The 55,969-nt window shown below is 71.0% G+C and carries 52 protein-coding genes (2 of these 52 running past the window's edge); 17 read left to right on the plus strand and 35 right to left on the minus strand.

All coding sequences use genetic code 11. The features are described 5' to 3' along the window. Nucleotides 1-29, plus strand: the final stretch of a protein-coding gene (locus ACIPSA_RS21295) for a L,D-transpeptidase (protein WP_402637243.1). 676 nt of this gene lie to the left of the window's left edge; 29 of the gene's 705 nt are visible here — the last part of the coding sequence; its start codon lies off the left edge, out of view; the stop codon is at nucleotides 27-29. 6 nt (nucleotides 30-35) lie between these two features. On the opposite strand, the gene ACIPSA_RS21300 is transcribed toward ACIPSA_RS21295, so the two are convergent. Then, a complete protein-coding gene (locus ACIPSA_RS21300; RefSeq protein WP_402637245.1) occupies nucleotides 36-1,523 on the minus strand; it encodes a sensor histidine kinase in 1,488 nt (495 codons plus the stop codon). 5 nt (nucleotides 1,524-1,528) lie between these two features. Beyond that, complete coding sequence (locus tag ACIPSA_RS21305) at nucleotides 1,529-2,269, minus strand: response regulator transcription factor (RefSeq protein WP_402637727.1); 741 nt, start codon at nucleotides 2,267-2,269, stop codon at nucleotides 1,529-1,531. Nucleotides 2,270-2,440: 171 nt separating this feature from the next. Here ACIPSA_RS21305 and ACIPSA_RS21310 point away from each other — a divergent pair, with 171 nt between their 5' ends. From ACIPSA_RS21310 to ACIPSA_RS21330, 5 genes are all read left to right on the plus strand, one after another. Next, a complete protein-coding gene (locus ACIPSA_RS21310; protein WP_402637247.1) occupies nucleotides 2,441-3,793 on the plus strand; it encodes a ferric reductase-like transmembrane domain-containing protein in 1,353 nt (450 codons plus the stop codon). 8 nt (nucleotides 3,794-3,801) lie between these two features. After that, nucleotides 3,802-4,290 (plus strand): FMN-binding protein, encoded by a 489-nt coding sequence (locus ACIPSA_RS21315; protein WP_402637250.1) that lies wholly within the window; start codon nucleotides 3,802-3,804, stop codon nucleotides 4,288-4,290. Nucleotides 4,291-4,355: 65 nt separating this feature from the next. Continuing rightward, nucleotides 4,356-5,738, plus strand: coding sequence for a ferric reductase-like transmembrane domain-containing protein (locus tag ACIPSA_RS21320; protein ID WP_402637252.1), 1,383 nt, complete (start codon nucleotides 4,356-4,358; stop codon nucleotides 5,736-5,738). Between the two features lie 61 nt (nucleotides 5,739-5,799). After that, nucleotides 5,800-6,630, plus strand: coding sequence for an FMN-binding protein (locus ACIPSA_RS21325; RefSeq protein WP_402637254.1), 831 nt, complete (start codon nucleotides 5,800-5,802; stop codon nucleotides 6,628-6,630). Nucleotides 6,631-6,685: 55 nt separating this feature from the next. Then, a complete protein-coding gene (locus ACIPSA_RS21330; RefSeq protein ID WP_402637256.1) occupies nucleotides 6,686-7,426 on the plus strand; it encodes an FAD:protein FMN transferase in 741 nt (246 codons plus the stop codon). Between the two features lie 117 nt (nucleotides 7,427-7,543). On the opposite strand, the gene ACIPSA_RS21335 is transcribed toward ACIPSA_RS21330, so the two are convergent. The 8 genes from ACIPSA_RS21335 to ACIPSA_RS21370 all read right to left on the minus strand — a co-directional run bounded on the left by ACIPSA_RS21335 (nucleotide 7,544) and on the right by ACIPSA_RS21370 (nucleotide 16,718). Continuing rightward, nucleotides 7,544-8,083, minus strand: coding sequence for an arginine repressor (locus ACIPSA_RS21335; protein ID WP_402637258.1), 540 nt, complete (start codon nucleotides 8,081-8,083; stop codon nucleotides 7,544-7,546). Between the two features lie 7 nt (nucleotides 8,084-8,090). Then, on the minus strand, nucleotides 8,091-9,299 hold the full coding sequence (locus ACIPSA_RS21340) for an acetylornithine transaminase (protein WP_402637260.1): 1,209 nt from the start codon (nucleotides 9,297-9,299) through the stop codon (nucleotides 8,091-8,093). After that, nucleotides 9,296-10,201, minus strand: a complete 906-nt coding sequence (gene argB / locus ACIPSA_RS21345) for an acetylglutamate kinase (RefSeq protein ID WP_402637262.1) — start codon at nucleotides 10,199-10,201, stop codon at nucleotides 9,296-9,298. The genes ACIPSA_RS21340 and argB overlap by 4 nt, the downstream gene beginning before the upstream one ends. Continuing rightward, nucleotides 10,198-11,349, minus strand: coding sequence for a bifunctional glutamate N-acetyltransferase/amino-acid acetyltransferase ArgJ (gene argJ / locus ACIPSA_RS21350; protein ID WP_402637264.1), 1,152 nt, complete (start codon nucleotides 11,347-11,349; stop codon nucleotides 10,198-10,200). The genes argB and argJ overlap by 4 nt, the downstream gene beginning before the upstream one ends. A gap of 148 nt (nucleotides 11,350-11,497) precedes the next feature. Beyond that, a complete protein-coding gene (argC, locus tag ACIPSA_RS21355) occupies nucleotides 11,498-12,538 on the minus strand; it encodes an N-acetyl-gamma-glutamyl-phosphate reductase (RefSeq protein WP_402637266.1) in 1,041 nt (346 codons plus the stop codon). 54 nt (nucleotides 12,539-12,592) lie between these two features. Further along, nucleotides 12,593-12,991, minus strand: a complete 399-nt coding sequence (locus tag ACIPSA_RS21360) for a GtrA family protein (protein WP_402637268.1) — start codon at nucleotides 12,989-12,991, stop codon at nucleotides 12,593-12,595. After that, nucleotides 12,991-13,941, minus strand: coding sequence for a glycosyltransferase family 2 protein (locus ACIPSA_RS21365; RefSeq protein ID WP_402637270.1), 951 nt, complete (start codon nucleotides 13,939-13,941; stop codon nucleotides 12,991-12,993). Before ACIPSA_RS21365 ends, ACIPSA_RS21360 begins: the two co-directional genes overlap by 1 nt. Before the next feature lie 35 nt (nucleotides 13,942-13,976). Further along, nucleotides 13,977-16,718, minus strand: coding sequence for a YfhO family protein (locus ACIPSA_RS21370; protein ID WP_402637272.1), 2,742 nt, complete (start codon nucleotides 16,716-16,718; stop codon nucleotides 13,977-13,979). Between the two features lie 446 nt (nucleotides 16,719-17,164). Between ACIPSA_RS21370 and ACIPSA_RS21375 the strand changes: the two genes are divergently transcribed. Continuing rightward, complete coding sequence (locus tag ACIPSA_RS21375; RefSeq protein ID WP_402637274.1) at nucleotides 17,165-17,605, plus strand: carboxymuconolactone decarboxylase family protein; 441 nt, start codon at nucleotides 17,165-17,167, stop codon at nucleotides 17,603-17,605. Here ACIPSA_RS21375 and ACIPSA_RS21380 read toward each other — a convergent pair. Beyond that, entirely contained in the window at nucleotides 17,592-20,075 is a 2,484-nt protein-coding gene (locus ACIPSA_RS21380; protein WP_402637276.1) for an alpha-L-arabinofuranosidase C-terminal domain-containing protein, read from the minus strand. The genes ACIPSA_RS21375 and ACIPSA_RS21380 overlap by 14 nt on opposite strands. 150 nt (nucleotides 20,076-20,225) lie before the next feature. Between ACIPSA_RS21380 and ACIPSA_RS21385 the strand changes: the two genes are divergently transcribed. Next, nucleotides 20,226-20,669 carry a DUF6314 family protein gene (locus tag ACIPSA_RS21385; RefSeq protein ID WP_402637278.1) on the plus strand — a complete coding sequence of 148 codons (444 nt, stop codon included), beginning with the start codon at nucleotides 20,226-20,228 and terminating at the stop codon, nucleotides 20,667-20,669. Here ACIPSA_RS21385 and ACIPSA_RS21390 read toward each other — a convergent pair. The 3 genes from ACIPSA_RS21390 to ACIPSA_RS21400 form a co-directional block, all read right to left on the minus strand. Continuing rightward, nucleotides 20,651-21,247, minus strand: a complete 597-nt coding sequence (locus tag ACIPSA_RS21390; protein ID WP_402637280.1) for a histidine phosphatase family protein — start codon at nucleotides 21,245-21,247, stop codon at nucleotides 20,651-20,653. The two genes, ACIPSA_RS21385 and ACIPSA_RS21390, sit on opposite strands and share 19 nt — an antisense overlap. Before the next feature lie 141 nt (nucleotides 21,248-21,388). After that, nucleotides 21,389-21,844: a GNAT family N-acetyltransferase gene (locus tag ACIPSA_RS21395; protein ID WP_402637282.1), complete on the minus strand. Its 456-nt coding sequence runs from the start codon at nucleotides 21,842-21,844 to the stop codon at nucleotides 21,389-21,391. A 232-nt stretch (nucleotides 21,845-22,076) separates the two neighbouring features. Further along, the gene (locus ACIPSA_RS21400) at nucleotides 22,077-23,522 is read right to left on the minus strand and encodes a PLP-dependent aminotransferase family protein (RefSeq protein ID WP_402637284.1); all 1,446 of its coding nucleotides are present in this window, start codon (nucleotides 23,520-23,522) and stop codon (nucleotides 22,077-22,079) included. Between ACIPSA_RS21400 and ACIPSA_RS21405 the strand changes: the two genes are divergently transcribed. Beyond that, nucleotides 23,521-24,438 carry a DMT family transporter gene (locus ACIPSA_RS21405; RefSeq protein ID WP_402637286.1) on the plus strand — a complete coding sequence of 306 codons (918 nt, stop codon included), beginning with the start codon at nucleotides 23,521-23,523 and terminating at the stop codon, nucleotides 24,436-24,438. The two genes, ACIPSA_RS21400 and ACIPSA_RS21405, sit on opposite strands and share 2 nt — an antisense overlap. Before the next feature lie 20 nt (nucleotides 24,439-24,458). Further along, complete coding sequence (locus ACIPSA_RS21410; protein WP_402637288.1) at nucleotides 24,459-24,653, plus strand: DUF1918 domain-containing protein; 195 nt, start codon at nucleotides 24,459-24,461, stop codon at nucleotides 24,651-24,653. Here ACIPSA_RS21410 and ACIPSA_RS21415 read toward each other — a convergent pair whose 3' ends face one another. Then, complete coding sequence (locus ACIPSA_RS21415; protein WP_402637290.1) at nucleotides 24,654-25,877, minus strand: glycoside hydrolase family 10 protein; 1,224 nt, start codon at nucleotides 25,875-25,877, stop codon at nucleotides 24,654-24,656. It abuts the gene before it with no gap. 170 nt (nucleotides 25,878-26,047) lie between these two features. On the opposite strand from ACIPSA_RS21415, the gene ACIPSA_RS21420 reads away from it, so the two are divergent. Then, nucleotides 26,048-26,905, plus strand: coding sequence for a 3-hydroxybutyryl-CoA dehydrogenase (locus tag ACIPSA_RS21420; protein WP_402637292.1), 858 nt, complete (start codon nucleotides 26,048-26,050; stop codon nucleotides 26,903-26,905). A gap of 247 nt (nucleotides 26,906-27,152) precedes the next feature. Here the strand turns inward: ACIPSA_RS21420 and ACIPSA_RS21425 are convergent, their stop codons facing one another. The 6 genes from ACIPSA_RS21425 to ACIPSA_RS21450 are packed head-to-tail and all read right to left on the minus strand — an operon-like array spanning nucleotide 27,153 to nucleotide 33,786. Further along, entirely contained in the window at nucleotides 27,153-28,337 is a 1,185-nt protein-coding gene (locus ACIPSA_RS21425) for a GNAT family N-acetyltransferase (protein WP_402637294.1), read from the minus strand. Further along, nucleotides 28,330-29,607: an ATP-grasp domain-containing protein gene (locus ACIPSA_RS21430; protein WP_402637296.1), complete on the minus strand. Its 1,278-nt coding sequence runs from the start codon at nucleotides 29,605-29,607 to the stop codon at nucleotides 28,330-28,332. Before ACIPSA_RS21430 ends, ACIPSA_RS21425 begins: the two co-directional genes overlap by 8 nt. Further along, entirely contained in the window at nucleotides 29,604-30,887 is a 1,284-nt protein-coding gene (locus tag ACIPSA_RS21435; protein ID WP_402637298.1) for an MFS transporter, read from the minus strand. The genes ACIPSA_RS21430 and ACIPSA_RS21435 overlap by 4 nt, the downstream gene beginning before the upstream one ends. Beyond that, nucleotides 30,884-32,260, minus strand: a complete 1,377-nt coding sequence (locus ACIPSA_RS21440; protein WP_402637300.1) for a diaminopimelate decarboxylase family protein — start codon at nucleotides 32,258-32,260, stop codon at nucleotides 30,884-30,886. Before ACIPSA_RS21440 ends, ACIPSA_RS21435 begins: the two co-directional genes overlap by 4 nt. Further along, on the minus strand, nucleotides 32,257-33,090 hold the full coding sequence (locus tag ACIPSA_RS21445) for a class I SAM-dependent methyltransferase (RefSeq protein ID WP_402637302.1): 834 nt from the start codon (nucleotides 33,088-33,090) through the stop codon (nucleotides 32,257-32,259). Before ACIPSA_RS21445 ends, ACIPSA_RS21440 begins: the two co-directional genes overlap by 4 nt. 6 nt (nucleotides 33,091-33,096) lie before the next feature. Beyond that, nucleotides 33,097-33,786 (minus strand): 2OG-Fe dioxygenase family protein, encoded by a 690-nt coding sequence (locus tag ACIPSA_RS21450; RefSeq protein WP_402637304.1) that lies wholly within the window; start codon nucleotides 33,784-33,786, stop codon nucleotides 33,097-33,099. Between the two features lie 511 nt (nucleotides 33,787-34,297). Between ACIPSA_RS21450 and ACIPSA_RS21455 the strand changes: the two genes are divergently transcribed. After that, on the plus strand, nucleotides 34,298-34,555 hold the full coding sequence (locus ACIPSA_RS21455) for a hypothetical protein (RefSeq protein WP_402637306.1): 258 nt from the start codon (nucleotides 34,298-34,300) through the stop codon (nucleotides 34,553-34,555). Here the strand turns inward: ACIPSA_RS21455 and ACIPSA_RS21460 are convergent. The 10 genes from ACIPSA_RS21460 to infC form a co-directional block, all read right to left on the minus strand. Further along, nucleotides 34,552-35,088, minus strand: coding sequence for an NUDIX hydrolase (locus ACIPSA_RS21460; protein WP_402637308.1), 537 nt, complete (start codon nucleotides 35,086-35,088; stop codon nucleotides 34,552-34,554). The genes ACIPSA_RS21455 and ACIPSA_RS21460 overlap by 4 nt on opposite strands. Nucleotides 35,089-35,155: 67 nt before the next feature. Next, a complete protein-coding gene (locus ACIPSA_RS21465) occupies nucleotides 35,156-36,496 on the minus strand; it encodes a transcriptional regulator (RefSeq protein ID WP_402637310.1) in 1,341 nt (446 codons plus the stop codon). Nucleotides 36,497-36,716: 220 nt separating this feature from the next. Next, a complete protein-coding gene (locus ACIPSA_RS21470) occupies nucleotides 36,717-37,793 on the minus strand; it encodes a PP2C family protein-serine/threonine phosphatase (protein WP_402637312.1) in 1,077 nt (358 codons plus the stop codon). 408 nt (nucleotides 37,794-38,201) lie between these two features. Beyond that, nucleotides 38,202-40,718 carry a phenylalanine--tRNA ligase subunit beta gene (gene pheT / locus ACIPSA_RS21475; protein ID WP_402637314.1) on the minus strand — a complete coding sequence of 839 codons (2,517 nt, stop codon included), beginning with the start codon at nucleotides 40,716-40,718 and terminating at the stop codon, nucleotides 38,202-38,204. Next, nucleotides 40,718-41,839 carry a phenylalanine--tRNA ligase subunit alpha gene (gene pheS, locus ACIPSA_RS21480; protein ID WP_402637317.1) on the minus strand — a complete coding sequence of 374 codons (1,122 nt, stop codon included), beginning with the start codon at nucleotides 41,837-41,839 and terminating at the stop codon, nucleotides 40,718-40,720. The genes pheT and pheS overlap by 1 nt, the downstream gene beginning before the upstream one ends. A gap of 126 nt (nucleotides 41,840-41,965) precedes the next feature. Then, nucleotides 41,966-43,102 carry an ATP-binding protein gene (locus ACIPSA_RS21485; protein ID WP_402637319.1) on the minus strand — a complete coding sequence of 379 codons (1,137 nt, stop codon included), beginning with the start codon at nucleotides 43,100-43,102 and terminating at the stop codon, nucleotides 41,966-41,968. Between the two features lie 90 nt (nucleotides 43,103-43,192). Then, nucleotides 43,193-44,053 carry a TrmH family RNA methyltransferase gene (locus ACIPSA_RS21490; RefSeq protein ID WP_402637321.1) on the minus strand — a complete coding sequence of 287 codons (861 nt, stop codon included), beginning with the start codon at nucleotides 44,051-44,053 and terminating at the stop codon, nucleotides 43,193-43,195. Nucleotides 44,054-44,206: 153 nt separating this feature from the next. Next, nucleotides 44,207-44,590: a 50S ribosomal protein L20 gene (gene rplT, locus ACIPSA_RS21495; protein WP_232654097.1), complete on the minus strand. Its 384-nt coding sequence runs from the start codon at nucleotides 44,588-44,590 to the stop codon at nucleotides 44,207-44,209. A gap of 141 nt (nucleotides 44,591-44,731) precedes the next feature. Beyond that, on the minus strand, nucleotides 44,732-44,926 hold the full coding sequence (rpmI, locus tag ACIPSA_RS21500; protein ID WP_004933563.1) for a 50S ribosomal protein L35: 195 nt from the start codon (nucleotides 44,924-44,926) through the stop codon (nucleotides 44,732-44,734). Between the two features lie 111 nt (nucleotides 44,927-45,037). Then, a complete protein-coding gene (infC, locus tag ACIPSA_RS21505) occupies nucleotides 45,038-45,727 on the minus strand; it encodes a translation initiation factor IF-3 (protein WP_402637728.1) in 690 nt (229 codons plus the stop codon). A gap of 396 nt (nucleotides 45,728-46,123) precedes the next feature. Between infC and ACIPSA_RS21510 the strand changes: the two genes are divergently transcribed. After that, the gene (locus ACIPSA_RS21510) at nucleotides 46,124-46,471 is read left to right on the plus strand and encodes a DUF1844 domain-containing protein (protein WP_402637324.1); all 348 of its coding nucleotides are present in this window, start codon (nucleotides 46,124-46,126) and stop codon (nucleotides 46,469-46,471) included. Between the two features lie 55 nt (nucleotides 46,472-46,526). Here the strand turns inward: ACIPSA_RS21510 and ACIPSA_RS21515 are convergent, their stop codons facing one another. Next, nucleotides 46,527-47,258 carry an SseB family protein gene (locus ACIPSA_RS21515; RefSeq protein WP_402637326.1) on the minus strand — a complete coding sequence of 244 codons (732 nt, stop codon included), beginning with the start codon at nucleotides 47,256-47,258 and terminating at the stop codon, nucleotides 46,527-46,529. Nucleotides 47,259-47,408: 150 nt separating this feature from the next. Here ACIPSA_RS21515 and ACIPSA_RS21520 point away from each other — a divergent pair, with 150 nt between their 5' ends. From ACIPSA_RS21520 to ACIPSA_RS21530, 3 genes are all read left to right on the plus strand, one after another. Further along, a complete protein-coding gene (locus tag ACIPSA_RS21520; protein ID WP_402637328.1) occupies nucleotides 47,409-48,428 on the plus strand; it encodes a serine hydrolase in 1,020 nt (339 codons plus the stop codon). Nucleotides 48,429-49,091: 663 nt separating this feature from the next. Next, nucleotides 49,092-49,493: a hypothetical protein gene (locus ACIPSA_RS21525; RefSeq protein ID WP_402637330.1), complete on the plus strand. Its 402-nt coding sequence runs from the start codon at nucleotides 49,092-49,094 to the stop codon at nucleotides 49,491-49,493. A gap of 158 nt (nucleotides 49,494-49,651) precedes the next feature. Beyond that, nucleotides 49,652-50,608, plus strand: a complete 957-nt coding sequence (locus ACIPSA_RS21530) for a hypothetical protein (RefSeq protein ID WP_402637332.1) — start codon at nucleotides 49,652-49,654, stop codon at nucleotides 50,606-50,608. Here ACIPSA_RS21530 and mycP read toward each other — a convergent pair. Next, nucleotides 50,605-51,840, minus strand: coding sequence for a type VII secretion-associated serine protease mycosin (mycP, locus tag ACIPSA_RS21535; protein WP_402637334.1), 1,236 nt, complete (start codon nucleotides 51,838-51,840; stop codon nucleotides 50,605-50,607). The two genes, ACIPSA_RS21530 and mycP, sit on opposite strands and share 4 nt — an antisense overlap. Next, nucleotides 51,837-53,003 (minus strand): hypothetical protein, encoded by a 1,167-nt coding sequence (locus tag ACIPSA_RS21540; protein WP_402637336.1) that lies wholly within the window; start codon nucleotides 53,001-53,003, stop codon nucleotides 51,837-51,839. Before ACIPSA_RS21540 ends, mycP begins: the two co-directional genes overlap by 4 nt. A gap of 1,225 nt (nucleotides 53,004-54,228) precedes the next feature. Here ACIPSA_RS21540 and ACIPSA_RS21545 point away from each other — a divergent pair. Beyond that, nucleotides 54,229-55,431, plus strand: a complete 1,203-nt coding sequence (locus ACIPSA_RS21545) for an amino acid deaminase/aldolase (RefSeq protein WP_402637338.1) — start codon at nucleotides 54,229-54,231, stop codon at nucleotides 55,429-55,431. A 77-nt stretch (nucleotides 55,432-55,508) separates the two neighbouring features. Here the strand turns inward: ACIPSA_RS21545 and ACIPSA_RS21550 are convergent, their stop codons facing one another. Further along, nucleotides 55,509-55,969, minus strand: partial view of a 3-oxoacyl-ACP reductase gene (locus ACIPSA_RS21550; protein WP_402637340.1) — the 3' portion only. The gene runs 322 nt beyond the window's last position; 461 of the gene's 783 nt are visible here — the last part of the coding sequence; its start codon lies off the right edge, out of view; it ends in the stop codon at nucleotides 55,509-55,511.

The following is a 55,969-nucleotide window of genomic DNA, read 5'->3' on the forward strand; positions in this document are numbered from 1 at the left end:
GCGGGACGACCGGCATCACGCGGTACTGACCGCCATCACTCGGTACTGACCGGCAACCGCACCGTGAACGTGGTCGAGCCGGTGCGGCTCTCCAGCCCCACGCTCCCCCCGTGCGCCTCGACCACCGCCGCCACGATCGACAGCCCCAGCCCGGCTCCCGCGCCGGTGGCGTCCGAGCGGCGGCGGTGTTCGGCCCGGGTGAAGCGTTCGAAGACGCCGGGCTGGACGTCCTCGGGGACGCCGGGGCCGTCGTCGTGCACGTTCAGGGTCGCCGTCCTGCCGTCCGTCTCCAGGGAGACCGTCACCTTCGTGCCGGCGGGCGTGTGCCACCGCGCGTTGGTCAGCAAGTTGGCCAGCACCTGGTGGAGACGGTGCGCGTCACCGGTCACCGTCACCGGCTCCTCCGGCAGCTCCAGCGTCCAACGGTGGTCGCGGCCGGTCGCACCGGCGTCCGTGACGGCGTCCAGGACGAGGTGGGTGAGGTCGACGGGGCGGCGCTCCAGCGGGCGGCCCGCGTCGAGGCGGGCGAGGAGGAGCAGGTCGTCGACCATCTCGCCCATCCGCGAGGACTCGGCGGTGATGCGTTCCAGGGCCCGGGTGATCTCCGGGGGGACGGGTCCCGGGTGGAGCAGGGCGAGTTCCGCGTGGCCGCGGACCGAGGCGACCGGGGTACGCAGCTCGTGGCTGGCGTCGGCGGCAAAGCTGCGCAGCCGTTCCTCGCTGGCGTGGCGTTTGGTCAGCGCGTCCTCGACGTGCCCCAACATCCGGTTGAACGCGGCGGCGACCCGGCCCACCTCGCCGCGCGGGTCGGACTCGGCGGCACGGGGCGGCAGCGCGACCTCGCCGCTGGCCAGCGGGAGTTCGCTGACCCGGGTGGCGATCGCCGCGACCCGGCTCAGCGGGCGCAGCGACCACCGGACCCAGAGCGCGCCGGTGACGCCCGCGACGGCCAGGGCCAGGCCGAACACGACCGCGGACACCAGCTCCAGGCGGCGAACGGCGGCCTCCACCGGTTCATACGGCAGCCCGACGATCAGCACGTCCTGGTCGAGCCCGCGGGTGGCGACGACCCGGTAGTCGTGCAGGGAGGAGAGATCGAGGGTGTGGGCCCTGCCGTCCACCGGGACCGCGGCGAGCTTCCTCATGTCCGCGCCGGTCAGGTCGACGTTCAGGTCCACGGCGAGGTCTCCGGAGCGGACCAGCCCCCTGTTGGTGACCGTGCCGTTCACCAGACGGGCGCCGAAGGTGCCCGTGGCCTGCCGGCGGGTGTCGCCGTGCTCGTCCCCGTCGTGATCGTCCGGCAGCCGGCCGTTGTGCTCCAGGCTCGCCGGGAACCGGGTGCCGACCTGGACGAGCTGCTCGTCGAGTCGCTGCGTGAGGAAGCCGCTCAGCTCGACCACCGCGGCCAGCCCGACGGCCGCGCAGCTCACCGCCAGCAGCACCACCAGTCCGACGGTGAGCCGGGCCCGCAGGGTGCGGGGGCGGGGCAGCCGTCGTAGCCACCCGGCCGGTCTCCGCAGCACCGCCCTCACCGGGCCACCGGCTTCAGCACGTACCCGGCCCCGCGCACGGTGTGGATCATGGGCTCGCGGCCGGCGTCCACCTTCTTGCGCAGGTACGAGATGTACAGCTCGACGACATGGGCGCGGCCGCCGAAGTCGTACGACCACACCCGGTCGAGGATCTGCGCCTTGCTGAGCACGCGGCGCGGATTGCGCATCAGGAAGCGGAGGAGTTCGAACTCGGTCGGGGACAGTTCGATCAGCTCGCCGGCCCGGACCACCTCGCGGGCCTCCTCGTCCATGACCAGGTCGCCGACGGCCAGCCGGGGCCCCTCGTCCAGCTGCCGGGCCATGCCCGCGCGCCGCAGCAGCCCGCGCAGCCGGGCGACGACCTCCTCCAGGCTGAACGGCTTGGTGACGTAGTCGTCGCCGCCCGCGGTGATACCCGCGATACGGTCCTCGACCGCGTCCCGGGCGGTGAGGAAGAGCACACAGACGTCGGGCTTCACCTCGTGCAGAGAACGCAGCACCGCGAAGCCGTCGGTGTCGGGGAGCATCACGTCGAGGACCACCGCGTCGGGCAGCAGCTCGTGTGCCGCGGCCACCGCACCGGCGCCGTCGCCGGCCGCGCGCACCTCCCAGCCCTCGTAGCGCAGGGCGCCGGTGAGCACCTCCGCCAGGTCGGGGTCGTCGTCGACGACGAGGACCCGCAGCGGGGTGCCGTCGGGCCGGGTGAGGGCGGGCCGGCCGGAGCGGGTGGTGTGTATCGCGTTCATCGCGTCTACCAGCATCGCTCCTCCCGGCGGCCGCCGGTGCACCCCGGGGCTCTGAGTTTCCTCTGAGAGGGCCGCGAGGGGCGCCCGCTCAGAGCTTCCTCAGAAGTTCGCGCAGCACAGTGGCGCGGCGGACAGGAGAAAGCCGGCAGAAGGAGCGCACACATGACCACCCTGTACGGGCAGCGGACGACACCGCCCGTGGTGCCGACCCGCCGTGGCTCCCCCGCGGGTCCCCTGCTGGCCCTGCTGTGGGCCGGGGCGGCGGCCGTGGTGGCGCTGTGGTGGGCGGACACCGGTTCGGTGGTCGGCGCGGCGGGCTGGCTGACCGGGGCCGGGCGGATCGCCGGGCTGCTGTGCGGCTACTCCTGCGCGGTGCTGGTCGGGCTCATGGCCCGGGTGCCGCTGCTGGAGCGGCGGATCGGCTCGGACCGGGTGGCGCGCTGGCACGCGATGGCGGGCCGCTACACGGTGTGCCTGCTGGTCGCGCACATCGTGCTGATCCTCGCCGGGTACGCCGCCCAGGACGGCGTCTCGCTCGTCCACGAGACGGTCACCGTCGTCCTCGACTACCCGGAGATGCTCAAGGCCACCGCGGGCACGGTGATCCTCTTCGCCGTCGGCATCACCTCGGCGCGGGCGGTGCGCCGCCGGACCAGCTACGAGTTCTGGTACTACGTCCACCTGCTCACGTACGCCGCCGTCTTCCTGGCCTTCGGCCACCAGCTGGCTCTCGGCAACGACTTCAACGGCAAGCCGGTGGCCACGGCCGCCTGGTACGTCCTCTACCTGGGCGTCGCGGCCCTGGTGGGGTGGTTCCGGGTCCTGGTGCCGGTGCGGCTCAATCTGCGCCACCGGCTGCGGGTGGAGTCCGTGCACCGGGAGGCGCCGGGCGTGTACTCGGTCGTCGTACGGGGACGGCGGCTGGACGAGCTGGGGGCGCGGCCCGGGCAGTTCTTCCGCTGGCGGTTCTTCGGGGCGGGCCTTGGCCGGACGTCGACGCCGTACTCGCTGTCGGCGCCGCCGCGCGCGGACCTGCTGCGCATCACGGTCAAGGCGCTGGGCGACCACAGCGCGGCCGTCGCGCTGCTGCGGCCGGGCACCCGGGTGTGGGCGGAGGGACCGTACGGTTCCCTCACCGCGGACCGGCGGACCGCGCACAAGTCGTTGCTGATCGCGGGCGGCGTGGGCATCACCCCGCTGCGGGCGCTGTTCGAGACGCTGCCCGGCGAGGTCACCCTGCTCTACCGGGCCCGCACGGCCGAGGACCTCGCCCTGGGGGGCGAGCTGGAGGCGGTCGCGCGCTGGCGCGGGGCGAAGGTGCTGTACGCGCTCAACGGCGCGCACGGGGAGCGCCCGAGATTCACGGCCGACGCCCTGCGCGCGACCTTCCCCGACCTCTCCGAGCACGACGTGTACCTCTGCGGTCCGCACGGATTCGCCCAGGACCTGTATGCGGCGCTGCGCGCCGCCGGTGTGCCGGACCGCCGTATCCACCACGAGTCGTTCGAGCTGTGAGGCCCGCTGTGCATGCCCTGAAGAAGAACCGTCCCCTGCGCCGTATCGTGCTGGCGAGCGCCGCCACCGTCTCCGGGATGGTGCTGCTGCTGTCGCTGAAACCGCACACGAGCCCGGCGGTGGCGGTCGGCCCGCCGTCACCCGTGCCGTACAGCAGTTCGAGCGCGTCGGCCGGCGGGTCCTCCGGCGGCACCACCGGTGGCTCCACCGCCGCGCCGGCCACCGGCACGAAGACCGTCACCGGGGACACCGTCCAGACCCGCTGGGGCCCCGTCCAGGTGCGTGTCACGCTCAAGGACGGCAAGCTGACCGACGTAGAGGCGATCAGCTACCCGCAGGACAATCCGCGCGACCAGGAGATCAACAGCTACGCCGTCCCCCAGCTGCGGCGAGAGGCGCTGGCCGCGCAGAGCGCCGACATCGACACCGTCTCCGGAGCCACGTACACCAGCGACGGATACCGTCAGTCTCTCCAGTCCGCCCTGGACTCGGCCTGACGCTGAACACTCGGCGGTCGCGGCACGTATCTGTGGGCCAAGGGTCAAGTCCCCACGGAGGAACCGTGACCACCACGCTCGCAGGCGGACGTGCCGCCAGACGCCAGACGATGCGCCGCATCCGCCCGCGCCGCTCCCCGGCCGTACCGCTGTTGCTCGCCGTGTGGGCGGGCGCGGCGGCCGTGCTGTGGCTGTGGTGGCACAACACGCCGTCCATCGCGGACAACAACGGCAAGATCCTGAACGCGGGCCGGATCACCGGCCTGCTCGCCGGCTACCTCATGGCGCTGGTCGTGCTCCAGATGGCCCGGGTGCCCGCCCTGGAGCGGCGGGTCGGCTCCGACCGCGTCGCCCGCTGGCACGCGATGAGCGGCCGCTACACCCTCTGCCTGGTCTTCGCGCACATCTTCCTGACCATGTGGGGCTACGCGCTCCAGGCGGGGAAGTCGCTCGGCGACATCGTCCAGCAGACCATCGACTCCATCAACCAGCTGCCGGACATGGGCAAGGCCGCCATCGGCACCGGCCTGTTCGTGGTCATCGGACTGACCTCGATCGGCGTGGTCCGCCGCAGGCTGCCGTACGACACCTGGTACCACGTGCACCTGTTCACGTACGCGGCGGTGTTCCTGACGTTCTGGCACCAGATCACCACCGGCAACGACTTCGCCCTCGAGCCCACCGCGAAGACCTTCTGGTACGGGCTGTACGGCTCGGTCACCGCTCTGGTGCTCTGGTACCGCATCCTCGTCCCGATCCGGCTGAACCTGCGTCACCGCATGCACGTCGAGGCGGTCATCGAGGAGACGCCCGGCATCGTGTCGGTGCTCATCGGCGGCCGCAAGCTGCACCGGATCGGCGCGGAGGCCGGACAGTTCTTCCGCTGGCGGTTCCTGGCGCCGGGCATGCGGTTCAGCTCGCACCCGTACTCGCTGTCGGCGGCGCCCCGCCCGGACATGCTCCGGATCACCGTGAAGGCGATCGGCGATCACACCGCGGCGCTGCGCGAACTGCGCCCCGGCACCAAGGTGTGGGCCGAGGGCCCGTACGGCGCGATGACGGCCTCCCGCCGCAGCCGCGGCAAGGTGCTCCTGGTCGCGGGCGGCGTCGGCATCACGCCCATGCGCGTCCTGTTCGAGACGCTGCCCGGCGCGGCCGGCGACCTGACCCTGCTCTACCGGGCCAACACCACCCAGGACCTGGCCCTGTGGGACGAGCTGGCGGCCATCGCCAAGGAGCGGGGCGCCCGGCTGATGTACGCGGTGAACAGCCCGGAGGGCGAGCGGCCGGACATCTCCGCCGACAGCCTCCAGCGGAAGATCCCGGACATCGACCGGCACGACGTCTTCATGTGCGGCCCGCCCGGGTTCGCGCAGCAGGTGTACGAAGCGCTGCGCGGCGCGGGGGTGCCCGCCCGCCGCATCCATCACGAGTCGTTCGAGATGTGAGCGACGGGGAACGACGGAACCTCCACGGGAACTCGACGGGAAATCAGGAGCTCAGAAGAAGATGCGGAAGAGCCACCCCATTCGGCGCGTCGTACTGGCCACCGCCGCCACCGTGTCCGGTGTCGTCCTGCTGCTGTCGCTGAAGCCGTCGACGGACACCTCCGCTTCGGCGGCGGGTGCGGCACCGCAGCAGACGGCGCCCGGTCAGGAGTCGCCGCAGGGCGGCACGCAGGTCGCCGCCGGGACGGGCACGGTGACCGGTGACGCGGCCCAGACCCAGTACGGGGTCGTGCAGGTACGGCTGACCGTGAACAACGGCAAGATCACCAAGGCCGAGGCGGTACAGGCCCCCAAGGGCGGGACGAGCGACCAGAAAACGGCGCTGTCCGTGCCCAAGCTCAACCAGGAGGCCGTGACGGCGCAGAGCGCGAAGATCGACTCGGTGTCCGGGGCGACGTACACGAGCACCGGTTACAAGCAGTCGCTCCAGTCGGCGCTGGACAAGATGAAGGCGGCCGGCGGGTCGACCGGTTCGTCGGGCTCCGCGGGTTCATCCGGTTCATCTGGTTCATCCGGTTCATCGGGCTCGTCTTCCGGCTCCGGCGGGGCCGCGCAGGCCGCCAAGACCGTGACCGGGCAGGTCGCCCAGACCCAGTACGGGGCGGTCCAGGTCCGGATCACCGTCAGCAACGGCAAGATCACCAAGGCCGAGGCCGTGCAGGCGCCCAAGGGCGGGGTCAGCGACCAGAAGACCGCGCTCGCCGTGCCGAAGCTGAACCAGGAGGCGGTCGCGGCCGGGAACGCGAACATCGACTCGGTCTCGGGGGCCACCTACACGAGCACCGGCTACAAGCAGTCCTTGCAGTCCGCTCTGGACCAGGCCGGTGGTTGAGGCCGTGGCGGAGTCCGCAGAAGCTCCCGCCGCGGTGCGTCGGGCGGAGGAGGTCATGGGGACCGTCTTCTCCTTCGACGTCCGCGGCGGGGAACAGCGCGCCGTGCAGGCCGCCCTCGACGACGCGGTCGCCGGGCTGCACCGGGTCGACGAGGTGTTCAGCACCTACCGCGAGGACAGCCAGGTGTCACGGCTGGCCCGCGGTGAGCTGACCGTGGCCGAGTGCGATCCCGAGGTCGCCGAGGTGCTGGAGCTGGGCGCCGAGGCGGAGCGGGTGAGCGACGGCTGGTTCAGCATGAGGTACCAGGGTCGGCTCGATCCGACCGGGATCGTCAAGGGCTGGGCCGCGGAGCGCTGCGCACGGCGGATCGCGGAGACGGCCGGGGTGAGCGGCGTGAGCGTGAACGGCGGCGGGGACGTCCAGATGCTGGGCGCGCCGGAGCCGCAGCGGCCGTGGCGGGTGGGGGTGGCGGATCCCCTGCGGCCCGGCGGGCTCGCGGCGGTGATCTCGTCCGGCGGGGTCGAGGAGCTGTCCGTGGCCACGTCCGGCACGGCCGAGCGCGGGGCGCACATCGTGGATCCGCGGACCGGGAAGTCGGCGGTCACGGACCTGGTCGCCGTGACCGTGGTCGGCCCTCGGCTGACGTGGGTGGACTGCTGGGCGACGGCCGCGTTCGCGATGGGGTCGCGGGAGGGGCTGGCGTGGCTGGAGTCGCTGCCCGACGTGGAGGCGCTGCTGATCACCGCCGGGGATGAGGTGCGGTGCACCGGGGGGCTGGCCGCCCGTTTGGGGTGACCGGTGCCGCGGCTGGGCGGGGGTGGGGCGCGCAACCCGGCGTTTGCGGGGTGCCGCTGCGCCCACCCGTGCCGCCCCAAGCGGCACGACTGCCCGCAGTTGCGGGGCACCGCCCCCTCAGTGGCCGTTCTGAGCCAGCCGCAGCAGGTGTTCGGCCAGCGCCTTGCCCCCTGTCGGGTCCCTGCTGATCAGCAGCAGCGTGTCGTCGCCCGCGATCGTGCCCAGGATGTCGTGCAGTTCGGCCTGGTCGATCGCCGAGGCCAGGAACTGTGCGGCCCCCGGAGGGGTGCGCAGGACCACGAGGTTGGCGGAGGCCTCCGCGGAGATCAGCAGCTCCTGGGAGAGCCGCCGCATCCGCTCCTCCTTCGCCGACTCCCCCAGCGGCGCGCGGGGCGTACGGAAGCCGCCCTCGCTCGGGACCGCGTAGATCAGGTCGCCGTCGGTGTTGCGGATCTTCACCGCGTTCAGCTCGTCCAGGTCCCGGGAGAGCGTCGCCTGGGTGACGGTCAGCCCGTCGTCGGCGAGGAGCTTCGCCAACTGGCTCTGGGAGCGGACCGGTTGCCGGTTGAGGATGTCCACGATCCGGCGGTGGCGTGCGGTGCGGGTCTGCGGCACGGCAGGTCCCGTGGTCTGGTCGTGGTCCTGCGCATGGCTCATCGTCGTCTCATTCCCCGGATCGTCCGTCCCCGTTCGCTGCATCGAGGATGCCGGGCAGCGCCTGGAGAAGGGCGTTCGCCTCGTCGTCGCCGAGGTTCAGCGGCGGCATCAGCCGTACGACGTCAGGGGCGGGCGCGTTCACCAGGAAACCGGCCTCCTGAGCCGCCTGCTGCACCTGCGGGGCGAGCGGCTCGGTGAGCACGATACCCAGGAGCAGGCCCGCGCCCCGGACGCGGGCGATCAACCGGTGGTTCAGTGACTCGATTCCGTCACGCAATCTCCCGCTCTGCCGCTTCACGTTCTCCAGCAGGCCCTCGGCCGCGATGGTGTCGAGGACGGCGAGTCCGGCGGCGCAGGCGACCGGGTTGCCGCCGAAGGTCGTGCCGTGCTGACCGGGCCGGAGCAGCTCGGCGGCCCGCCCGAAGGCGACGGTGGCGCCGAGGGGCAGCCCGCCGCCCAGGCCCTTGGCCAGGGTCACGACGTCCGGCAGGACGCCCTCGTGGGCCTGGTACTCGAACCAGTTCCCGGTGCGGCCGATGCCGGTCTGCACCTCGTCGAGGACGAGGAGGGATCCGGTGGCCGCCGTGATCGCGCGGGCCGCCTTCAGGTAGCCGGCGGGGGGCACCACGACCCCGTTCTCGCCCTGGATGGGTTCGATGACGACGAGGGCCGTCTCCTCGGTCACGGCGGCCGCGAGCGCCTGCGCGTCGCCGTAGGGCACGTGGGTGACGTCGCCGGGCAGCGGCAGGAACGGCTCCTGCTTGCCGGGCTGCCCGGTGAGCGCGAGGGCGCCCATCGTGCGGCCGTGGAAGCCGCCCTGGGTGGCGACCATGTGGGTGCGTCCGGTCAGCCGGCCGATCTTGAAGGCGCCCTCGTTGGCCTCGGCGCCGGAGTTGCAGAAGAAGACCTTGCCGTCGCGGCCGAAGAGCTGGAGGAGGCGTTCGGCGAGGGCGACGGGCGGTTCGGCGATGAAGAGGTTGGAGACGTGGCCGAGGGACGCGATCTGCCTGCTGACGGCCTCGACGACGGCCGGGTGGGCATGGCCGAGCGCGTTGACCGCGATGCCGCCGACGTAGTCGACGTACTCCTTGCCGTCGGCGTCCCACAGCTTGGCGCCCGCACCGCGCACGAGGGGCAGCCGCGGGGTGCCGTAGTTGTTCATGAGCGCACCCTGCCACCGCTGGGTGAGCTCGGCGTTGGTCGCGGTCCCGGTCATGCGGCATCCCCCTCTTGCTCGTCGGGCACGACCATCGTGCCGATGCCCTCGTCGGTGAAGATCTCCAGCAGGATCGAGTGCTGGACCCGGCCGTCGATGACGCGGGCGGTGGTGACGCCGTTGCGCACGGCGTGCAGGCAGCCCTCCATCTTCGGCACCATGCCCAAGGACAGCTCCGGCAGGAGTTTCTCCAGTTCGGAGGCGGTGAGACGGCTGATCACCTCGTCGGAGTTCGGCCAGTCCTCGTAGAGGCCCTCGACGTCGGTGAGGACCATGAGTGTCTCGGCGCCCAGTGCAGCAGCGAGTGCCGCAGCCGCCGTATCAGCATTGACGTTGTAGACATGTCCGTCGTCCTGACTGCGGGCGATGGAGGAGACGACCGGGATACGGCCGTCGGCGAGCAGTGCCTCGATCGCGCCCGTGTCGATCGCGGTGATCTCGCCCACCCGCCCGATGTCGACCAACTCGCCGTCGATCTCGGGCTGGTGCTTGGTGGCGGTGATGGTGTGCGCGTCCTCACCGGTCAGCCCCACGGCGAGGGGGCCGTGCTGGTTGAGCAGCCCGACCAGCTCGCGCTGCACCTGCCCGGCGAGCACCATGCGTACGACGTCCATGGCGTCCTCGGTGGTGACGCGCAGGCCCGCCTTGAACTCGCTGACGATGCCGTGCTTGTCGAGCGCCCGGCTGATCTGCGGGCCGCCGCCGTGCACGACGACCGGCTTGAGACCGGCGTGCCGCAGGAAGACGACGTCCTGGGCGAAGGCGGCCTTCAGCTCCTCGTTCACCATGGCGTTGCCGCCGAACTTGATGACGACCGTCTTGCCGTGGTGCCGGGTCAGCCAGGGCAGCGCCTCGATGAGGATCTGGGCCTTGGGAAGTGCCGTGTGCTTGCGAGTGCTCATGACGAGTAGGCGCTGTTCTCGTGGACGTAGTCGGCGGTGAGGTCGTTGGTCCAGATGGTGGCGGTCTCGCTGCCGGCGGCGAGGTCGGCGACGATGTGCACCTCGCGGTAGCGCATGTCGACCAGCTCGCGGTCCTCGCCGACACCGCCGTGCTTGCACACCCAGACGCCGTTGATGGCGACGTTGAGCTGGTCGGGTTCGAAGGCGGCCCGCGTGGTGCCGATGGCGGACAGGACGCGGCCCCAGTTGGGGTCCTCGCCGTGGATGGCGCACTTGAGGAGGTTGTTGCGGGCGATGGAGCGGCCCACCTCGACGGCGTCGTCCTCGGTCGCGGCGTTGATCACCTCGACCTTGATGTCCTTGCTGGCGCCCTCGGCGTCCCGGATGAGCTGCTGCCCGAGGTCGTCGCAGACGGCCCGTACGGCCTCGGCGAACTCCTCGTACTCCGGGGTGAATCCGGTGGCACCGGAGGAGAGCAGCAGCACGGTGTCGTTGGTGGACATGCAGCCGTCGGAGTCGACGCGGTCGAAGGTGACCTTGGTGGCGGCGCGCAGCGCCTTGTCCAGGGTGTCGTTGTCGAGCTCGGCGTCGGTGGTGAGGACGACCAGCATGGTGGCGAGGCCCGGCGCGAGCATGCCCGCGCCCTTGGCCATGCCGCCGACGGTCCAGCCGTCCCCGGTCACGACGGACGTCTTGTGGACGGTGTCGGTGGTCTTGATGGCGATGGCGGCCTTCTCGCCGCCGTGCTCGGAGAGCTGGGCCGCGGCCGTCTCGACGCCCGGGAGCAGCTTGTCCATGGGCAGCAGTACTCCGATGAGGCCGGTGGAGCAGACGGCGACCTCGATGGGGCCCCGCCCGAGGACGTCAGCGACCTTCTCGGCGGTGGCGTGGGTGTCCTGGAAGCCCTTGGGGCCCGTACAGGCGTTGGCGCCACCGGAGTTGAGGACCACGGCCGACACCTGGCCGCTCTTGAGGACCTGCTCGGACCAGAGCACCGGCGCGGCCTTCACACGGTTGGAGGTGAAGACGCCCGCGGCGGCACGGCGCGGCCCGTTGTTGACCACGAGGGCCAGGTCGGGGTTGCCGTTCTCCTTGATCCCGGCGGCGATGCCCGCCGCCGTGAATCCCTTGGCTGCCGTGACACTCACTGCATCTCCTTGTTCGCTCCGCCGCGGATGGGGGTCCCCCCGCTCGAGCGAAGCCGAGAGTGGGGGAGGCTGATGTCACTGTCGCCCGTGCAGCGCAGCGGTGCGGCCATCGTCGTCGTCTGCGGCCCGGTGGCTGCACGTGCGTCACTCACGGTGCGACTCCGATCGTGGAAAGTCCCGTGGTCTCGTCGAGACCCAGGGCGATGTTCATGCTCTGGACGGCACCGCCGGCGGTGCCCTTGGTCAGGTTGTCGATCGCGCTGATCGCGATGATGCGCCCCGCGGCCTCGTCGTACGCGACCTGCACCTGAACGGCGTTGGAACCGTGGACGGACGCGGTGGCCGGCCACTGCCCCTCGGGCAGGAGGTGGACGAAGGGCTCTTCGGCGAAGGCCTTCTCGTAGGCGGCGCGGACCGACTCCGCGGTGACTCCCTCACGGGCCTTCGCGCTGCAGGTGGCGAGGATCCCCCGGGACATCGGCGCGAGGGTGGGGGTGAAGGAGACGGAGACGGGCTCCCCGGCGGCCGCGCTCAGGTTCTGGATCATCTCGGGGGTGTGCCGGTGCCCCCCGCCGACGCCGTACGGCGACATCGACCCCATGACCTCGCTGCCCAGCAGGTGCGGCTTGGGCGCCTTGCCCGCGCCGGAGGTACCGGACGCGGCGACGATCACGGCCTCGGTCTCGGCGAGCCCGGCGGCGTATGCCGGGAAGAGCGCGAGGGAGACGGCGGTCGGGTAGCAACCGGGCACCGCGATGCGCTTGGACCCCTCCAGCGCAGCGCGGCCACCCGGAAGTTCGGGGAGACCGTAGGGCCAGGTCCCGGCGTGCGGGGAAGCGTAGAACTTCTCCCAGTCGGCGGCGGCCTTGAGCCGGTGGTCGGCGCCCATGTCGACGACGAGCACGTCCGGGCCGAGCTGCTCGGCGACGGCGGCGGACTGCCCGTGGGGCAGGGCGAGGAACACCACGTCATGCCGTCGGCCCTGCCCGGCGAGCACCTCGGGGGTGGTCTCCTCCAGCACGCGGCCGGCCAGCGGCAGCAGGTGCGGCTGGAGCGCGCCGAGCCGCTGCCCCGCGTTGGAGTTGCCGGTCAGGGCCCCGATCTCGATCTCGGGGTGCGCGAGGAGCAGCCGCAGGACCTCTCCGCCCGCGTATCCGCTCGCTCCGGCCACCGCCGCTCGTACCGCCATGTCACCCTCCTCCTGGATGGCATGACTATACGTTTCGCTGCACGTTTATGCAATCTAGGCCGTGCCTGCCTTGGGGACCATGATCCAGCGGGAGACGACGAAGGTCACCGGGATCGCCGCCATGGACGCGCCGAGCGGGGCGAACCGGCTCCCGTGATGCAGGACGCCGACGATCACGTACACGCCTGCCGTGGTGATCAGGAAATTGGCGGCGTTCGTCAGGGGGAACAGCAGGAATTTCCGCCAGGTCGGCCGCGTCCGGTAGGTGAAGCGCGCATTCAGGAAGAAGGAGCCGGTCATGCTGAGCAGGAATGCAAGGACATGGGCACCGAGATACGGCAAGGCGATGAGAAAAAGGAGGTAAAAGCCGTAGTACGTGGCCGTGTTGATCACACCGACCACGGCGAAGGTGAGAATCTGCCTCCGCATGGGGCGCGGTGTCTCGGTGGGCATCAGGGAATCAGGTCTTTCGCTCGTTCCACGTTGGTCGCCTTCACCAAGAAGTGCGGACGTCCCTTGACCTCGTAGTAGATCCGGCCCGTGTACTCCCCGATGACCCCCAGCATGGTCATCTGGACACCGGCGAGGGCCGTGACGGCGGTGATGATCGTGACATACCCGGGTGTCTCCACGCCGTTGACGAGCGCCGCGCCCACGATCCACGCCGTGTACGCCCCCGCGCACAGCAGCAGGGCCACGCCGAGGTAGAGGGCGGCCCGCAGCGGGCGGTTGTTGAACGAGAGCAGTCCGTCGATCCCGTAGTTGAGCAGGCCTCGCAAGCTCCACGAGCTGCGGCCGTGCTCGCGCACGGCGTTCTCGTACTCGAAGGTGGTGCTGGGGAACCCCACCCAGGCGAACAGGCCCTTGGAGAAGCGGTTGTACTCGGTGAGGGCCAGGATCGCGTCCACCACGCGGCGCGACAGCAGCCTGAAGTCACCGACGCCGTCGACGAGTTCCACGTCGACGAGACGGTTGACGAGCCGGTAGTACAGGCGGGCGGTGAAGGTGCGGGTGATCCGGTCGCCGCTCCTGGTGCGTTTGGCGATGACCTGGTCGTAGCCCTGTTCGCGCAGGTCCACCATGCGTTTGATCAGTTCCGGCGGGTGCTGGAGGTCCGAGTCCATGACGACCACGGAGTCTCCCGAGGCGTTCCGCAGGCCGGCCAGCAGCGCCGCCTCCTTGCCGAAGTTGCGGCTGAAGGAGACGTACCGCACGCGCGAGTCGAGGTCGGCGAGCCGTTTCAGGACGGCGAGGGTACGGTCGCGGCTGCCGTCGTCGACGTACACGAACTCCATGTCGTGGCCGAGCCGCAGGAGTTCGTCCGCGACCTGCTGGACGTGGTCGTGGAAGCGCTCGATGACGTCTTCCTCGTTGTAGCAGGGCGCGACGATCGAGATGAGCATGGTTCTCCCCCTGGAGCGCGGCGTCGGAGCGCCGGTCACGCGCTCGCGCTGTCGTGTGGACGGGTGGTCGGCGAGGGCGCCGCGGCCCGCCGTCTGCGGACGGCGGTGAAGGCACCGACCAGGGTCAGGGACAGCAGCGAGACACCCCCGACCGTGGCGCCCAGCCGCAGGCCGGGCGGGTGGAACGTGCAGGTCAGACTGGTCGCGGTGCCGTCGATCGGCACGGCGATCAGGCCGTGGTACTCCCGGGCGGGTACGGCGGCCGCATCGCCCGTGGCGCAGCGCCAGCCGGCGATCCGGGGCGCCGCCACGACCGCGGTTCCCTTGCTGCCCGCGGGGAGCCGGGCCCGGACGGTGCCGTCGGAGACGGTCACCTCGGTGGCGCCGGTGGTCCTGAGACGCTCGACCGCGGTGCGCAGCCGGGCGGTGTCCAGGCAGCCGACCGCGCCGTCCGGGACGAGGCTCGTCCGGTCCGGGGACAGGTCGATCCGGAGCCGTCCGGAGGCGGGCACCGTGCCGAGCCGCTGCATGGAGGCGATCTTGGTGACGGGGTGGTCGGACCGGAACCGTCCGGTCGGGCCGTGGGCCGGGTCACCCGCGAGGCGGGCGGTGCCCGAGAAGTACGGCGCCCACAGGTACACCACGCTGCCGGCCGGGCAGCGGGCCGTGATCGTCGGCTGCCGTGCCGCGCTCCCGGCCGGGAGGGCGCCGAGGCGCAGGCCGGGTCGCGCGTCGTCGCTGCGGTCCGGTGTCTTTCCGGCACCGGTGCGCACGGTCAGCCGGGGCACGGTGTAGACGCGGGTGCCCAGCAGCAGCTCCTGGTTGCGGTACGGCGACGGGCCGAAGGCGGAGACGTCCGTACGGCCGTGGGTGCGAGCCGTGGACGGCCGCACCGTGACCAGGGGCGCTGCGTCCTGCCGGGACACGGTCGTCCGGCTGCCGTCCTGCGGGAACCAGTTCTGGTGCGGGTCCGGCGGGGAGTGCACCCGTGCGCCGACCGAGAAGACCGCGTCCGTGACGGCGTTGTCCAGGCTCTGCAGATTGCGGCCGCGCGAGGTCCAGCCGTCCCCGAGTGCGGTGAGCATGCGGCTGAGGACGTCGGAGGTGAGGCTGCTGTAGTACTGCGCGCCCTGGCCGCCCACCTCCAGCGGGTCGTTGCCGACGGTCTGCTCCCGGCCCGGTTCGGTGCGGTACCGGGGCCAGTCGTCGGCGCCCGCGATCGCCTCGGACTGCCGTTGCTGGCGTGCCCCCCAGGGGGCGTAGTCGTCCATGTGGGCGAGCCGCAGCCGCGTGGCCACGGCGGAGGTGGCGGTGGCCTCGCCGAACTGCCCGCCGAGGAGCAGGGCCACGGCCAGCCCGGCCAGGGCGGTGCGGCGCCCGCCGTCCGTGCGGCGCCCGCCGTCCGTGCGACCCAGCAGGGCCAGTCCGGCCAGCGCGGCCAGGGCGGCGAGCAGGGCGATCGGCAGGGTGAAGGGCCGGCGCGCGATCTCGCTTCCGCTCGCGCCGGCCATGATCAGCGCGAGCAGCCCGGCCGCGGCTCCCAGCGCGCGCCGGTCGGGCGGACCGTACGAGAGCGAGGTCCACGCGGCGATCACCAGCAGCGCGCACAGGACGAAGGCCTGGCGGTACGCGCTGCCCTGCGGGGTGGCGAAGGCGTGCCAGACCAGATGGGTCGGCCCCCACTGCATCGACAGCGTCACCGCCGCCACCAGCAGCGTCCACCCGGTGCGCACCCGCCGGGGAACGGCCCGGTGGAAGGGCAGGGCGAGGGCGAGCAGCAGTGCCGTGGTGCCCACGTACACGGCCGGGCTGCTGAAGCTGTACGTCGTCGGCAGCAGGCGGGCCAGCAGGTCCTCGGTCGGTACCGGCCTGAACTGCCTGACCCGGCCCGGATAGGCGTGCCTGGTCCCGAAGTAGACGACCGTCACCAGCGGGGCGGAAAGACCGATGCCGAGTGCGGTGGTCAGTCCCGCCCGGCCCGCCGCCGCGAGCCGGCGCCGACGCGGGAGTTCGGACAGCCACAGCCGGAGCAGCAGCACCAGGCCGGCGCCGAGGGTGGCCATGTACGCCGTGTAGAAGTTGGCGATCCAGGCGAGCGCCACGACCAGCGCGCCGAGGACCGGTCGCCGTCCGCTCAGCGCCCACTCGCCGACCAGGCACAGCAGCGGCAGGGCGATGAGGCCGTCGAGCCACATCGGGTTGTACGCGGCCATCGCCACGCTCCAGCCGCACAGGGCGTAGGAGGCGCCGAGCAGTCCCGCCGCCCACCAGCGGCCGGGGCGCAGGGCGAACAGCAGCCAGGCCATGGCCGCGCCGGCGGACGCCGTTTTCAGCACGGTGATCACATAGACCGCGAGGTCGATCTCGTCCCTCGGGAACACGGCGACGAGCAGGGCGAACGGACTGCTGAGATACGTACCGAGGTCGGGCAGGAAGCTGGAGCCGAATCCGGACTGCCAGTTGACCAGGAGACCGCCGTCGGCTCTTCCGTGCAGCAGGTCCCACAGGTGCGCGTGGAACGGCACGTACTGGTTGCCCAGGTCGTTGACGTTGCGGGTGCGGGGCCCGAAGGGGTAGCTGCGCGCGACGGCGTCGGCGGCACAGAACACGAGGACGGTGACGGCCGCCGCGAGCAGGGCCGCGGTGGGGGCCGGTCCGGCCGCCGGGCGTGGCAGCCGGAACCCCGTACGGCCCCGGCCCTCACCTGCCTGGTCGGACGGCGGATCTGCGGGCGGTCCGGGCGTGGCGTCCGGCGCCGGACGGGTTGTCGGTTTCACGCCTTGTTCCTGTACGCGCGGCGCCGTCCGTTCCTGTGAGGAGTGCCACACGAAAGGGCGGTGGGCAGAGTCGTGCGTTCCATTCTTTGCAGGCCCCCAGAGGAAGTGGGACGCATGGCGTCTCGTCCGGGGGTGTCACTCCCCGTGCATTATCGATTCGCCGTCTTAGACGGGCCGTGATTCCGAATGGTTGTGTCGTGTACGGAAATCGGCGAGGGGTATTCCGAATAGGGCTGCGGGCCCGAAGAAAAGTCCGGTGAACGCCAGGCGAACAGGAATTGTCCCGCGTGCGATTCAGGGGTGAATGAATTCGGCCGCGGCGACCGGCTTGACCTGGAGCGCGCTCCAGGTCCTACGGTCTCCGCGAGCACCGCGCCGCGCCGGACGGCACCAGCACCCCACGAACGGCCGCTCGACGAGAGGCGGCCGGGAACGGATGACCCGACATGAGCGAGAGCACCACGCGTGAAGAGCGTTTCGCCCACGGCCTGGAGGTCCTGCGGGCCGTCGACGGCGAGGCCGGGCAGCGGGTCGTCGACTCGCTCGCCGACATAAATCCCGAGCTGGGCCACCAGGTCGTCGCCTGGGGGTTCGGCGAGATCTACGCACGCCCCGGACTCGCCCCGCGCGACCGCCAGTTGGTGACACTCGGCATGCTCACCGCCCTCGGCGGCTGCGAGCCCCAGCTGGACGTCCACATCAACGCGGCCCTCAACGTGGGCCTGACGCCCGAGCAGATCGTCGAGGCGTTGCTGCACTCCGCCGGGTACTGCGGCTTCCCCAAGGCCCTGAACGCCACGTTCGTGGCCAAGAAGGTCTTCGCCGAGCGCGGGCTGCTGCCGGTGGGACAGCAGCCCGCGGACGACTCCGCGGCTACCTCTTCCTGATCCGCAGGAAGGTGACGGAGTTCGCCGGGAAGGTGTAGGTGAACCTGTCCGCGACTCCCTCGAAGGTGGAACGCACGGGAGCGACCGGGTTGGTCGTCTCGGTGTTCACCGCGTCGGGTGCGGCGGCGAGCGTGGTCACCCGGGCCTTCGGGGCGACCTTCGCACCGCCCAGGTCGATCGCCGTACGGGCCGCCGACGCCTGGGCGTTGACCACCTTGACGATCAGGTCACCGGTCCTCTTGTCCGCGGTGACGACCTGGCGGAACGGCTCGGCCGGCTTGTCGTCGGTGAAGCTGCCCCACTCCTCGCCGTCGAGGTAGAGGCTCACCCGGCGGCCCCGCACCTTGATGTCGACGTCGTAGGTACGGCCGGTCTCGATGGTCCCGGGCTTGGAGATCAGCGTCGACTTGCCGCCGTCCACGGCCTGCTCGACGGCGCTGGTGGTGTTGTTCCAGCCGCCCAGGTTCCACCAGTAGTAGTTTCCGGTGTCCTTGACACCGAAGGCGACGAGGAAGCCTTCCTTGCCGGACTTCTTGGTGGCCTTCACCCGCAGGTCGTAGTCGTGCCAGGAGGTGTCACCGGCCGAGACCATGGTGTTCTCGGCGGTGTCGGAGCTCTGGACGTACTGCCCGTCCTGGACGGACCAGCTGCCGCTGCCGGTGTGGGTCCACTTCGAGGCGTCACCGGAGAAGTCGTCGTCGAGCAGGCCCGTCCCGTCCGCCGAGTTGACCTTCACGTCGTCGTAGGCGGCGCTGGTGTTCCAGGTGGACAGGCCGACGGCGCCGGCGATGGGAGCCTGGAGGGAGGGTGTGCCGGTGGCGGTCGAGGGCACCACGCGGTCGCCCACGTTGTTCATGAACAGCTTCTGGACCTCGTAGTTGGCCGAGCCCCAGGAGGCGTGATTGTTGAACCACACCATGTCCGGGCTCCACTGCACGTAGTCCTCGTTCGCGAACAGCGGGGCGTAGGAGGCGAGTTCGACGACGTCGGCGTTGCGTTCCAGACCGGTCATGTAGGCGGCCTCGGCGAGGCCGTTCTTGAACGCGTTGCCCCAGGAGGCGTACTCGCCGAGGAAGACCTTCGGGCCGCCGCGGTCGTAGGAGTCGTAACGGTCGTTGTTCTGCAGGAACCACTGCGGGCTGTTGTAGTAGTGCTCGTCGACCATGTCGACCTTGGCGTCCCGGTTGAGCTGCCAGGCCGTGTCGAAGGTGGAACCGGCGTCGTCAGGGCCGGAGTTGGAGATGACCGTCATGTACGGGTACTCGGCCTGGATCGCGGCGCGGAACTGCTTGAAGCGGGCGAAGAACTCGTTGGGGAGGTTCTCCTCGTTGCCGACCTCGATGTGGGTGAGGTGGAAGGGCTTCGGGTGGCCCATCTCCGCACGCTTCCTGCCCCAGGCCGAGGTGACCGGACCGTTGGCGAACTGGATGAGGTCGAGGGTGTCCTGGATGTGCCGCTTGAGCAGCGCGTCGTCGTCGACGGCCTTGTTCTGGCCGCAGCCGGTGACCAGAGCGGGGACGACGGGCAGGGGCATGGCGCCGATGTCCTCGGCGAACCGGAAGTACTCGTAGTAGCCGAGGCCGTAACTCTGGTTGTATCCCCAGAAGTTGGCGTTTGTGGCGCGCCGCTCGACCGGGCCGACGGTGTCCTTCCACTGGTACGAGCGCTTGCGCTGCCAGCCGGAGGCCTCGCTGTAGTCCTGCATGGAGCCGGTGTTGACCAGGCAGCCGCCGGGGAAGCGCACGAAGCCCGGGTGGAGGGCGGCGACCCTCTCGGCGAGGTCCTTGCGCAGGCCGTTCGGCTCGTGCTTGTAGGTGTCCCGGGGGAACAGGGACACCATGTCGAGGGCCGCGGCGCCGGAGGAGGCCACGGTGAGGCGGCCGGCGGTGCTGGTGCGGGTCGCGGTGAAGGTGGCCCGGTACTGGGCCCAGCCGCCCTTCACGGCCACCTGCCGGGCGCTCGCCAGCGCGCCCTCGGCGTCCTGGAGGGTGACGGCGAGGGCGGTGCCGGTCTCGGCCCGGGCCCAGACCGAGAAGTCGTACTTCGCGCCCTGCGCCACGGCGATGCCGGTGTTGTAGCCGGAGTTCGTGACGGACGAGCCCGCGTCCAGGGAGAGGTAGTCGCGGTTACGGTCGTCGAGGCGGCCGGAGTCGTCGACGACCCGGGCCGTGCCGCCGACCGTCCAGGCCGTCAGCGGGGTGTACGACTTGCTGTCGGCGGTGGAGTACTCGAAGGACCGGTTCTGCACGAGCTCGGCGTACAGGCCCCCGTCGGCGGCCCGGTTGATGTCCTCGAAGAAGACGCCGTACATCGTCCTGCCGATCCTGGCGCCCGGGGTGCCGGGGTCGACGGTGATGGCGTAGTCGGTGACGTCCTCGGCATGGGCGGGGGCGGGGAGCACGGTCGCGGCGAGGAGGAAAGCGCTTGCCCCGAGGGCAAGTCTCCAGCGGGTGCGGGTGGAGCGTGACATGGATACTCCGCGGCTCTCGAAGTAGTTCGAACTGGTTCGAAATATCAGACAGCGGTCAGCACTTCGAACGGCAAGATAGGGAAGGGGTGTGGGCACGTCAATGGGACCTGTGCGCGGGGACGTAAGGTCGACGGCGAGGAAGGGATGACGATGGGCGACTTCTGGCCCGTGCCGGACGTGCTGGCCCATCTCGCCGGGCGCTGGCGCGTGGAGCGCACCGTGCGGGATCTGGCGAGTGGCGAAGAGGGCCGTTTCGAAGGCGTCACCGCCTTCGGTCCGCTGACCGGAGGCGGGCTGCTGCACGAGGAGTCCGGCACGTTCACCTGGCAGGGCGTGACCCGTCCCGCCGCGCGGACCCTGCGCTTCCTGCCGGGCGGTTCACCGGGCACCGCGGACATCCGCTTCGCGGACGGGCGGCCCTTCCACGACCTGGACCTGACCTCCGGGCACCACGTCGCCGACCACCCCTGCTCCGCGGACCTCTACCGGGGCGAGTTCACCGTCCGGGACGAGGACCACTGGCGGACGGTATGGCGGGTCGGCGGCCCCGCGAAGGACCTCGTGCTGACCACCGACTACGCCCGCGCGCGCTGAGCCGACGACGCCCCGTCGAGGCGGAGGTTCCAGCGGCCCGCCCAGCCCGTGACGGTGGTCGTCGACAGGGGGCGGACGTCGATGTTCCAGTACGTCGAGGGCGGCGCCTTCAGGACGTACACGAGGGCGGCGCGGATCACCGAGGGCTCGGCCACGGCGACGATGCGGCCGCCGTCGTCGCCGGGGCGGGTGTCGAGCCAGCCGCCGACACGGGTGATGAACGCCAGCAGGGACTCGCCGCCGTGCGGTGCGGAGCGCGGGTCGGCGAGCCAGGCGTCCACCGACTGCGGCTCGCGGGCCATCGCCTCGCCGAGCGTGAACCCGCGCCAGCGGCCCATGTCGCAGTCCCGCAGGGCGAGCTGCACGAGCGGGGCGTAGCCCAGGGCGTCGCCGGTGGCACGACTGCGCGGCGTCGGCGAACAGTAGCGCAGGTCGGCCCCGGCCAGTGGCAGCAGCTCCCCCGCGGCACGCTGCACCTCGTCCCAGCCCGCCTGGTCCAGCGGCCGGACGTCATCGAAGCGCTCCGCGAGCAGCGGGGAGCTGCGCGCGGCGGCGACGAACGTGACCCGAAGTTGCATGCGGAGATGGTGTGCCTCGCCGGAACACAGGTCAAGGGGCGTTGCGTGGGAGTTACTGGAGGTTTGCAAATCCTTACCGGGAGGTCAGGACCTGTCGGACAAGTCGGACGAAAGCCGCGTCAATTCGTCATCAATTCGTGGTCAACTCGACTCTTCGGGCGTCTCGAAGTAGAGCGCCATCCACTGGTCCGGCCGTTCCAGCGGCGCGAAGCCGAGCTTCTCGTAGACCCCGTGCGCGTCGTGGGTCGCGAGCAGGACGCGCCGCACCCCGTACGGCCGCAGGTGTTCGCGCACTCCCCCGACCAGCGCCGTGCCGACCCCCTTCCCGCGCACCGACGGGTCGACGTACACATCGGCGAGCCAGGCGAACAGTGCCCGGTCGGTCACCACGCGCGCGTACGCCACCTGCTCCCCCGAGGCCGTCTCGTACACCCCGAAGTTGAGCGAGGACGCCATCGCGTGCTCGTGCTTCTCGCGGGGGCGCCCGATCGCCCAGTACGCGTCGGTCGACAGCCAGTGGTGGACGCGGTCGACGTCGACGCGATCGGTGTCGGCGGAGAACTCATAGCCCTCGGGCAGGTCGGGTGCATCGCTCATGCCGGGATCCTCCCAGGCCGGCCGGAGCGAGGGCGATCGAATTCACCGCGGGGCGCGGGTGTCGCCGGACGCCGGAGGGCTGGTCCCAGGCCTGTCCGGCGGATCATGCCGCAGACGCGGGGCCCGACACGTCCTCCCCCAAGCTCTTCGAGCAGGGGGACCTCCATGGCCCCGCTCACCTGAGTTGATGAGGCGCCGTTGCTTTCCTGCGACCTGATCCGCCGGACAGGCCCTACCGGAGCACCTCGTCGCAGGCCGCCCGCAGTCGTCGTACGCCCTCCGTGATCTCGCCCGTCCCGGCGACCGCCGCGAAGCTCAACCGGACGTGTGCGGCGGGGGGTTCGGCGCTGAAGTACGGGCGGCCGGGGGTGATCGCGACGCCCGCACGCAGGGCGGCCGCGGTCAGGGCGGAGTCGTCGGCACCGTCGGGGAGGCGGAGCCAGAGGTGGTAGCCGCCGGACGGGACGTGCGGCAGGGCGAGTTCGGGGAGGTGAAGGCGGAGCGCGCCGGTCATGACGTCGCGACGGGTCTTCAACTCGGCGGAGACGGTGCGCAGATGGCGCGGCCAGGCGGATGAGCCGACGAGTTCGAGTGCGGCCTCCTGGAGCGGGCGGGGGACGAAGAAGCTGTCGACGACCTGGATGGCCCTGAGCCTTTCCAGCACGGGACCGCGAGCCGCCAGGGCGCTCACCCGGAAACTGGGCGAGGTCGCCTTCGTCAGCGAGCCGACGTGGACGACGACACCGTCGGCGTTCTCGGGGTCCTCGGCCGCCAGCGGACGCGGCAGCGGGCCCGCGTCCGCGTGCACCAGCCGTCGTACGAAGTCGTCCTCGATCACGAAGGCGCCCGCGGCGCGGGCGATGCGCAGCACCTCTGCGCGCCGGCCGGGGGCGAGCACGGCGCCGGTCGGGTTCTGGAACAGGGGCTGGCAGACGAACACCCGGGCGCCGGTCGCCCGGAACGCGTCGGCGAGCAGCTCCGGCCTCACCCCGTCGGGGTCGACCGGCACGGGCACGGGGCGCAGTCCGGCCGCGCGGGCGATCGCCAGCATGCCCGGGTAGGTGGGTGACTCGACGAGCACCGGGGCGCCCGGCGGGGCGAGCGCGCGCAGGGCGGTGGCCAGCGCGGACTGGCCACCCGCGGCGATCAGCACCTCGGCCGCGCCGACGGAGCCGCCGATGCTCCGCGCGAACCACTCCCGCAGCTCGGGCAGCCCCTCCATGGGCGGCCGCCCCCAGGCGCCGGGGCGCCGCCCGGCCCGGGCCAGGGCCGCGGCCATGGCCCGTTCGGGCTGGAGCGAGGGATGCAGATAGCCGCCGCTGAGCTCCAGCACACCGGGCGGCGGGGCGGCGAGCGAGACCGTCACCCCCGAGGCGTCCACGGTGCGCGGTACGAGCTCGGCGGCGCCGTCGGCGCTGAGCGCGACCTCCTGCCAGGAGGTGTCCCCGGCAGGGGCGGGCGTGGCATGCGGCCGCGCGCGGAACGCTCCGGCGCCGGGGCGGGTGACCACCAGGCCCTCGGCCGCCAGCTGCGCCAAGGCGCGCGAGACGGTCACCGGGCTCACCCGGAACCGCTCGACGAGGGCGCGACTCGACGGGAGCTTTCCACCGGGCGAGTAGCGGTCAAGCTCCTGTCGCAGTCGGTTCGCCAGTTCGACGACACTGCTACTCTCTTGCATGAGAGCACAGAGTAGCGCTACTGCGCCGACTGCGATAGCGGTCACCACCCACCGGGAGCGCCCCGGCCTGGGCACGCTCCAGGCCGCCCTCGGCGTCACCGCCTTCTCCCTCACCTTCCCGGCCACCGCGTGGGGCCTGGAGGGCTTCGGGCCCTGGTCGCTGGTGGCCGTGCGCGGCGTCCTCGCGGCGGTGATCGCGGGCTGCTGTCTGCTCGCCCTGAAAGTGCCGCTGCCCGACCGCCGGCACTGGGCGGGTCTGGCCGTGGTCGCCGCCGGAGTGGTGTTCGGTTTCCCGCTGCTGACCACCCTCGCCCTGCAGACCTCCACCACCTCGCACGCCGCCGTCGTGGTGGGCCTGCTGCCGCTGACCACGGCGCTCTTCTCCACCCTGCGCACGGGCGTCCGGCCCTCCCGCACTTTCTGGACGGCGGCGCTGGCCGGCGCGGCCGCGGTGCTCGCCTTCACCGTGCAGCAGAGCGGCGGCGCGCTCACGGCCGCCGACGGCTATCTGTTCGGGGCGCTGCTGGTGTGCGCGGCCGGCTACACCGAGGGCGGCCGGCTGGCCCGGGTCATGCCGGGCTGGCAGGTCATCGGCTGGGCACTGGTGCTGTGTCTGCCGCTCAGCGTGCCGGCGGCCGCGCTGGCGCTGTCGTACGAACCCGTGCGGCTGACCGCGCACGGCGTGGCGGGACTGCTCTGGGTGGCGGTCGGCTCGCAGTTCCTCGGTCTCGTCGTCTGGTACCGCGGCATGGCGGCCATCGGCATTCCGAAGGCCAGCCAGTTGCAGTTGGCCCAGCCGCTGCTCACACTGGTGTGGTCGGTGCTGCTGCTGGGCGAGCACCTCACGGCGGCCGCTCCGCTGACTGCCGCAGCTGTGCTCGTGTGCATCGCCGTCACGCAACGATCGAGTTCGTGAGTTCATGAGGAGGCCCACAGATGCGCGCAACCGTGGGCGACCGCCTTGTCCAGCACGGCAGGGTGGTCGGTCAGCACGACCAGGTGAGCGAAGTCGTCGAAGTGATGGGCACGGAGGGCCATCCGCCCTACCGCGTCCGCTTCCCGGACGGGCACGAGGCCGTCATGTCCCCCGGTCCCGACTGCGAGGTGCGCCACCTGGACAAGGAGAAGTGATCAGCGTGGTGGACTCGCCGGCTGCCGGTAGTGGTCGGCGATCACCCGTGCCATCGCTCCGGCCGGGTCCTTCGTCACTTCCCGGGCGGAGAAGAAGACGTGCCCGCGCACCTGAGGGTGGGCGGCGGCAAGGGTGAGGTGTCGGGACAGCTCGGCCGGATCCTGCCAGGCCGGAGGCTCGCCCGCGGCACCCGCCTTGTACAGGGCCTCACCCACGTACAGCTTCGTCTTCGTCCCCTTGGCCACCTCCGCCCACCAGGGCACCAGCTCGGCGTAGTCGGCCCCGGCGAAGCCGATGTGCCAGTAGATCTGCGGGGCGATGTAGTCCACCCAGTGTTCGCGGACCCACCGGCGGGTGTCCGCGAACAGGTCGTCGTACGTCTGCACGCCCGCCCGGGTGGCGGAGCCCCGTGCGTCGTTCGTGGCGTTGCGCCACACCCCGAACGGGCTGACCCCGAACTGGGTGCCGGGCCGGATCCGCTCGATCCGCGCGGCGGTCTCCCGTACCAGCTTGTCGATGTTGTCACGGCGCCAGGCCGCACGGTTCACGAAGTCGCCGCCGTAGGTGTCGTACGCGGCGTCGTCGTCGAAGCTCTGGCCGGCCACCGGATACGGGTAGAAGTAGTCGTCGAAGTGGACGGCGTCGACCGGGTACTTCGACACGGCGTCGAGCATCGCGTCCTGGACGAAGGCGCGGACCGCGGGCAGGCCCGGGTTGTAGTAGAGCTTTCCGCCGTACGGCACCGCCCAGTGGGGGTGCTTGCGGGCCGGGTGGGAGGCGACGAGCTTGTCCGGGTCGGTGTGGTGGGCGATCCGGTACGGGTTGAACCAGGCGTGCAGTTGGAGGCCCCGGGCGTGGGCCTCCGTCACGGCGGTGCCCAGCGGGTCCCAGCCCGGGGCCCTGCCCTGGGTGCCGGTGAGGTACTCGGACCATGGCTCGTAGGCCGAGGGCCACAACGCGTCCGCCGTGGGCCGCACCTGGAAGATCACCGTGTTCAGCCGGTCGCGGACCGCCCGGTCGAGATGGGCGATCAGCTCGCCGCGCTGCTCGGCCGCGGACAGGCCCGGCCGCGAGGGCCAGTCGCGGTTCCTGACGGTCGCCAGCCACATGCCCCGCATCTCGGTGACCGCCTGCGGTTCGGGCGGTGCCGCCGCGGAACCCTGTGCCACAGCCAGCGTGGACAGCGCCGCCAGCGTGAACGCCCTGCGCGACACTTTCCCCATCCGGACCCCCCTTACGCTGCGGATCCACTTCGTCACGGATCGTCCCGCGCCCTAGGATGCCTCCACCCGGGCGATCGATCATCGATACTTGGGAGTAACGTGCACGATCGGAGCAGGCGCCGAACCCGGAGGTCCTGCCTGAGCCGGAGAACACCAGCGAAGGGAACGATGTGACCGACATCGAGCGCGTCGGAGTCGTGGGCTGCGGCCAGATGGGCGCGGGCATCGCCGAGGTCTGCGCCCGCGCGGGACTGGACGTGAAGGTCGCCGAGACCACCGGCGAGGCCCTGGAGTTCGGCCGCACCCGGCTGTTCACCTCCTTGGCCAAGGCCGCCGAGCGCGGCAAGATCACCGAGGAGGAGCGGGACGCGACGCTGGCGCGGCTGAGCTTCACCACCGACCTCGGCGAGTTCGCGGACCGCGACCTGGTCGTCGAGGCCGTCGTGGAGAACGAGCAGGTGAAGACGGAGATCTTCCAGGTGCTCGACCAGGTGGTGACGAGGCCGGACGCGATCCTGGCCTCCAACACCTCCTCCATCCCGCTGGTGAAGCTGGCGGTCGCCACCTCGCGCCCGGACCATGTCGTCGGCATCCACTTCTTCAACCCGGCCCCGGTGCAGAAGCTCGTCGAGCTGATCCCGGCGCTCACCACCTCAGAGGGCACGCTCAGCCGGGCCCAGCTCTTCGCCGAGAAGGTGCTCGGCAAGCACGCCATCCGCGCCCAGGACCGCTCCGGCTTCGTGGTCAACGCGCTGCTCGTGCCCTACCTGCTGTCCGCCATCCGCATGTTCGAGTCGGGCATCGCGGGCCGCGAGGACATCGACAACGGCATGGAGATGGGCTGCGCCCACCCGATGGGCCCGCTGAGGTTGTCCGACCTGATCGGCCTGGACACCATCGTCTCGATCGCCAACTCGATGTACGAGGAGTACAAGGAGCCGCTGTACGCCGCTCCCCCGCTGCTCCAGCGCATGGTCGAGGCGGGCCGGCTCGGCCGGAAGACCGGCTCGGGCTTCTACTCGTACTAGCCAGTACGGCGACGCCGCCAAGTGGCGCTGTTCAAGGGCGAATTCACCCGGACCAGCACCCACGGCGGCGCTGCCGTCGGATGACTCCCGCGGCGCCAACGCATGACGAGACCGTGAGCGTTCGTGCTGCTGAGTGACGTGTCGGCGCCCAGCAGCCGGGGGACGTACGCCGGCGTGAGTCGCCGGACACGGCGCGTGGGATCAGCGAGGCACGGCCGGTGTCGGTTGTCTCGCGGTATGCACGAAGTTATCGATCGGCATGCTCACTTCCGGATGCCGTGTCGGCCGGATCGCCGGTACAGCGCTGGGCCAGCCGGGACAGCAGCGCCGTCTGTTCGGGCCGGCGGCTCTTGACATAGGCGTATTGCCGTGTCGGTACACAGCCGCGGGACAGTTTCACCGTGTCCGAGCCGGTGGAGTAGTGGATGTGCGAGATGCCCTCGGCGAGTGCGACACGGAGCAACTCGTAGTACACGAGACCGAAATAGACCGGAAGCCGGCCTTGTGCCTCGTAGTCGAATCCGGCCTGGCGCGCGTAGATCTGTCCACCGTGGGTGAAGGTGAGGACGAAACCGATGACCTTGCCGTCAAGGTGTGCCGTCGTAATGCGCGCCGCGTCACCCGTGTTGGCCGCCACGCTGCGCAGCACGGTCAGGAACGCCTGCGCGTCCGCCTGGGTGCCGTGCTTGGCGTAGAGCTCCATCTCCAGGGGCGCCACTTCCTCGATCAGTTTCTCTGTGATGGGCTGGGTGCGGTAGGAGACTCCCGCGGCGGCCAGGACCTGCAGCTCCTTCCGGATCCTCGTGCGGCGCCGTGACCGCAAGCCCGCCAAGTAGCCCGTGAAGGTGCCGTCCTCGGGGACCTTGAGTGAGTAGGCCGTCTGGCCGGGCAGCGACACGTACTGCCGTTCCTCGAGAACGGAGCGCAGGTGGGTGTCGTCCTCGTCGACGTAGAGGAACGACACCGTCTCCAGACCCGTGCTCGACGCTTCCCGTTCGGCGGCGGCGACCACGGCGTGGAGGGCTTCGTGCTGGAGGCCATCGGGAACCGTGCCGTTCACGCCGGCCCTCGTGTGGGAGGGGTTGCGGCCCCCGCAGGCGAGGGCGGGCATCAGCTCGCCGGTCCACGGGGAGGATTGGCCAGTCACCTGCTGGTGGATGGCACCGACGACCCGACCGGGACTGCAGAAGACGTAGGGGGTATCGGCCGCCAGCGGGTAGGCCGGCAAGGCGGCGATCAGCTCGGGCCCCTGCGAGGCCGTGAAGTAGTACGGCGCCGTGACGGCGGTGGCCTGCGCATGCCGAAGCCAAGGGCTCGCCGAGTAGAAGCCCCGGGGGCCGAGCAGAGCGTCCCAGCGTGCCGTGTCAACCTGTTGGATGTCTCGTGAGCAGGTCACGTCCAGGGCCGCGGGGCGCGTCTCCAGCTCAGTCATCGCGACTCTCCTCGTCGGCGTATCGGGGGGTGAGCTGACCCAGCGCGGACTCGGCGCGGCGTACTGCGTCGCCCGTGGTGTCCCCGACCGCGACGACGTACCCGAGGAGGTCGAGATTGCTGTCGGCTGGGCGGACCTGATCACCCGGGTGAACTTCGAGGTCCACCTCGATCACGCCAGGGACCCGTCGAGCGAGGTCCACGCCTCCGATGCCGGCCAGGGTGCCGGACCGCCGGGCCGCAAGGTAGCGGGAGGCCGCGGCCCGGTCACGGGTGAAGGTGAGGTCGGCGGGCTGTCCCGTGTGCAGTCTGACGCACTCGCGCTGCAGGTAGACCCCGGTCGCCTCCCGGATGAGCTGAGTGATTTCCGCGCCGGCCATGCGTCCGTTCACCTCGACGATGCGGGGCCCGTCCGCGGTCACCTTGACCTCGACGTGCGCGGCACCGAAGTCGTGTCCGACCGCTTCCAGGGCCTGGCACGCCAGATCGGCGCACTGCTTGCGGACCGGCGCCGACAGCATTGAGGGGAAGGTGTCGCCCATCTCCACGAAGGCGGGATGGGGGCCGAGCGCCTTGTCCGTGACCCCCAGCACCCGTCGTTCGCCGTCCACCAGGACCGACTCCACGCTGACCTCGTAGCCGATGAGGTACTCCTCGACCAGCGCGCCCGGGCGGCGGGGTTGGCCGCGGAAGTCCGTGGGACGGGAGCTGATGTCCCGGTATGCGGCGAGCACTTCGGCGGGTGTACGGCACAGGGTGACGCCGATGCTCGCCGACTCGGTCATCGGCTTGACCACACATGGGTAGCCGAAGCGGTCGGCTGCGGCGAGAGCGCTGTCCTCGCTCGTCGCCTGGTGAAACCCGGGTACCGCGACTCCAGCCGCGTGGCAAGCACGTCGCATGAGCAGCTTGTCGCGGCAGTTCAGGGCGGCCTGCGGGGACAGCCCTGGCAGACCGAACCGAGTGGCCACCTCCGCGACGATGGGGAGGTTGTAGTCGGTGACTGTCATGACTCCGCGGAGGTGACCCTCGGCATGAAAGGGCTGCAGCGCCGCGGCGACCGCGTCGACACTGTTGGTGTCCGTCACGATGACGTCATCGACGTGCTTGGCAAAGATCTCCTCCGCCACGCTGACCACGCGGTAGCGGTCCGGCTCGTTGCTCACAAGCACGGTGCGGAAGCCCAGTTCGTGGGCCGCGCGGAGCGGGGTCAGCCCGAAGTTGGACAACTGGGTTTCGACGACGGCGAAGACACCGTGGGAGCTGCTCATGACTGTGGCTCTCCAGCGTTGTAGGACGGCGAGTGGTCCGCCTCGCGGGCGGCGACGGCGGATGTGATGGTGGTGCGGGCGGCGAGCGTCAGGACGAGCGCGGCGGCCGTGAACACGGCCGGCAGACCGAGCGCCCAGGCCGGGCCGAGGCCCTCGGCGATTACGCCTGTCAGCGCGGAACCCGCTGCCCCGCCGATCGCGATGAAGCTGCCGACACCGGCGAAGGCTTCGGTCATCCTGTGCTGAGGGGTCATCTCTCCGATGAGCTGGAACTCCTCCGCCCCGGTCGGGGCGATGGGAAGACCGCTGAGCACCAGCAGGGCCCCCAGCAGGACGAGGGCCCACGCCGGCGCGAGGCCCGCACGGTGCGCGACGGTGAAGATCGGCAGTGTGGCGAGGCCGGCAGTCAGGACGATCAGCAGCCTCAGGTAGCGGGCGAAGGTGCTCCCACCGGGGCTGCGGGCTCCGTAGACCAGCCCCCCGAGAACGCTGCCGGCGGACTGGAGCGCGACAAGGCTTCCGGCCAGTTCCGTCGCCGTTCCTTGAGCGTCCAGTGCCGCAGTCACCGCCACTGCCAGCGCGGTGGACAGGGCGGCAGTCAGGGAGATGGCCGCCAGCACGGCCAGTACTGCCGCGCCGCGCCGCCGGGACGGCACAGACGTGCTGCCCAGGGACTCCCGGGCCCGCGGTCGCTGCCGGCGCACGACGTCGGCCTGCCCGTATCCGAGCGCACCGGAACCCAGCAGCACCGCCGTGACCAGGAGGGCGTCCCGAGCGCCGGTCAACCACCCCAGGGCGCTGACCACTGATGGCCCGACGATGAAGAGCAGTTCACTGAGCGTCGCCTCGAACGCGTAGGCCCGCTTCCGCAGGTCCGCGTCCTCGGTGAGGCCGTTCCACAGGGCTCGCGCGGAGGCGCCCACCGGGGCGGTGGTCAGCCCCGCGGCGAACGCCGATGCGAGCAGGACTCTGGTGGGAGCCGACTGTGTCCCCAACGCGACAGCGGCCAGGAGGAGACCGGTCAGGGGGCCGGTGATACGCAGGACCGGCGTGGGGCTGCGCCGGTCCATCAGCCGGCCGATGACCGGGCTTCCCACGGCACTGCCGACGGCGTATGCCGCGCCGACGCTTCCGCCCGCGGCGAAGGAGTGCCCTGTCTGGACCACAGCCAGCAGCAGGGCGATCGGCACCATCGTTCCCGCCAGGCGTGCGAGCGCGCCAGGCACCGCTGCCGCGCTCGCACCCGGGAGCCTCATCAGCTCCGCGTAACCGCGGATCAAGGTGAGGTCCTCGCTGTGGTCGCCTGCCCCTCAGGGTCGGCAAGATGGAAGACGTCCGCGGTGGTCTCGGCCCGCCAGACGACCTCCTCCCGGTCCCCGTCGAGGGCGACAACGGGCCCCCTGGTCCGGATGAAGTTGTTGCTCCGGCCCAGCGAGTAGGCACCGGTGTCGTGGAGGCACAGCAGGTCGCCGACGGCAACGTCCTCGGGCAGGTCCGCCGCGGTGGCGTGGATGTCGTTCTCGTAGCACAGCGGGCCGGCCACCGACCAGTTGCGGGAGACCGGCGAGAACGCGCGGCCCACCGGGACCAGCCGGTGGACTTCCCCGGTGCCGGCCCACGGTGCCATGTTGTGACCGCCATCCAGGATCAGCCAGTTTGCCTCCGGCAGTTCCTTGCGCGACATCACCCGAGTCACCAGGACCATGGCGTCCGACACCAGCCAGCGACCCGGTTCGCAGGCGAGCGGCACTCCGTCCAGGTTCCGGTCCTGCATCAGCTTGTCCACGTCCGACAGCAGCGAGGCCAGATCCAGCACCGGCTCCTCGCCCTGCGCAGGATCGCCGCCCTGGAGGCTCCACAGCGCGGAAAGCGGTCCGGAGCGAGGGCGCCGGATACCCGGTACGCCGAACCCACCGCCGATGTTGACCTCGCTCAGCCCGAACCTCCTGTGGAGAGCGCCCGCCTCGTCCAGGACCCGCTCCAGAGCCGCGAGCATGAGGTCGTGGTGCAGGATCTGGGTGCTCAGGTGCGCATGGACGGCCGTCAGAGACAGATGCGGGCAGTCGGCGATCCGCTCGACAAGCCGGACGAGCTGGGGCGATCCAGCCGGCCAGCCGAACCGGGTGCGGCGGGCCGCCCGCTCCGCCTGGGCGCGGTAGGAGGGATCGGACGACGTCGAGACCGGTATGCCGGGTGATATTCGCAGCCCGACCTCGACTGTACGTCCGGTCTCGGCGGCCATCCGCTCCACGGCCTCGATCTCGTGCTCGGCGTCGATGTTGATCCGCACACCGTGCCTGAGGGCGGCCGCCATTTCGTCCTCGTACTTGACCGGGCCGTTGAACACCATCTTGGAAGCCGGGAAGCCGGCGGCGAGGGCCGCCTCCATCTCGTAGCCGGAGACGACGTCGGCGCCCATGCCGTGGCCGGCGAGCCGACGGCACAGATACGGTAGGTAGTTCGTCTTCACCGAGTAGTAGGCGCGTGCCGGCCTGGTCAGCGCGTTCAGCGCTTCCCGCAGATGATCGGCGGCCCGGTCGAGCCGCCGTACATCGAGTACCTGCGCCGGAGTGCCATGCCTGTCGGCCACCTGGACCAACCGGTCGTAGTCCCAGGCGGCCGGCTGCGCCGCGTCGGACGATTCCCGGCTCACGCTGCGCCTCCTTGTCCCGCGCCCTGCTGCGGCTGGGCGTACGGAGACGTGCCGGTGATGAGACGGAAACCCGCGTCGATGTGGTCCTGGTTCGCGAGGTCGGCATGGCGGCGCTGCCAGTCGCCGGAGGCGAGATCGTCGCGCAGGCGGGACACACCCCGCGCCACCGCCTCCGGGTCGGTCAGCGAGAAGGCCGAGCAGGCGCGGCGGATCTCGGGATCGAGGTACGCCTCCGGACGCGCCCAGAACGCGGTCATGAAGCCGTCGGTGAAGTCGCGCCAGACGGGCAGTTCGCTGATGTCGCACGGACCGAGCAGTGAGGTCAGGCGCTCCAGTGTCGGAACACGTGAGCGCTCCGCCTGTGCGATCTCCGGCACATAGTCCCGCGTGAACCAGTAGTCCGCCTGGACGTTCATGTCATAGGTGACGATGACGAAGCGGCGGGCGACGCGGAGCAGCTCCGTGATTCCGGCTTCCAGGTCCGACCAGTGGTGGACAGTGAGGACGGCCATGGCGGCGTCGAATGCCTGGTCGTCGAACGGCAGCGACTCCGCTCGGGCGATGACGCACGGAGCGGCGTCCGGAAGGCGCTGGCTCCGCATTTCCAGTGACGGCTCTACGGCCACGAGCTGCAAGTCGGTCGGCTCGTAGGCACCGGAACCGGCACCGAGGTTGAGGGCGGTGCGGGCATCGCCCAGCGCGGTGCGGATGATGTCGGCCCACCGCTTGTCCGGGCGGCGTACGGACGAGTATCCGATGCCGATGCGGTTGTAGTGCTCGGCCGTGCTGCGGTCAGGAAGGTCCGTGCTGGTGAGATCGAGGTGGGACATGTGCGCTCAGCCCTCACCGTTGCTCTTCAGGACCTCGGCCTCGTACTCATCGCCGTAACGTCGGTTGTCCCACGAGTTGACTGCTACCAGCCAGACGTCCCGGTGACCGCCCTCGTCGGTCAGGTGCTCGATGTCGGTGACGTGGTGGAACATGATCCGGTCGTCGAAGACGACGGCCTGACCGTCCTGCAGGGTGGTGCGGAAGAACGGTTCACCACCGCCGAGCGGCATCAACTGTGTCTCGCCACCGGAGATGTTGTGGCGCCGGGTGACGGCGACCATGCCGTAGTGATGGCCGTCGCGGTGAGGGCCCTCGGGAGCGGCTACACCTTCGACGTCGGGGGTTGAGACCACCCTGCACTGGTGGACGTTGAGCTGCCACTCCGTGTCCTTGTCCAGATCCAGCGCCTCTGCTCCGGCTGTGATCAGCGCGGAGGGGTCGACGGCCAGGGGCTCCAGCGTACGGAGCTGTCCGCCGACGAGGTCGTTGTACTGCCGGGGCTGGGCGAAGTGACGGTGCGGCAGAAGCTCCAGTCGCCACTCGCCGTCGTGGACGAGCCGGAACTGGGAGAATTGGCGGTAGCGCTGGGTGGATCCCGTGTAAGGGTCCAGCGGCAATTTCTCGAACTGCGCCAGGGATTCGTCGTCCAGCGGCGGAGTGTCGATGATGGCGAAGCCTTGTGGGTTCAGGCCCATGAAAGTCCCCCAATGCACGAGCCCCAGGAGCAACCTGGGGCCCCTCGAACGGTGGCGTGACTATAGGCAGACCCGATCGACCGGGGAAATGATCTTTATGGCGCGTTGTGACACCCGCAGTTCGACACACTGGAAGGTTAACGTTACGTAACTTCCCCATGAATCAGACCAGTTGACCGCAATCGGTGACTGAGCGTCATTTCTGGCGGCGGTGGTGGTCAACGCGTCGAGCATGTGGCGGATCTCGGGACGCCGTCCCGTTCCCAGGGGGTGGACAGCCCGGACGCGGCGATGGATTCGCGAGTACAGTCCCAGCCGATTACACAGGGTCACCCTTTGGCTCGGACGGGCCCGGCACCGGACTTCGGTGCCGGGCCCGCGTCTTTCACACACCGTGTGCGCGCCTGGCACGCATATGCCCTTCGCACACGCTCCCCACGCGTCCACCAGGCGAGTTGACTCTTCACGCGCATGCAAGGGACGAGAGACAACTACGGAAAGGAGCGGACTCGTGACCGCCGATCCCGAGCATCCCGTGGTCCATGGAGAACTCGCAGAGTTACGCCGACGCCTCGACGTGGCGTACGCCCGTGTCGAGGGTGGGCTGGCCCTGCTCACGCACCGCACGAAGGAGGCCGCCAAGGAACTGGAGGAGCTGAACACCCGCATGGTCTCGCTGGAACACTCACGCTGGCCGTTGCCCTCGGTCGCCGCGCTCACGGCCCTGGGAGCACTCGTCGTGACGATCTGGCAGGCACTGGCCCACTAAGCATCGGCGAGCCTGAGGTGATGCAGCAGGAGTAACGCGGCCGCCATGTTGGCGGCCGGGACCTCCCCACGGGCGATCATGTCCGGGACGAGCTTGAGGGGGACCCACTCCCGGCGGTCCGACTCGAAGTCGTCCACGGGATGCCCTACGTACTCGCCCTCGTCGGCCCAGTAGATGTGGTGCCGCGCGTCGGTGAGTCCGTTGGACGGCTCCACGCTGATGAGATGGTGCAGAGGCCCCGGCCGCCAGCCGGTCTCCTCTTCGAGTTCCCTGGCGGCCGCACGGGCGATGTCCTCACCGTCCTCCACGACGCCCGCGGCCAGTTCCCACCCCCAGCTGTCCGTGATGAAGCGGTGGCGCCACAGGAGGAGGACTTCGTTGGCCTCGTTCACCACCGTGGCCACGGCCACGGGCCGCAGCCGGATCAGGAAGTGGTCGAGGTGCCGGCCGTCCGGCAGCTCGACATCTGCGAGATTGACGCTGAACCAGCGGTTTTCATACACAGTTTGTTCGTTCTTTTTCGTCCACTGCACGGTTCTGCCACCTTCCGCCGAGTAAGTGGCAATATCGCAGCAGGGACTCCTCAGGCCTACCGGGCCTCTACAGCGGTACGCGCAGTGCGCCGTCGATGAGTTCGGCGGCTTCGGCGGTTCCGGCACCACCGCTGCGCACCAGGTGCTCGCGTACCGCACGGAGTCTGTCGCGCAGGCGCTGTGACTCCATTCCGCGGGCCTGCTCGGCCATCTGCACGGCCGTGGCCACCGCCTTGTCGGCATTGCCCTGGCGGAGTTCGATCGTGCTGAGCATGGCGAGCCGGTGCACCCGGCCCCGGTCGTGGGCGGGGTTGTCCACGGCTGCCGCGGCATGCACCCGGGCGGCCGCGAGTTCGCCGAGGCTGAGCAGCGCCTCGGCCACCTGGACGTTGACCAGACCCGGCTGGACATAGCCGGTCTCATCGGGTTCGTATCCGCGCCGGATGCGTTCGGCGGCCGTCTCGGCACGCCGGATGCAGGACAGCGCGCTCGTGCCGTCGCCGAGGTGGGCGTACGCCTTGGCCTGCATCGCGTACAGGTCCGAGGCGAGAGCGGGGGTGATGTGCTTGCCGGCGGTGCGCAGCGCGGCCTCGGCGAAGGCGACGGCCTGGCGGTACTCCCTCATGAACAGCGCCTGGTTGACGAGCAGCGCGATGACGTACGCCCCGAGTCCCCGGTCGCCGCTGGCCTTCGCCAGCCGCAGGGCCTGGTGGAAGTAGCGCTGGGCGAGGCCGTGCGCGTCGGAGTCGTACGCGCAGATGCCCGCGATCGCCACTAACCCGCCCGTGGCGCGGTGCAGTTGACGGCCCGTGGCGTCGGTGTAGCTGCCGCGCAGCAGCGGGGCCGCCTCGGCGTTGAGGAAGCCGACTATGCGGGTGCGCGTCGCTATGCCTCCGGCCTTGCGGTACATCTGCTCGTAGTGGGCACGGGCGGCACGCAGCATCTCGATGTCGGCCGAGGTGACCCGGTGTCTGCCACCGCGGGAGACGTCCACGTCCTCGGGCGGGTTCTCCCACTCCCACACCGGCATCACGGCCGGGGTGCCGGTGACGGCGGGCGCGCCCAGTATGTGCGGGCGCTGCTGTTCGTCGGAGCGCCACAGGGCGGTGGCGCGTTCCACGAAGCCGGACAGCGAGGTGCCGTTCGGCGTCGAGGGCTCGCCCGGGACGCCCAGGCCGATGTCGTCGAGCGTGACGGGCCGGTGCAGGCGGCCGGCCAGCACCTCGCAGATCAGGTCGGGTACCTGACCGCGCGGCCGCTGCCCCTTCAGCCACCGCGCCACGGCGGTGTGTTCGTAACGGAGCGCGAGACCCCGCGCCCGGCCCGCCTGGTTGACATGGGCGGCGAGACCGGCGTGCGAGATCCCGGCCTCGTCCAGGATCGCGTCGAGCAGAGTGTTGGGCTGCATGGATGCCCCCCGGGTGGCCTGGTGCCGTCAGACTAGTGCGGTTCCGTTCACACGGGGTGTGAAGCGAGTGCGCGAATCCAGGCTGTGCGCGCACTGTTGCGGAGAGTTTCCAAACGGTTGACTGAAATGCCTCGCAAGAGGCCGGCCGGGCCGCCGGCTCCCCCTCATACAGTGCGGTGGCCTGGCCGTCGGCTTCGGCCGGTCGACCAAGGAGTGGGATCTATCGGTTCGTTGTCGGCTGCGGGTTTGTGGGGGCTGGTCGCGCCCCCGCGGCGGAGTCGCATGTGTCACTGCCCCGCGCCCCTAAAGGTTCGTTGCACTTCAGCTGGTTTCGATCGTTCCTGAGGACCAGCACGGCAATGTCGTCGGTCGGGTCACCGCCTGTGTGCCGGAGCAGGGCGGTGAAGACCCTGCGCAGGATTGTCTGGGGTGAGGCCTGTTGGTCGCGGGTCGCCTCCGTCAGCACGGTCGGCAGAGAGAAGAACGTGCCGTGGGTGTCCCTCGCGTCCTCCGCGCCGTCCGTGTACAGGACCAGGGACTCGCCGAGGAGCAGGTGGCCGCAGCGTATGGCGGCCGGGTCTCGGGGCAGCGGGAACGGGCCGAGGGGCGGCAGGGGTTCGGCGCGGGCGAGGTGGTCGACGCCGTGGGCACTGAGCAGGTACGGCCAGGGGTGGCCGCAGTTGAGGGCGCGGAGCTCTCCGTCGCTGCGGATTTCCAGCAGGAGCACGGTGACGAATTCCTCGGCGGCCAGATGGTCGGGGTCCTGGCCACCGCAGGGGTGTTCCGCGCGGGCGCGTTCGCGCAGATGACGGGCGAACGCGCGCTCCAGGCGCCGTAGCACTGAGCCGAGTTCCGGCTCGTCGTGCGCCGCTTCGCGGAAGCTGCCCAGGACGGCGGCCACCGTGCCGATGGCGGGCAGTCCGTGGCCGCGCACGTCGCCGATCACGACCCGCACCCCGTGTTCGGTGGCGACCGCCTCGTACAGATCGCCGCCGATGGCCGCGCCGCGGTCGGCGGAGAGCTGGGCGGCGGCGAGGCCCAGGCCGTCGAGGCGCGGGGGCAGCGGCCGCAGCAGCACGCTCTGTGCGGCGCCCGCGACCTTGCGGACCTGCCTCAGCTCGCGCAGCGGCGCCCGGCGGACGTGGAATATCAGCCCGGTGCCGACCGCGAAGAACACGGCGCTGGTGACGATCCGCGCGCCGAGCCCGTCCTGCTGGGCCAGCGGGCAGCCGAACTTGAACGTGATCGCCACAGCACCCCACACCGTGGGCAGCCCCAGGGTGAGTACGCGGCGCAACGGCCGACGCTCGGGCTTCCGTACGGCGGGGCGGTCGCCCCCGCGGTCCGGGTGGCGGACGCTTCTCCGGCGGAACGTGCGGCAGGGCCGACGGGCACGGGTTCGGACCCATGCCCGCAGCGCCTGCCCCTCGGGTCCCCGTGAGTGCGTCCGGGGCCGCCTCCCGTGGGGGACCCCAGCCTTGATACGGATCATGCCGATGGCCCCCCATGTAGGCCCTGACAGAGCAGACGGACCGACCCCGAAAGGCCGGTCCGATTCTTGCGATGTCATGACTCGACACGGCCGGATCGCCCCGGGTTCTCACCCGAATGAGTGAGCATTCTCCGGCGCATGCATTTATGCAGGTCACAACTGAGAAGGGGGCGGGTCCGGAGTACCGGACCCGCCCCCTCCCGCGTCCTGGGATCACGCCCCGCGGAGCACCGCCCCGGTCCGCTCGGCGGCCAGCGCCACCGCCGCGTCACGGGCCGCGGAGGCCTCGTCCACGGTCAGCGTGCGGTCGGACGCGCGGAAGCGCAGCGCGTAGGCGAGCGACTTCTTGCCCTCGCCCAGCTGCTCGGCGCTCTCGTACACGTCGAACAGCCGGATGGCCTCCAGCAGGTCACCGGCCCCCTCGCGCAGCGCGGTCTCGACGTCCGCGTGCGGGACCGAGGTGTCGACGACCAGGGCGACGTCCTGCGTGGCGACCGGGAACGCGGAGATGCTCGGCGCCTGCGGGGTGCCGTCGCCGACCTCCTCCAGCGCGTCCAGGTCCAGCTCCATCGCGCTGGTGCGGTCGGGCAGGCCGAGGGCCTTCAGGACCCGCGGGTGCAGTTCACCCGCGTGGCCCACGACCCGCTCGGTGCCGTCGGTGACGATCACGAGCTCGGCGGTGCGGCCCGGGTGCCACGGACCGTACTGGCCCTTGCGGACGATCAGTTCGGCGCCCGCCTCACGGGCGACCGTGCGGGCGGCCTCGACCGCGTCCGCCCAGTCGGCCGGGCGGCCCTTGTCCCACCAGCCGGCCTGCTCGCGGGCGCCCGCGAGGACGACGGCGACGTGGCGCGGCTGCGCGGGCAGTGCGGCGTTCAGCCCGGCGAGCTCCTCGTCGGTCGGACGCCGGTCGACGGGCAGGTTCGCGGCGGCCTTCTGCTCCTCGCGCGGGAGGAAGACCAGGCCGGTCTCGAACAGCGCCAGGTCGTGCGTGCCGCGGCCGTCGTTGCGGCGCAGCGCGCCGAGCAGACCCGGCAGCAGTGACGTACGGAGCGCGGGCTCCTCGTCGTTGAGCGGGTTCGTCAGCTTCACGACGCGACGGGCCGGGTCGTCGGCGTCCAGGCCGAACTGGTCGAAGACCTGCTCGGCGATGAACGGGTAGTTCGGCGCCTCGACGTAACCCGCGCCCGCCAGGGCACGGCCGACGCGGCGGTGCAGACGCTGCCGGTGGGTCAGGCCGCGGCCCGAGGGGAGCTTGGGCAGCGTGGAGGGCAGGTTCTCGTAGCCCTCCAGGCGGATGACCTCCTCCGCCAGGTCGTTCGCCTCGACGAGGTCGGGCCGCCAGGACGGGACGGTGACGATCAGCTCGTCCTGCCCGTACACGTCGCAGCCGATCTCCTGGAGCCGCCGTACGACGGTCTCGCGGCCGTACTCGACACCCGCCACCTTGTCCGGGTGGTCGGCCGGCGCGGTGATGGTGTGCGGCGCGGAGGGGGCGATGACCTCGGTGACACCCGCGTCCGCGGTACCGCCCGCGAGCAGCACCAGCAGGTCGACCGTGCGCTGGGCGGCCGCGGAGGCCGCCTGCGGGTCGACACCGCGCTCGAAGCGCTTGGACGCCTCGGAGGACAGCTTGTGGCGGCGGGCCGTGCGGGCGATCGCGATCTGGTCGAAGTGCGCGGCCTCGATGACGACCTCGGTGCTCGCGTTCTCGACGTCGTCGTGGTCGGCGATCTCGGTGTTCGCGCCGCCCATGACACCGGCCAGGCCGATCGGGCCGCGGTCGTCGGTGATCACCAGGTCCTCGGCGTGCAGCTTGCGCTCGACGCCGTCGAGGGTGACGAGCTTCTCGCCCTCCTGCGCGCGGCGCACGCCGATGGTGCCCTGGACGAGGTTGCGGTCGTAGGCGTGCAGCGGCTGGCCGAGCTCCATCATCACGTAGTTGGTGATGTCGACGGCGAGCGAGATCGGGCGCATGCCGACCTTCTGCAGACGGCGCTGCAGCCAGATCGGGGAGCGCGCCTCCGGGTCCAGGCCGGTGACGGTGCGGGCGGTGAAGCGGTCGCAGCCCATGGGGTCCGAGACCTGGACCGGGTAGCCGAAGGCGTTCGGGCCGGGCACGTCGATGAGCGCCGGGTCGCGCAGCGGCAGGCCGTAGGCGATGGCGGTCTCGCGGGCGACACCGCGGATCGACAGACAGTCGCCGCGGTTGGCGGTGACGGCGATGTCGAGGACCTCGTCGACCAGCTCCAGGAGCTCGATCGCGTCCTTGCCGACCTCGGTCTCCGGGGGCAGCACGATGATGCCGTGGCTGCCGTCGTCGCCCATGCCCAGCTCACCGGTGGAGCAGATCATGCCGTGGGACGTCCTGCCGTACGTCTTGCGCGCGGCGATCTCGAAGCCGCCGGGCAGCACGGCACCGGGGAGGACCACGACGACCTTGTCGCCGACCTGGAAGTTACGGGCGCCGCAGATGAGCTCCTGGGGCTCGCCGGTGCCGTTGGCATCGCCGACGTCGACGGTGCAGAAGCGGATCGGCTTCTTGAACTCCGTCAGCTCCTCGATGGTGAGCACCTGGCCCACGACCAGCGGGCCCTTGAGGTCGGCACCGAGGTGCTCGACGGTCTCCACCTCAAGACCCGATGAAATGATCTTGGCCTGGACGTCACGGCCGGTCTCCGTCGCCGGCAGGTCGACGTACTCCCGCAGCCAAGAAAGCGGGACCCGCATCAGATCTCCATCCCGAACGGCCGGGTGAACCGGACGTCACCCTCGACCATGTCTCGCATGTCTTCGACGTTGTGGCGGAACATCAGCATCCGCTCGATGCCGAACCCGAAGGCGAATCCGCTGTACTTCTCCGGGTCGACGCCGCAGGCGGCCAGCACCTTCGGGTTGACCATGCCGCAGCCGCCCAGCTCGATCCAGCCCTCGCTGGAGCAGGTCCGGCAGGGGCGGTCGGGGTTGCCGACGGACTCGCCGCGGCAGACGTAGCACACCATGTCCATCTCGGCGGACGGCTCGGTGAACGGGAAGAAGTTCGGCCGCAGCCGGGTCTTCATGTCCTCACCGAACAGGGCCTGGACCATGTGGTCCAGGGTGCCCTTGAGGTCGGCCATGGTCAGGCCCTCGTCGACGGCGAGCAGCTCGACCTGGTGGAAGACCGGGGTGTGCGTGGCGTCCAGCTCGTCGGTGCGGTACACGCGGCCGGGGCAGATCACGTACACGGGCAGCTCGCGGTCGAGCAGCGAGCGGATCTGCACGGGCGAGGTGTGGGTGCGCAGCACGACGCCGGACTCGGTGCCGCCCTGGGGGCCCTGCACGAAGAACGTGTCGGCCTCGCCGCGGGCCGGGTGGTCCGGGCCGATGTTGAGGGCGTCGAAGTTGAACCACTCGGCCTCGACCTGGGGGCCCTCGGCGACCTCGTAGCCCATGGCGACGAAGACGTCCTCGATGCGCTCGGAGAGCGTGGTCAGCGGGTGGCGGGCGCCGGCCGGTACACGGTCGTACGGCAGCGTGACGTCCACCGCCTCCTCGACCAGCACGCGGGCGTCGCGCTCGGCCTCCAGCTCGGCCTGGCGGGCGGCGAGGCCCTTGTTCACCGCTCCGCGTGCCTGACCGACCACCTTGCCGGCGGCGGCCTTGGCGTGCGGGGGCAGGGCGCCGATCTCGCGGTTGGCGAGGGCGAGCGGGGAGGTGCCGCCGGTGTGGGCGACCTTGGCCTCCTGGAGCGCATGGAGGGAGTCCGCGGCGGCGAAGGCGGCGAGCGCCTCGTCCCGCATGCGCTCGATCTCTTCCGGTTTCAACGCCTCGACCTCGACAGGGTCGTACGACTTATTCGGTGCCGACATCTCTTCCCGTGCTTCCGATTGGCTGGCGGATGGTCCCCGTGACCGGTTCAGGGCCGTGTGCAGGACACAAAGGTGCCAAAGGCCGAGTCTAACGGGGTGGAGGTGTACGAATGCGCCCGTGGGCCGTCAGGCGAGATACGCCGGGGCGCCCACGGGCAACGTAAATCGGAACTCAGCGCCGCCTGCGGGGGCGCGGCCGACCGTGATGGTGCCGCCGTGAGCTTCGACGATGCCCTTGACGATATAGAGCCCGAGGCCCGTGCCGCCGCGCTTGCTGCCCCGCCAGAAGCGGGTGAAGACGCGGTTCATGGACTCCTCCGGGATGCCGGGCCCCTCGTCGCTCACCGTGACCGACGTACCGACGTCCTCTCCCTCCCGGGGGGACGCCGACGGCGTGACGTCAATCGTGACGGTTCCCTCGCCGTGCCGCACGGCATTTTCCAGCAGGTTGCTGAGGACCTGGTCGACCTTGTCGGGGTCGGCCCACAGGTCGGGCAGCGGCTGCTCGATGCGCAGCAGGAACCGGTCGGCCGGCTGCCCGGCCGCGACGTACGCCTGGATGTGCCGCCCGACGGCCGCGCCCATGTCCACGGGCTGGCGGCGCACCTCCAGCCGTCCCGAGTCGATGCGGGAGATGTCCAGGAGCTCGGCGATCAGCCGGGTGACCCGGTCGGCGTCGGCGTCGACGGTCTCCAGCATCAGCCGCTTCTGGTCGTCCGTGAACCGTTCCCACTTGGCGAGCAGTGTGGCGGTGAAGCCCTTGACCGAGGTGAGCGGGGAGCGCAGCTCGTGGGCGACCGTGGCTATCAGCTCGGCGTGGCTGCGCTCGGTGCGGCGCCGTGCCTCGGTGTCGCGCAGGGACACGACGACGCGGCGGACCGGCCCGGTGGGCACGGTCCGGACGTAGCGGGCCGACACGAGGACCTCCCGCCCTCCGGGCAGCAGCAGGTTGCGCTCGGGCTGTCCCACCCGGATGGCGAGCCCGCCGTACGGATCGGTGAGCTGCCACCAGCGCCGCCCCTCCAGGTCCTCCAGGGGCAGGGCCTTCTCCAGACGGCGGCCGAGGGCGTCGGCCGGGGAGACGGCGGTGATGCGGGCGGCCGCGGCGTTGAAGCAGATGACGTGCCCGTGCTCGTCGGCGACCACGAGGCCGTCGGGCAGTTCGTCGGGGTCGATGCCGAGTCCGGCGAGATCACCGTGCCGGGGCGCGGGGACACGGCGTACATCACGCTCTCCCGGCGCACTGCTCGTGCCGACACTCATCCCCGCACTCCACCTCTCAGTCGGCATGGGGGTCCCCCTGCTCGCGCGCAGCCGAGAGCTCGAGGGAAGGCCCCCGAGCTGGTCACCCTACTAGCTCTCGGTGACGGAGCGGCACCCTCCGGAGGCGCGCTGTGCACGGGCCGACGCGTAGAGACATACGGCGGCGGCGGTGGCCAGGTTCAGACTCTCGGCCTTTCCGTGGATCGGGACACGCACGACGGCGTCCGCCAGCGCGCGCGTCTCCTCCGGGAGCCCCCAGGCCTCGTTCCCGAACACCCAGGCGGTGGGCCCGCCCATGGTCCCCTTGTCGAGTTCGTCGTCGAGGTCGTCGGTACCGGCCCCGTCGGCGGCGAGGATGCGCACGCCGGCCTCCTTGAGGCCCTCGACGGCCTGCTCGACGGGGACGCCGACGGCGACGGGCAGATGGAACAGCGAGCCCACGGAGGCACGGACGGCCTTGGGGTTGTACAGGTCGACGGAGGCGTCGGTGAGGACGACCGCCTCGGCGCCCGCGGCGTCGGCGCAGCGCAGCACGGTGCCGGCGTTGCCGGGGTCCCGTACGTGCGCGAGGACGGCGACGAGCTTGGGGCGGGCCTTGAGGATGTCCTCGAAGCCCGTGTCGAGGAACCGGCACACTCCGACGAGCCCCTGCGGGGTGACGGTGGTGGAGATGTCGGCGATCACTTCTTCGGAGGCGAGGTGGACCCGGGCCCCGGCGGTCCGGGCCTCCCCCACGATGTCGGCGTACCGCTCCGCGGCCTCGACGGTGGCGAACAGCTCGACGAGCGTGGCGGCTCCGTCCACACGGTGCGCCGCCGCCTCCCGCACGGCCTGCGGCCCCTCCGCGAGGAAGAGCCGGTCCTTGCCCCGGAAGTTCCGCCTGGCCAGCCGCCGGGCGGCGGCCACGCGCGCGGAGCGGGCGGAGATCAGCTCGGGGGTGGCGGGGGGCATGGGGTTCACCTTCGGAAGCTCAGTTGTTCTTGAACGGTGCGGAGGTCCCCCTGCCCGGAGAGCCCGGGGGAGCACCGTTGCGGCAACAGCAGGACCCGCAGGCCATCGCAGCCTGCGGGTCCTTCAGTCACATCGGCTGAAGCCGGTGGGGCGTCACGCCGCCTTCGGGGCGTTGACGTCCGCCGGCAGCGCCTTCTGGGCGACCTCGACGAGCGCGGCGAACGCGGTGGCGTCGTTGACGGCCAGCTCGGCCAGGATCTTGCGGTCGACCTCGACGTTCGCGGCCTTCAGACCCTGGATGAAGCGGTTGTACGTGATGCCGTTGGCGCGGGCAGCGGCGTTGATGCGCTGGATCCACAGCTGACGGAAGTCGCCCTTGCGCTTCTTGCGGTCGTTGTAGTTGTAGACCAGCGAGTGGGTGACCTGCTCCTTGGCCTTGCGGTACAGGCGCGAACGCTGACCACGGTAGCCGGAGGCCGCCTCGAGGATCGCCCGGCGCTTCTTGTGGGCGTTGACTGCCCGCTTGACGCGTGCCACTTGTTTAACTCCTTGTAGCGGGGCCGCGGTTGTCGTCACGCGGCCCGGAATCGAATGGGTCCCGGTCCTGACGTACGGCGCGGATCGATCGGACGATCAAACGATGAGACGTTCGAACTCGGCCGATCGAGCGCCGGTGCGTCACTTGCCGAGAAGCTTCTTGATCTTCGCGGCGTCGCCCGGGGCCATCTCGGCGTTGCCGGTGAGGCGACGCGTCACGCGGGACGACTTGTGCTCGAGCAGGTGGCGCTTGCCGGCGCGCTCACGGAGCACCTTGCCGGAGCCGGTGACCTTGAAGCGCTTGCTGGCACCGCTGTGCGACTTGTTCTTCGGCATAGCGCCGTTCTCTCCTCGTCGGTGGCGCTCCGGTGCCCGGTCACGAAAACCGGGCACGGTGGAGCGTCGCTCTTGTATCGGTTACATCCTGGGAGCTCACGCCCCCCGGGATCACGCCTCGGCGGGAGCCTCGGCAGGGGCCTCGGCGGGAGCCTCGGCAGAGGCCTCGTGGGCCTCGGCGGTCTCGGCGTCCTGGAGGTCCGCGGCGTTCTGCGAGCGGCCCGGGTTGGCCTTCGCCTCCGCCTTGCGGGCTTCCTGCGCCTGACGGGCCTCGGCCATGGCCTCGGTCTTCTTCTTGTGCGGACCGAGAACCATGATCATGTTGCGGCCGTCCTGCTTCGGGTTCGACTCGACGAAACCGAGGTCCTGGACGTCCTCCGCGAGGCGCTGCAGCAGTCGGTAGCCCAGCTCGGGCCGGGACTGCTCGCGACCACGGAACATGATCGTGATCTTGACCTTGTCGCCCTGCTTGAGGAACCGGACGACGTGACCCTTCTTGGTGTCATAGTCGTGCGGGTCGATCTTCGGCCGGAGCTTCATCTCCTTGATGACCGTGTGCGCCTGGTTCTTGCGCGCCTCACGGGCCTTCATGGCCGACTCGTACTTGAACTTCCCGTAGTCCATGAGCTTGCAGACCGGCGGACGGGCGCTCGCCGCGACCTCGACCAGGTCGAGGTCGTACTCCTGCGCAAGCTCCAGGGCCTTGGCAAGCGGGACAATCCCGACCTGCTCGCCGCTGGGACCGACAAGTCGCACCTCGGGAACGCGAATCCGGTCGTTGATGCGGGGCTCGGTGCTGATGGATCCTCCTCGGTAGCACCATACGGCGGTCTGGCGGACAGCCGCGTACGTCTCTTTTCGTAGGACCTAACCGCACCGCAGCACGAAAAATGCCCCGGCCGATTCACAGGCGGGGCTCCAAAACACTGCCGGAGCACCGCCGCGATGGATCGCGGGGCGCGCTTTCGGACGACTCCACCGTCCGTACGGAACGGTGGTGGCCGCCTGACCGGGGTGACCCGCCGTCCCGGAGGACGGTCAGGTGGGAGAATCGGAGCCTCCACTTGTGGGCCGGGCCTGCTCGCCGGGTGGCGTGCCTGTCCGGCCGGTCGTCACACAAGGTTAGCAGCATAGGGCGGCAAGGGCTAATCAGGGCCAGGTGGGGAGCTCACCCGCCGTGCCCCTATCGTGTGGAGCATGAGTGAGACCCCCGCCGACTTCGACTCCATGACCCGCGACATCGCCGAGGTCCCCGCGGTCGAGGTGATCGTGACGGTCGCCGTCAACCTGATGAGCGCCGCGGCCGTGAAGCTCGGCCTGACCGAGGAAGGCGACGAGCACAAGGACCTGGACGAGGCCCGCAAGCTGGTGACCGCGCTCGCCGGTCTGCTGGACGCGAGCGCGACCGAGATCAGCTCCTTCCACGCCGCGCCGCTGCGCGACGGCCTGAAGTCGCTGCAGCTGGCGTTCCGCGAGGCGTCGATCGTCCCGGACGAGCCGGGCCAGGGCCCCGGCGAGAAGTACACCGGTCCCGTCTACGGCTAGCTCGTCGAGTTCGTTGACGTATGCGTCATCCCCGTACGCGTCATCCGCCCAGATGTCATCCGCGTACGTACAGGGGCTCGCCCGGAGGCGTGGTCCCGGCCGGCAGCAGTGCCAGGTCGAGGCCGTGCACCAGGCGGGCCCTGAGTGTTTCGTCGGCCGCGAGGCGCCCGGCGACGGCACGGGCGGCCTCGGCCGGGACGGCGTCCGGGTCGAGCACCAGGGCGAGGGTGCCGTCGGCCTGCCCGGGGCCGAGGTGGGCGCGCAGCACGGCGGACTCCGCGGCCACGGCAGCCCGGACGGCCTCGACGACGGCCGGGTCGGCGAGCGGGTCGGTCGTCGTGCGGCCCTCGGCGAGCGCGAGCAGCGCGGGGCCGGTCAGCTCAAACGGCACCGGACCCGACATGTCCAGCACGACCGTGTCCGCCTTCTCGTGCGCGGCGGCCTGCAGGGCCTGCTGCAGGGGTACGGCGACGGGGCGGGCCTGCGGGTCCCAGCGGGCCAGGGAGTCGGTGGAGGTGAAGGCCGGCAGGGCGGTGCGGTGGCCGGCCTTCAGGGTGGGCACGGCCATGTCACTGGTCTTCTCACGGCGCAGCCCGTTCTCGTCCTCCTCGACCTCGCCGAGGACGGCCACGACCGGGACGAGCAGCCGGGCACCCTTGAGCGCCTCCAGGACGGGGCCCACGGCGGTGCGGTCCTCGGCCCATGCGGTGAGCGCTGCGCTCAGCCGCGGATCGGCGGAGCCGTCGTCGTCGGAGTAGCCAGGGTCGGGAATGTTCTTGTTCACCACGGTCCCCGACCTTATAGGGGGGATGCTGCTGGGCTTGTGCGGCCCCCGAAACACGGTGGTCACCGGATTCACCGGAATCTCAGATTTCCCTGACGAGCTTCTCACTTTCGTCTAACGGCGCACACAGTCCGTGACCCGAGCATCGCGGGCATGGTGTCTTCCAGAGGCCGCCGTCGCCGTCGCGCTCTTCCGTCCCGGCGCCGTCCGCTCATCCACATCGCGCTCGCGGCCGTAGCCATAGCCGGAGTCACGGCCGGCGGAACGGTGTACGTGAAGGCGCGGGCGCACTCGGACCCCGTATCCTCGGCGAAGTCGCCGTCGCCTTCGTCCTCTTCCTCGGCCTCGGCATCGGCCTCGGCGAGCGGGGAGGAATCGGTGGAACCCGTGGCGGAACCGGCGGTGGACCGTGTCGCGCTGCTGGCCAAGGCCATGAAGTCGGTGACCGTGCCGGCCGCCGCCAAGGTGTCGGCCGCGGTGCTGAGTCTGGACTCTGGCGACAGCGCCGCCTATGGCGACGGGGCCTTCGACACGGCGAGCATCGTCAAGGTCGACATCCTGGCGACGCTGCTGCTCCAGGCGCAGGACGCCGGACGGCACCTCACGGCGACCGAGAAGGCGTACGCCACGAAGATGATCGAGAACAGCGACAACGTCTCCGCGACGGCGCTGTGGGACACCATCGGCCAGGCGGACGGGCTCGACGCGGCGAACAAGCGCTTCGGGCTCACGGGAACGGCCGGCGGCGACGGCGCGCTGTGGGGGCTGACCCAGACCACGGCAGCCGACCAACTCGTCCTGCTCCAGCAGGTGTTCGGGGACGACTCCAAGCTGAGCGAGGCCTCGCGGGCGTATCTCCAGGGACTGATGAAGAACATCGAGTCCGACCAGCAGTGGGGTGTCTCGGCCGCGTCGGGCGGCGCCGCCCCCGCGCTGAAGAACGGCTGGCTGGCGCGTAGTACGACGGGGCTGTGGGACGTCAACAGCATCGGGCGCGTGACGGTCGACGGCACCGCCTACCTGGTGGCCGTCCTGTCGAACGGCAGCGCCTCGCAGGCGAAGGGCATCTCCCTGGTCGAGTCGGCGGCGAAGGCGGCCGTGTCGGCATTCACCGGGGGCTCGGCGTCGACCTCATCCAAGGCCGTCACCGACGAATCGACTGAAGCCCGCTGACAGAGCGTCACGGGTGACGGTACCGACTCAAGAACCTTGGAGAACCCGACCCCGCGTCGGGCCCTCACCATGTCCACCGACCGGCACGGCCTCGAACAACCTCGCTCAGCCGCCCAGCAGCCCCAACTGAAACGGCGCGGCTGGTGCCCCGCCTGGGACCAGGGTCGACAGAACCTGAACAAGGCAGTCGGGGCCAGTCGTCCCACGAGGCAGACCCCGGCCCCGGACGGCGCGATGAGATCGCGGTACCGACGCCAGGGGATGGCCTTCAACTCGCTCCAGCGCCCGTGCCAGATGTGCCGCGTGCAGAGGAAGTGGGAGCGCTGCCCGGCGTGGTGGCAGACCACGCCGGCGATGTTGACCGGGCCGCGGTCGCGGCCGCGCACCCGTACAACGACCAAGCACCGTCACGAGCCCACGGACTCCACGAATTCAATCTGATTGACCACGAAGCTCCTTGCTACAAGCGGTAGTTGACGTCACCACAGCGGACAAGGAACTTCCTTCAACACGGCCCGCTCGTCACCCGGTGAAACACCGCGGCTACAGCGACCGACTATGCGTGACCGTGATCACAGCTGGTCCACTTTTCAAGATCGATTGGATCATGACAGACTCCCACCCCACCCCCCCTTTAACCCTTCTTTAACTCATGGAGGAAAAGTGCGGAAGATTGCTCAGATGGCCCTCGTCGGCGCATTGGCAGCCGCTTCCCTCGGCCTGACGGGTGGTACCGCTTCCGCCCTTGAGTCGGACTGCTGGCCGTCCCAAGACGACAATGGCACCGACTGCCGAATCCTGCACCAGGACAGCAAGGGCTACTACATCGACTCCGTCCAGTTCAACTCGTATGGCGAGCACCTGCAGGAGTGGGACTACGCAACGAACGGCGAGGGTGTCATGGCCGACATCAACGACGACCGTTACTACTGGCTGGTCGGCGACTACTACGACTGGAACCTCAGCTATGACGAGGGGTCCCAGATCTGGCTCACTTCCTGCCAGTTCAAGGCGGGGGGCACGGGCTCTCCGTACGACTGCTACACCCGGCTCGCGATCGCCTGACCGCTCGCGAATACGGCAACACGGCGTGGCCTCCGTTGTTCTGCCGTGATGATCGCCGACCGGGCATCGCACGCGAGCCCGGTCGGCGACAGATGTGCTCCAGAAAGTGTCCTGCCCACCAGGACCATTAAGCAGGACTGTCTTCGGAGGCGCCGGAAATGTATTACGCAAAGCTTGTCTTCGGGGCTATGGCGCTCAGCCTGCTGGTCGGCTGCGCGGGACCGCAGAAAGAGAACGAGCCGGACCCCATAGGAAGTATTCCAACGCCCACCGGTCCGACAACCACGGTGATGCCTCTCGCGGCGTACGTACCGGGCGACAAAGCACTGAGGGTGATCCGGAAAGCGGAGGGCTTGCTCCTCAACGCCTGCACTGCGGAGTACGGACTGAAAACCGATGTCGACGCCCCGTCGTACGAGGCGAAACTCGACGACGTCCGCAAGGGCACCAAGTTGCCGCTCACGCGCGAGCATGTACAGAGATACGGATACCACCCGGCGCAATCACCTGCTCGCGCCCGGAGCGACGAGCGCGAGGAGGAGTCGGCTGCGGAAACCGCCGACAAGTCGGCCAAGATGTTGGTCGTCAACGGCCCGGTAACGTCCGGTACCACCCCTCTGTCACCGTCCCTCGCGACAAAAGATGTCAAGGTCAACGGCAAGCCGGTTCCTGAGGGTGGGTGTCTCAGGCTGGCTGAGGAGAAACTGGCCGACGGAGCGCCCGACCTCAATGCCGTTGGTGCCCATGGCAGGTCCGCGTTCAACGTGATCCTGGCGCTCCGCTACCAGGCGTCGCGTCAGTCCGCCGAGCACTCGGCCTACACGAGGATGGTCACGCGATGGTCGGCGTGCATGAAGAGGGCGGGATTCTCCTACCCGGACTTCGCCTCCGCCATGGGCGACCCGGAGTGGGGGCGAAGCAGGCGGGCCACCGACCGGGAGATCGCGGTCGCGACAGCCGATGTCAGGTGCCGTCTCGACGTCAACTACCTCGGCGTGACAGAGGCTCTGCAGATCGCATATGAGAAGAATGCCGTGAAAGACAACGCCGAACTGCTCCAAGCAGTCAAGAAGTACTATCAGGTCATGTTGCGCAATGCGAAGAAGAGAATCTAGAAGGTCATGTGATCTTCGCGCTGATCTTCGCGTCGCCTGCGCCATATGACCACCGCCATCACCAGCAGGACGCCGCCGAGGCTGCCCGCGAGCGGGGCGGCCCAACTCGATGTGTCACTCTCCGGCTTGAGGGCGTCGGGGCCTGAGCCGAAGTACTTGTCGCCGTATGACGCGGCCCGTAGGCCTTCCGGCTTGAGGCGGGCGGCGGCCTTGATGGCGGCGGCGGGGTCGATGAACCCGAAGCCGCGGGAGTCGTCGCGGCCCCCGCTGGGGGCGTTCCGTGCGGTGTCCTCCAGGAGCTTCTTGATCTGGGCCGGGGTCAGCCCCGGGTGGGCCGCCTTGACCAGCGCCACCGCGCCGGAGACGAAGGCGGAGGCGGCGCTCGTCCCCCATCCCTCGTAGTACTTGTGGTCCGGGTCGGCGATGACGACGTCGACACCGGGCGCGCTGACCGTGGCGTACCAGCGGCGGGTGGAGAACGAGGCACGGGTGCCGTAGCGGTCGACGGCGGTGGCGGCGATGACCCCCGGGTAGGCGGCCGGATAGGAGATGTGGTCGCCCTTCTCGCCGCCGTTGCCGGCGGAGGCGACGACGACGGAGCCCTTCTTGAGCGCGTACTGCACGGCCTCGTCCTCGCTCGGCTCCGGGTGCGCGGAGGCGGAGTCGTCGCCGAGGGAGAGGTTGATGACGTCGGCGCCCTGGTCGGCGGCCCAGCGGATGCCCTCGGCGAGGGCGTTGCCGCGGGTGCTGCGGGCCTTGCCGCGGGCCGAGTCGCCGTCTTCGAGGATCACCCGGACGGGCAGGATCTTGGCTTCGGGCGCGATGCCCATGACGCCGTCGGCGTTGCCGATTCCGTGGCCGTGCCCGGCGATGATCCCCGCCATGGCCGTCCCGTGCCGGGCCCAGGCACGGTCCCCGCGCTTCGCCCCGAACCTGATCAGGTCCTTGCCCGGCAGGACGTTGCCCGTCAGGTCCGGATGGTCGGACTCGACACCGGTGTCCAGGACGGCGACGGTGATCCCCTTGCCCTTGGTGGTCTGCCAGGCCTGCTGGGTGTGCATGGCGGACAGGGCCCACTGCTGGGCGCGGATGCCGTCGGCGTACGCGGTGGTGGACGGCACGAGGGCCAGGGAACCGGCGAGCAGGAGGCTCAGGGCAGGGCCGGCCAGGCGCCCCACACGGCGGTTGCCGCTCCGAGCCACGCGGCGGTTGCCGCACTTCCAACGCTTCATGAGGGCGTCTCCGTGGCCGTGCTGACAGTCTTGCGCAGGCTCCGTTGGATGCGGTCGGCGAGGCCCTGTGCCTCTTGGCCGACGCCGGCCTGGGCCGGGGCCGTGGTGGCGCCGGACTGCATGGCGTCCGCGGCGGGCTGCGGGGCGTCGACGGTACGGCCGTCGGCCCAGCCGGAGACCGCGTAGGCGACGACCGGGGCGTCGGTGAGAACGGAGATGGTCCAGGACGCGCGCTGCTTGTCGCCGAAGGCCGCGGCGGCGGTGCCCTTGGCGGCGTACGGGCGGGGCATCAGATCGGTACGGCGGTCCAGGCCCTCTTTATCGAAGCGGGTGGCGAGGGAGGACATGGCGGCGGAGTCGGCCTTGGTGAACAGAAGGCCGACGGTGGTGACGTAGCTCTGGGTGGCGTCCGTGTAGGTGGCGCGCAGCAGCCGCTGGCAGCCGACGGGGGCGAGCGCCTTGCGCAGCAGCGGGTCGAAGGCGTTCGCGCAGCCGCTGTCCGGGGCGACGGCGATCCGCGTCCAGGTACGGTCGGCGCCGCCGGGTCCCGCGCCCGTCCCCTCCACGGTGAGCGGGAACAGCTCGTCGACCGGCACGCTGTGCCACAGCCCGGCGGCCGCGGTGAAACTGTTGTCGGGACCCGGGCTCCCGGAGTCACCGGTGAGCCAACTCCCGGTCACGGCACCGCCGATGAGCCCGAACCCGAGCACGACACAGGCTGCCGCGGCCGCGGTCCGGGGCCCCAGCCACGCCCCCAACGGCCGCGCCGGCACCCGCTCGTCGTACGCCTCGGCCTCCGGGTACGACACAACATGCCGAGCCGCGCTCCAGGAGAGCGCCGGGTCCGGGGAGGGGGGCAGGGGGCCGGCGGGGGGCGGCGAACTCGCGGATCGTGCCGGGGCGACGGCGGGAGGGGGCGCGACGGCGCTCGCCGGGGCCCACGGCGCCCCCGCGACCGGGGCCTCGGCAGGGCGGGGCGGAGCGGCCGGGGCCGGTGGGATCGGTGTCGCACGCGGGGCCCGGGGGGTGGCAGCCGTTTCCACCGCGTCGGCGCGGTACCCGGAGGTTCGCCGGTCGGACTGTGCGGTCGGCGCGCCGGAGCCGGAGCCCGCGGCGGGCTCCGCGGACGCGCCGCCCGGCTTGGTGGCGGGCTTGGGCGGCACAGCGGCGGAACCGGGGCGCCGGACGGACTCCGCGCCCCCCGAGCCGGAAGCCGAATCGGGCTGGGACGGCAGGCTCCCGTGCCGGTCGGAAGACGCCCCGGACGCGACACCCGGGCGCGCGTCCGGCCTGGGCGGCACCGCCGAAGTGCCGACGCGCCCGCTCGACCCCCCGAGCCGGAAGCCCGGACGGCCACCCGGTTCGGGCGTGGCGGCTGCGGAATCCGAGCCCGGCCGGGCAGTCGGCCGCGGCGGCACGGCGGCGGAACCCGGGCGCCGGACGGACTCCGCGCCCCCGGAGCCGGAGCCCGGATCAGGCTGGGACGGCACGGCCGAAGAGCCGGCCGGCGGTACGGCGGCGGAGCCCTGGCGGGGAGGGTGCGCCGTGGGCCCGGGGGTCCGGGGAGCAGGCGGCTCAGGCGCGGGCGTGGCCGTCGGCGGTATCGGGCGCAGGCGGGCGGGCCTTTCCGGCCGCGTGACGGTCGGGATGTCGGTGCGGCGGGGAGGCGCGGCGGGGCCGCGGTTCGGGTGAGGCGGGGTGGTGCCCTGTGCTGTCGGGTCGGTGCCCGGTCGACGCGTCTCGCGACCGACGGTGGGCGGGGTGTCCGGGAAGCGCGCCGAGGCCGACGGCGGGGGTGCGGGCGCGGCGCTCTGGGTCAGGCGGAACGGGCGGAGGGTCGGGAAGCGCGGCGCGGCGTCCGGGGCACCGGAAGCATCACGGCCCGTGTCGCTCACGCCTTCGGTCCGGGGCGCCGACGTACCCGAGTCCGACCGCGCAGGCCGCGTCGCGGAGGCGTTCGCCCCCGGGGTGCGCCTCTCGGCCCGGTCACTCTGCGAAGGGAGGCCGCTCGTGGTGGCGGACGGGTTCGCCTCGGGGGCCGAGCCCTGGGCGTCGCCGGGCGGGGGCGTCGTGGGGCGGGGCGGGATCGGGGCCTGCCGCGCGTCCCTGCTCATGCACCCCCCGTTTCCTCGTACCCGGGCCGTTCCGTACGCGGGCCGCCGTCCTTGTCGCCCGGGCCCGGCACGGATTCGTCCGCCCCAGGGCACGCATACCCGCGCCGGCGTCCCGGCATCCCGGCGCAGGGTGTGCGGCCGGAGTGGTTCCGTCGTGCGTCCGCGTCACTCTACGGGTTGTTGCCGGGCGAACGGGAACCAGTCCCACGACCCCGGGGCATCTGCCCGGAACGTCCCCCTACCCTGCGGTAATCCTGTCTGGCAGGCTTCGTGCATGACTGCGCGCGCCGCCGACCGGGCCCGTTACGACCGGGCCACCGCCCATCTCGACGCCCCTCTCGCGATCGTGGACCTGGACGCCTTCGACGCCAACGCGGACGATCTCGTGCGCCGGGCCGGCGGGAAGCCGATCCGGGTCGCGAGCAAGTCCGTGCGCTGCCGGGTCCTGCTCGAACGGGTCCTGGCCAAGGAGGGTTTCGCGGGCGTCATGTCCTTCACCCTCGCCGAGTCCCTGTGGCTGGCCCGCTCCGGCTTCGACGACGTCCTGCTCGCCTACCCGTCCGCCGACCGCGCCGGTTACGCGGAGCTCGCCGGTGACCCCAAGCTGGCCTCGGCCGTCACCGTGATGGTCGACGACGTCGCGCACCTCGACCTCATCGACGCCGCCCGCGCCGGCGGTCGTGAAGTCGTGCGCGTCTGCCTGGAGTTGGACACCTCGCTGAAGCTGCTGGGCGGACGGGTGCGGGTGGGGGCGCGGCGTTCGCCGCTGCACTCCCCCGCCCAGGTCGCGGAGTTGGCGCGGGCGGTGGCCCGCCGGCCCGGTTTCCGGCTCGTGGGGATCATGGCGTACGAGGGGCACATCGCCGGTGTCGGTGACTCCGTCGCCGGCCGGCCCCTGCGGTCCCGCGCGATCCGGCTGATGCAGGCGACCGCCCGCCGGGAGCTGGCCGAGCGGCGCGCCGCCGTGGTGCGGGCGGTCCGGGCCGTGGCGCCGGACCTGGAGTTCGTCAACGGCGGCGGCACGGGCAGTGTGCAGTCCACGGCGGCCGAGGACTCGGTCACCGAGATCGGGGCGGGTTCCGGCCTGTACGTGCCTCGCCTCTTCGACAACTACACGTCCTTCACCGGGCGTCCCGCCGCCCTCTTCGCCCTGCCCGTCGTACGGCGGCCGGGTGTGGGCGTGGTGACCGTGCTCGGCGGCGGCTATCCGGCGTCCGGGGTGGCCGGGCCGGACCGGCTGCCGGTGCCGTATCTGCCGGAGGGGCTGCGGTACGACCCCCAGGAGGGCCCAGGCGAGGTGCAGACGCCGCTGCTCGGCTCGCCCGCCGACGACCTCCTCGTCGGCGACAAGGTGTGGTTCCGGCACGCCAAGGCCGGTGAGCTGTGCGAGCGCTTCGCCGCGCTGCACCTGATCGAGGGGGACGCGGTGACCGCCACGGTGCCCACGTACCGGGGCGAGGGCCACACGTTCCTCTGATCGCCTGATCACCTTGCTCTGATCACCCGGGTCGCGGCCGTCAGGGTGGTGGCGGCCGCGACCAAGGCCCACGCGCCCTACAGCGGCGTGACGTACGCGCCCGAGATTCCGCCGTCGACCAGGAAGTCGGAGGCGTTGACGAAGGAGGAGTCGTCGCTGGCCAGGAAGGCGACGGCGGCGGCGATCTCCTCGGCCTCGGCGAACCGGCCGACCGGGATGTGCACCAGGCGGCGGGCGGCCCGCTCCGGGTCCTTGGCGAACAGTTCCTGAAGGAGCGGGGTGTTGACCGGGCCCGGGCAGAGGGCGTTCACGCGGATGCCCTCGCGGGCGAACTGCACGCCCAGTTCACGGGACATGGCGAGCACGCCGCCCTTGGAGGCGGTGTACGAGATCTGCGAGGTCGCCGCGCCCATCCGGGCCACGAAGGACGCCGTGTTGATGATGGACCCCTTGCCCTGGCGGCGCATGTAGGGGATGGCGGCCTTGCAGCACAGGTAGACGGAGGTGAGGTTGACCTCCTGGACGCGCTTCCATGCCT

The sequence above is a fragment of the Streptomyces sp. NPDC086549 genome, assembly GCF_044746205.1.
Lineage (GTDB): Bacteria > Actinomycetota > Actinomycetes > Streptomycetales > Streptomycetaceae > Streptomyces.

What these genes read in the sequence shown, in the direction of transcription:
- ACIPSA_RS21310 (WP_402637247.1), top strand. Translation starts at nt 2,441, where the DNA reads ATGACCACCCTGTACGGGCAGCGGACGACACCGCCCGTGGTGCCGACC.
- ACIPSA_RS21325 (WP_402637254.1), top strand. Translation starts at nt 5,800, where the DNA reads ATGCGGAAGAGCCACCCCATTCGGCGCGTCGTACTGGCCACCGCCGCC.
- ACIPSA_RS21330 (WP_402637256.1), top strand. Translation starts at nt 6,686, where the DNA reads ATGGGGACCGTCTTCTCCTTCGACGTCCGCGGCGGGGAACAGCGCGCC.
- ACIPSA_RS21335 (WP_402637258.1), bottom strand. Translation starts at nt 8,083, where the DNA reads ATGAGCCATGCGCAGGACCACGACCAGACCACGGGACCTGCCGTGCCG.
- ACIPSA_RS21340 (WP_402637260.1), bottom strand. Translation starts at nt 9,299, where the DNA reads ATGACCGGGACCGCGACCAACGCCGAGCTCACCCAGCGGTGGCAGGGT.
- argB (WP_402637262.1), bottom strand. Translation starts at nt 10,201, where the DNA reads ATGAGCACTCGCAAGCACACGGCACTTCCCAAGGCCCAGATCCTCATC.
- argC (WP_402637266.1), bottom strand. Translation starts at nt 12,538, where the DNA reads ATGGCGGTACGAGCGGCGGTGGCCGGAGCGAGCGGATACGCGGGCGGA.
- ACIPSA_RS21360 (WP_402637268.1), bottom strand. Translation starts at nt 12,991, where the DNA reads ATGCCCACCGAGACACCGCGCCCCATGCGGAGGCAGATTCTCACCTTC.
- ACIPSA_RS21365 (WP_402637270.1), bottom strand. Translation starts at nt 13,941, where the DNA reads ATGCTCATCTCGATCGTCGCGCCCTGCTACAACGAGGAAGACGTCATC.
- ACIPSA_RS21375 (WP_402637274.1), top strand. Translation starts at nt 17,165, where the DNA reads ATGAGCGAGAGCACCACGCGTGAAGAGCGTTTCGCCCACGGCCTGGAG.
- ACIPSA_RS21380 (WP_402637276.1), bottom strand. Translation starts at nt 20,075, where the DNA reads ATGTCACGCTCCACCCGCACCCGCTGGAGACTTGCCCTCGGGGCAAGC.
- ACIPSA_RS21385 (WP_402637278.1), top strand. Translation starts at nt 20,226, where the DNA reads ATGGGCGACTTCTGGCCCGTGCCGGACGTGCTGGCCCATCTCGCCGGG.
- ACIPSA_RS21390 (WP_402637280.1), bottom strand. Translation starts at nt 21,247, where the DNA reads ATGCAACTTCGGGTCACGTTCGTCGCCGCCGCGCGCAGCTCCCCGCTG.
- ACIPSA_RS21395 (WP_402637282.1), bottom strand. Translation starts at nt 21,844, where the DNA reads ATGAGCGATGCACCCGACCTGCCCGAGGGCTATGAGTTCTCCGCCGAC.
- ACIPSA_RS21405 (WP_402637286.1), top strand. Translation starts at nt 23,521, where the DNA reads ATGAGAGCACAGAGTAGCGCTACTGCGCCGACTGCGATAGCGGTCACC.
- ACIPSA_RS21400 (WP_402637284.1), bottom strand. Translation starts at nt 23,522, where the DNA reads ATGCAAGAGAGTAGCAGTGTCGTCGAACTGGCGAACCGACTGCGACAG.
- ACIPSA_RS21410 (WP_402637288.1), top strand. Translation starts at nt 24,459, where the DNA reads ATGCGCGCAACCGTGGGCGACCGCCTTGTCCAGCACGGCAGGGTGGTC.
- ACIPSA_RS21415 (WP_402637290.1), bottom strand. Translation starts at nt 25,877, where the DNA reads ATGGGGAAAGTGTCGCGCAGGGCGTTCACGCTGGCGGCGCTGTCCACG.
- ACIPSA_RS21425 (WP_402637294.1), bottom strand. Translation starts at nt 28,337, where the DNA reads ATGACTGAGCTGGAGACGCGCCCCGCGGCCCTGGACGTGACCTGCTCA.
- ACIPSA_RS21430 (WP_402637296.1), bottom strand. Translation starts at nt 29,607, where the DNA reads ATGAGCAGCTCCCACGGTGTCTTCGCCGTCGTCGAAACCCAGTTGTCC.
- ACIPSA_RS21445 (WP_402637302.1), bottom strand. Translation starts at nt 33,090, where the DNA reads ATGTCCCACCTCGATCTCACCAGCACGGACCTTCCTGACCGCAGCACG.
- ACIPSA_RS21450 (WP_402637304.1), bottom strand. Translation starts at nt 33,786, where the DNA reads ATGGGCCTGAACCCACAAGGCTTCGCCATCATCGACACTCCGCCGCTG.
- ACIPSA_RS21465 (WP_402637310.1), bottom strand. Translation starts at nt 36,496, where the DNA reads ATGCAGCCCAACACTCTGCTCGACGCGATCCTGGACGAGGCCGGGATC.
- pheT (WP_402637314.1), bottom strand. Translation starts at nt 40,718, where the DNA reads ATGCGGGTCCCGCTTTCTTGGCTGCGGGAGTACGTCGACCTGCCGGCG.
- pheS (WP_402637317.1), bottom strand. Translation starts at nt 41,839, where the DNA reads ATGTCGGCACCGAATAAGTCGTACGACCCTGTCGAGGTCGAGGCGTTG.
- ACIPSA_RS21485 (WP_402637319.1), bottom strand. Translation starts at nt 43,102, where the DNA reads ATGAGTGTCGGCACGAGCAGTGCGCCGGGAGAGCGTGATGTACGCCGT.
- ACIPSA_RS21490 (WP_402637321.1), bottom strand. Translation starts at nt 44,053, where the DNA reads ATGCCCCCCGCCACCCCCGAGCTGATCTCCGCCCGCTCCGCGCGCGTG.
- rpmI (WP_004933563.1), bottom strand. Translation starts at nt 44,926, where the DNA reads ATGCCGAAGAACAAGTCGCACAGCGGTGCCAGCAAGCGCTTCAAGGTC.
- ACIPSA_RS21510 (WP_402637324.1), top strand. Translation starts at nt 46,124, where the DNA reads ATGAGTGAGACCCCCGCCGACTTCGACTCCATGACCCGCGACATCGCC.
- ACIPSA_RS21520 (WP_402637328.1), top strand. Translation starts at nt 47,409, where the DNA reads ATGGTGTCTTCCAGAGGCCGCCGTCGCCGTCGCGCTCTTCCGTCCCGG.
- ACIPSA_RS21530 (WP_402637332.1), top strand. Translation starts at nt 49,652, where the DNA reads ATGTATTACGCAAAGCTTGTCTTCGGGGCTATGGCGCTCAGCCTGCTG.
- mycP (WP_402637334.1), bottom strand. Translation starts at nt 51,840, where the DNA reads ATGAAGCGTTGGAAGTGCGGCAACCGCCGCGTGGCTCGGAGCGGCAAC.
- ACIPSA_RS21545 (WP_402637338.1), top strand. Translation starts at nt 54,229, where the DNA reads ATGACTGCGCGCGCCGCCGACCGGGCCCGTTACGACCGGGCCACCGCC.